50 protein-coding genes and 1 tRNA gene (1 of these 51 cut by a window edge) are annotated in these 56872 nt (G+C 63.3%); 36 read left to right on the top strand and 15 right to left on the bottom strand.

The window, feature by feature from the left end; genetic code table 11:
* Window positions 1-175, top strand: the end of a protein-coding gene (locus RTQ46_RS05340; protein ID WP_312435082.1) for a hypothetical protein. It extends 329 nt beyond the left edge of the window; 175 of the gene's 504 nt are visible here — the last part of the coding sequence; its start codon lies beyond the left edge, outside the window; its stop codon occupies window positions 173-175.
* A 14-nt stretch (window positions 176-189) separates the two neighbouring features.
* Here the strand turns inward: RTQ46_RS05340 and minE are convergent, their stop codons facing one another.
* From minE to metE, 4 genes are all read right to left on the bottom strand, one after another.
* On the bottom strand, window positions 190-441 hold the full coding sequence (gene minE / locus RTQ46_RS05335) for a cell division topological specificity factor MinE (RefSeq protein ID WP_312435081.1): 252 nt from the start codon (window positions 439-441) through the stop codon (window positions 190-192).
* Between the two features lies 1 nt (window position 442).
* The gene (gene minD, locus RTQ46_RS05330) at window positions 443-1258 is read right to left on the bottom strand and encodes a septum site-determining protein MinD (RefSeq protein WP_312435079.1); all 816 of its coding nucleotides are present in this window, start codon (window positions 1256-1258) and stop codon (window positions 443-445) included.
* A gap of 38 nt (window positions 1259-1296) precedes the next feature.
* Window positions 1297-2034 (bottom strand): septum site-determining protein MinC, encoded by a 738-nt coding sequence (gene minC, locus RTQ46_RS05325; RefSeq protein WP_312435219.1) that lies wholly within the window; start codon window positions 2032-2034, stop codon window positions 1297-1299.
* 227 nt (window positions 2035-2261) lie between these two features.
* Window positions 2262-4598, bottom strand: coding sequence for a 5-methyltetrahydropteroyltriglutamate--homocysteine S-methyltransferase (metE, locus tag RTQ46_RS05320; protein ID WP_312435078.1), 2337 nt, complete (start codon window positions 4596-4598; stop codon window positions 2262-2264).
* 112 nt (window positions 4599-4710) lie between these two features.
* Between metE and RTQ46_RS05315 the strand changes: the two genes are divergently transcribed.
* The 4 genes from RTQ46_RS05315 to phbB all read left to right on the top strand — a co-directional run bounded on the left by RTQ46_RS05315 (window position 4711) and on the right by phbB (window position 8439).
* Window positions 4711-5619, top strand: a complete 909-nt coding sequence (locus RTQ46_RS05315) for a LysR substrate-binding domain-containing protein (RefSeq protein ID WP_312435075.1) — start codon at window positions 4711-4713, stop codon at window positions 5617-5619.
* Window positions 5620-5745: 126 nt separating this feature from the next.
* Complete coding sequence (gene phaP / locus RTQ46_RS05310) at window positions 5746-6183, top strand: TIGR01841 family phasin (protein ID WP_312435074.1); 438 nt, start codon at window positions 5746-5748, stop codon at window positions 6181-6183.
* A 249-nt stretch (window positions 6184-6432) separates the two neighbouring features.
* On the top strand, window positions 6433-7611 hold the full coding sequence (locus RTQ46_RS05305) for an acetyl-CoA C-acetyltransferase (RefSeq protein WP_312435073.1): 1179 nt from the start codon (window positions 6433-6435) through the stop codon (window positions 7609-7611).
* 87 nt (window positions 7612-7698) lie between these two features.
* Window positions 7699-8439, top strand: coding sequence for an acetoacetyl-CoA reductase (gene phbB, locus RTQ46_RS05300; protein WP_312435072.1), 741 nt, complete (start codon window positions 7699-7701; stop codon window positions 8437-8439).
* A gap of 248 nt (window positions 8440-8687) precedes the next feature.
* On the opposite strand, the gene RTQ46_RS05295 is transcribed toward phbB, so the two are convergent.
* Complete coding sequence (locus tag RTQ46_RS05295) at window positions 8688-9311, bottom strand: LysE family translocator (RefSeq protein WP_312435070.1); 624 nt, start codon at window positions 9309-9311, stop codon at window positions 8688-8690.
* 154 nt (window positions 9312-9465) lie between these two features.
* On the opposite strand from RTQ46_RS05295, the gene RTQ46_RS05290 reads away from it, so the two are divergent.
* The 4 genes from RTQ46_RS05290 (at window position 9466) to RTQ46_RS05275 (ending at window position 11987) form a co-directional block, all read left to right on the top strand.
* Window positions 9466-9948 (top strand): Lrp/AsnC family transcriptional regulator, encoded by a 483-nt coding sequence (locus RTQ46_RS05290; protein ID WP_312435069.1) that lies wholly within the window; start codon window positions 9466-9468, stop codon window positions 9946-9948.
* Window positions 9949-9980: 32 nt separating this feature from the next.
* The gene (gene pip, locus RTQ46_RS05285; RefSeq protein ID WP_312435068.1) at window positions 9981-10937 is read left to right on the top strand and encodes a prolyl aminopeptidase; all 957 of its coding nucleotides are present in this window, start codon (window positions 9981-9983) and stop codon (window positions 10935-10937) included.
* Between the two features lie 106 nt (window positions 10938-11043).
* Window positions 11044-11484 carry a DUF2721 domain-containing protein gene (locus RTQ46_RS05280; RefSeq protein WP_312435067.1) on the top strand — a complete coding sequence of 147 codons (441 nt, stop codon included), beginning with the start codon at window positions 11044-11046 and terminating at the stop codon, window positions 11482-11484.
* A 47-nt stretch (window positions 11485-11531) separates the two neighbouring features.
* A complete protein-coding gene (locus RTQ46_RS05275; RefSeq protein WP_312435066.1) occupies window positions 11532-11987 on the top strand; it encodes a hypothetical protein in 456 nt (151 codons plus the stop codon).
* 26 nt (window positions 11988-12013) lie between these two features.
* Here RTQ46_RS05275 and RTQ46_RS05270 read toward each other — a convergent pair whose 3' ends face one another.
* Window positions 12014-12610, bottom strand: a complete 597-nt coding sequence (locus tag RTQ46_RS05270) for an SRPBCC family protein (RefSeq protein WP_312435065.1) — start codon at window positions 12608-12610, stop codon at window positions 12014-12016.
* Between the two features lie 189 nt (window positions 12611-12799).
* Here RTQ46_RS05270 and RTQ46_RS05265 point away from each other — a divergent pair, with 189 nt between their 5' ends.
* A complete protein-coding gene (locus RTQ46_RS05265) occupies window positions 12800-14827 on the top strand; it encodes an NADPH-dependent 2,4-dienoyl-CoA reductase (RefSeq protein WP_312435064.1) in 2028 nt (675 codons plus the stop codon).
* Window positions 14828-14949: 122 nt separating this feature from the next.
* On the opposite strand, the gene ybaL is transcribed toward RTQ46_RS05265, so the two are convergent.
* From ybaL to RTQ46_RS05250, 3 genes are all read right to left on the bottom strand, one after another.
* Window positions 14950-16659 (bottom strand): YbaL family putative K(+) efflux transporter, encoded by a 1710-nt coding sequence (ybaL, locus tag RTQ46_RS05260; RefSeq protein WP_312435062.1) that lies wholly within the window; start codon window positions 16657-16659, stop codon window positions 14950-14952.
* Window positions 16660-16869: 210 nt separating this feature from the next.
* Window positions 16870-17991, bottom strand: a complete 1122-nt coding sequence (locus RTQ46_RS05255) for a beta-ketoacyl-ACP synthase III (RefSeq protein WP_312435061.1) — start codon at window positions 17989-17991, stop codon at window positions 16870-16872.
* A gap of 208 nt (window positions 17992-18199) precedes the next feature.
* A complete protein-coding gene (locus RTQ46_RS05250; RefSeq protein ID WP_312435059.1) occupies window positions 18200-19633 on the bottom strand; it encodes a S41 family peptidase in 1434 nt (477 codons plus the stop codon).
* A 331-nt stretch (window positions 19634-19964) separates the two neighbouring features.
* Here RTQ46_RS05250 and RTQ46_RS05245 point away from each other — a divergent pair, with 331 nt between their 5' ends.
* The 4 genes from RTQ46_RS05245 (at window position 19965) to RTQ46_RS05230 (ending at window position 27210) form a co-directional block, all read left to right on the top strand.
* The gene (locus RTQ46_RS05245) at window positions 19965-20540 is read left to right on the top strand and encodes a hypothetical protein (RefSeq protein ID WP_312435058.1); all 576 of its coding nucleotides are present in this window, start codon (window positions 19965-19967) and stop codon (window positions 20538-20540) included.
* A 117-nt stretch (window positions 20541-20657) separates the two neighbouring features.
* Window positions 20658-22721 (top strand): M13-type metalloendopeptidase, encoded by a 2064-nt coding sequence (locus RTQ46_RS05240; protein ID WP_312435056.1) that lies wholly within the window; start codon window positions 20658-20660, stop codon window positions 22719-22721.
* A 345-nt stretch (window positions 22722-23066) separates the two neighbouring features.
* The gene (locus tag RTQ46_RS05235) at window positions 23067-25082 is read left to right on the top strand and encodes a M13-type metalloendopeptidase (RefSeq protein ID WP_312435055.1); all 2016 of its coding nucleotides are present in this window, start codon (window positions 23067-23069) and stop codon (window positions 25080-25082) included.
* A 214-nt stretch (window positions 25083-25296) separates the two neighbouring features.
* Window positions 25297-27210 carry a methyl-accepting chemotaxis protein gene (locus RTQ46_RS05230; protein ID WP_312435054.1) on the top strand — a complete coding sequence of 638 codons (1914 nt, stop codon included), beginning with the start codon at window positions 25297-25299 and terminating at the stop codon, window positions 27208-27210.
* Between the two features lie 55 nt (window positions 27211-27265).
* On the opposite strand, the gene RTQ46_RS05225 is transcribed toward RTQ46_RS05230, so the two are convergent.
* On the bottom strand, window positions 27266-27841 hold the full coding sequence (locus RTQ46_RS05225; protein WP_312435052.1) for a c-type cytochrome: 576 nt from the start codon (window positions 27839-27841) through the stop codon (window positions 27266-27268).
* 199 nt (window positions 27842-28040) lie between these two features.
* On the opposite strand from RTQ46_RS05225, the gene RTQ46_RS05220 reads away from it, so the two are divergent.
* The 12 genes from RTQ46_RS05220 to RTQ46_RS05165 all read left to right on the top strand — a co-directional run bounded on the left by RTQ46_RS05220 (window position 28041) and on the right by RTQ46_RS05165 (window position 41522).
* Window positions 28041-28116: transfer RNA gene (locus tag RTQ46_RS05220), tRNA-Arg, on the top strand.
* A 269-nt stretch (window positions 28117-28385) separates the two neighbouring features.
* Window positions 28386-28898 carry a hypothetical protein gene (locus tag RTQ46_RS05215; protein ID WP_312435051.1) on the top strand — a complete coding sequence of 171 codons (513 nt, stop codon included), beginning with the start codon at window positions 28386-28388 and terminating at the stop codon, window positions 28896-28898.
* A 201-nt stretch (window positions 28899-29099) separates the two neighbouring features.
* A complete protein-coding gene (locus RTQ46_RS05210; protein WP_312435049.1) occupies window positions 29100-30173 on the top strand; it encodes an aldose epimerase family protein in 1074 nt (357 codons plus the stop codon).
* A 258-nt stretch (window positions 30174-30431) separates the two neighbouring features.
* Window positions 30432-32174 (top strand): IlvD/Edd family dehydratase, encoded by a 1743-nt coding sequence (locus RTQ46_RS05205; protein ID WP_312435048.1) that lies wholly within the window; start codon window positions 30432-30434, stop codon window positions 32172-32174.
* Between the two features lie 24 nt (window positions 32175-32198).
* Window positions 32199-33191: an AraD1 family protein gene (gene araD1, locus RTQ46_RS05200; protein WP_312435046.1), complete on the top strand. Its 993-nt coding sequence runs from the start codon at window positions 32199-32201 to the stop codon at window positions 33189-33191.
* Window positions 33188-34765 (top strand): aldehyde dehydrogenase (NADP(+)), encoded by a 1578-nt coding sequence (locus tag RTQ46_RS05195; protein ID WP_312435044.1) that lies wholly within the window; start codon window positions 33188-33190, stop codon window positions 34763-34765. The genes araD1 and RTQ46_RS05195 overlap by 4 nt, the downstream gene beginning before the upstream one ends.
* A 142-nt stretch (window positions 34766-34907) precedes the next feature.
* Window positions 34908-35675: an SDR family oxidoreductase gene (locus tag RTQ46_RS05190; RefSeq protein WP_312435043.1), complete on the top strand. Its 768-nt coding sequence runs from the start codon at window positions 34908-34910 to the stop codon at window positions 35673-35675.
* A gap of 261 nt (window positions 35676-35936) precedes the next feature.
* Complete coding sequence (locus RTQ46_RS05185) at window positions 35937-36899, top strand: ABC transporter substrate-binding protein (RefSeq protein WP_312435042.1); 963 nt, start codon at window positions 35937-35939, stop codon at window positions 36897-36899.
* Between the two features lie 14 nt (window positions 36900-36913).
* Window positions 36914-38476 carry a sugar ABC transporter ATP-binding protein gene (locus RTQ46_RS05180; protein WP_312435041.1) on the top strand — a complete coding sequence of 521 codons (1563 nt, stop codon included), beginning with the start codon at window positions 36914-36916 and terminating at the stop codon, window positions 38474-38476.
* A 2-nt stretch (window positions 38477-38478) separates the two neighbouring features.
* Entirely contained in the window at window positions 38479-39549 is a 1071-nt protein-coding gene (locus RTQ46_RS05175; protein WP_312435217.1) for an ABC transporter permease, read from the top strand.
* A complete protein-coding gene (yjfF, locus tag RTQ46_RS05170; protein ID WP_312435039.1) occupies window positions 39546-40514 on the top strand; it encodes a galactofuranose ABC transporter, permease protein YjfF in 969 nt (322 codons plus the stop codon). Before RTQ46_RS05175 ends, yjfF begins: the two co-directional genes overlap by 4 nt.
* Window positions 40515-40580: 66 nt before the next feature.
* Window positions 40581-41522, top strand: a complete 942-nt coding sequence (locus RTQ46_RS05165; RefSeq protein WP_312435038.1) for a LysR family transcriptional regulator — start codon at window positions 40581-40583, stop codon at window positions 41520-41522.
* Between the two features lie 102 nt (window positions 41523-41624).
* On the opposite strand, the gene RTQ46_RS05160 is transcribed toward RTQ46_RS05165, so the two are convergent.
* The 3 genes from RTQ46_RS05160 to RTQ46_RS05150 all read right to left on the bottom strand — a co-directional run bounded on the left by RTQ46_RS05160 (window position 41625) and on the right by RTQ46_RS05150 (window position 44621).
* A complete protein-coding gene (locus RTQ46_RS05160; protein WP_312435037.1) occupies window positions 41625-42890 on the bottom strand; it encodes a DUF6445 family protein in 1266 nt (421 codons plus the stop codon).
* 113 nt (window positions 42891-43003) lie between these two features.
* Complete coding sequence (locus tag RTQ46_RS05155; RefSeq protein ID WP_312435035.1) at window positions 43004-43741, bottom strand: hypothetical protein; 738 nt, start codon at window positions 43739-43741, stop codon at window positions 43004-43006.
* 43 nt (window positions 43742-43784) lie between these two features.
* The gene (locus RTQ46_RS05150; RefSeq protein WP_312435034.1) at window positions 43785-44621 is read right to left on the bottom strand and encodes a hypothetical protein; all 837 of its coding nucleotides are present in this window, start codon (window positions 44619-44621) and stop codon (window positions 43785-43787) included.
* A 226-nt stretch (window positions 44622-44847) separates the two neighbouring features.
* Here RTQ46_RS05150 and RTQ46_RS05145 point away from each other — a divergent pair, with 226 nt between their 5' ends.
* The 3 genes from RTQ46_RS05145 to RTQ46_RS05135 are packed head-to-tail and all read left to right on the top strand — an operon-like array spanning window position 44848 to window position 47697.
* Entirely contained in the window at window positions 44848-45645 is a 798-nt protein-coding gene (locus RTQ46_RS05145) for an SDR family oxidoreductase (RefSeq protein WP_312435032.1), read from the top strand.
* A 32-nt stretch (window positions 45646-45677) separates the two neighbouring features.
* A complete protein-coding gene (locus RTQ46_RS05140) occupies window positions 45678-46436 on the top strand; it encodes an SDR family NAD(P)-dependent oxidoreductase (protein ID WP_312435031.1) in 759 nt (252 codons plus the stop codon).
* Between the two features lie 52 nt (window positions 46437-46488).
* Window positions 46489-47697 (top strand): MFS transporter, encoded by a 1209-nt coding sequence (locus RTQ46_RS05135; protein ID WP_312435030.1) that lies wholly within the window; start codon window positions 46489-46491, stop codon window positions 47695-47697.
* 6 nt (window positions 47698-47703) lie between these two features.
* Here RTQ46_RS05135 and RTQ46_RS05130 read toward each other — a convergent pair whose 3' ends face one another.
* Window positions 47704-48642 (bottom strand): GlxA family transcriptional regulator, encoded by a 939-nt coding sequence (locus RTQ46_RS05130; protein ID WP_312435028.1) that lies wholly within the window; start codon window positions 48640-48642, stop codon window positions 47704-47706.
* A gap of 43 nt (window positions 48643-48685) precedes the next feature.
* A complete protein-coding gene (locus tag RTQ46_RS05125) occupies window positions 48686-50077 on the bottom strand; it encodes a caspase family protein (protein ID WP_312435027.1) in 1392 nt (463 codons plus the stop codon).
* A gap of 136 nt (window positions 50078-50213) precedes the next feature.
* Here RTQ46_RS05125 and RTQ46_RS05120 point away from each other — a divergent pair, with 136 nt between their 5' ends.
* From RTQ46_RS05120 to RTQ46_RS05090, 7 genes are all read left to right on the top strand, one after another.
* Entirely contained in the window at window positions 50214-51017 is an 804-nt protein-coding gene (locus RTQ46_RS05120) for a hypothetical protein (RefSeq protein WP_312435026.1), read from the top strand.
* Window positions 51014-52063 (top strand): hypothetical protein, encoded by a 1050-nt coding sequence (locus tag RTQ46_RS05115; protein WP_312435025.1) that lies wholly within the window; start codon window positions 51014-51016, stop codon window positions 52061-52063. The genes RTQ46_RS05120 and RTQ46_RS05115 overlap by 4 nt, the downstream gene beginning before the upstream one ends.
* A gap of 27 nt (window positions 52064-52090) precedes the next feature.
* A complete protein-coding gene (locus RTQ46_RS05110) occupies window positions 52091-52954 on the top strand; it encodes a hypothetical protein (protein ID WP_312435024.1) in 864 nt (287 codons plus the stop codon).
* Window position 52955: 1 nt separating this feature from the next.
* On the top strand, window positions 52956-54605 hold the full coding sequence (locus tag RTQ46_RS05105) for a hypothetical protein (protein ID WP_312435023.1): 1650 nt from the start codon (window positions 52956-52958) through the stop codon (window positions 54603-54605).
* The gene (locus RTQ46_RS05100; protein ID WP_312435021.1) at window positions 54580-55488 is read left to right on the top strand and encodes a glycerophosphodiester phosphodiesterase; all 909 of its coding nucleotides are present in this window, start codon (window positions 54580-54582) and stop codon (window positions 55486-55488) included. The genes RTQ46_RS05105 and RTQ46_RS05100 overlap by 26 nt, the downstream gene beginning before the upstream one ends.
* A gap of 167 nt (window positions 55489-55655) precedes the next feature.
* Window positions 55656-56684 carry a LacI family DNA-binding transcriptional regulator gene (locus tag RTQ46_RS05095; RefSeq protein ID WP_312435020.1) on the top strand — a complete coding sequence of 343 codons (1029 nt, stop codon included), beginning with the start codon at window positions 55656-55658 and terminating at the stop codon, window positions 56682-56684.
* On the top strand, window positions 56684-56872 hold a 189-nt coding region (locus tag RTQ46_RS05090), incomplete at its 3' end, for an ATP-binding cassette domain-containing protein (RefSeq protein ID WP_312435019.1). The genes RTQ46_RS05095 and RTQ46_RS05090, both read left to right, overlap by 1 nt.

The following is a 56872-nucleotide window of genomic DNA, read 5'->3' as shown; positions in this document are numbered from 1 at the left end:
GCTCAAGCGCAGCGGCGTCAAGCTGGCCACCAAGCAGGTCGCCCGCTTCGTGCCATTCGCCGGCCAGGCCGTGGCGGCCGCGCTCGGCTACGCCGTGTTCCGCCAGATCGGCAACCAGCACGTCAACGCCTGCGCCGCGGTGGCGCAGGAATTGATTACAGTACGACCGAGCTGAGCGAGCGGTAGCGGTCAGGCGTCCGGCAGCACCACGTTGACGTCGAGCACTTCCAGGTTGCCCTGGCGGTCGAGCGAGATCTTGATGTCTTCGGCGTTGACCTTGGTGTACTTGGAAATGACCTCGATCAATTCCTTGTGCAGGGCCGGCAGGAAGTCGGGGCCGTCGCGGCCGCTGCGTTCGCGCGCGATGATGATCTGCAGGCGTTCCTTGGCCGCGCTGGCCGATTTCGGTTTGGGGGGGAACAGGAAAGAAAGCAAGGCCATATCACTTCGTCCCAAAAATGCGCTGGAGCAAACCAGGTTTTTCATAATTGGTGAAGCGCAGCGGCACTTCTTCGCCGAGGAAACGCGAAACCACGTCTTCGTAGGCTTGCGCCACGTCGGTGCCCTTGAAGTGGATCGCCGGATTGCCCTGGTTCGACGCAGCCAGTACCTGTTCCGATTCCGGAATGATGCCCACCAGCGGGATGCGCAGGATTTCCTGCACGTCCTGGTAGGACAGCATTTCTTCCGACTCCACCCGCTTCGGCGAGTAGCGCGTGATCAGCAGGTGTTCCTTGACCGGTTCGCCGCCGGTCTGCGCGCGGCGCGACTTGGCTTGCAAAATGCCCAGGATGCGGTCCGAATCGCGTACCGACGACACTTCCGGATTGGTGACGATAATGGCTTCGTCGGCAAATGTCAGCGCCATCAGCGCGCCGTGCTCGATGCCGGCCGGCGAATCGCAGATGATGAACTCGAAGCCCATGTTGATCAGGTCGTTCAACACGCGTTCCACGCCTTCCTCGGTCAGCGCGTCCTTGTCGCGCGTCTGCGAGGCGGGCAGGATGAACAGGTTGTCGCAGTGCTTGTCCTTGATCAGCGCCTGGTTCAGCGTCGCTTCCTTGTTGATCACATTGATCAGGTCATAGACCACGCGGCGCTCGCAACCCATGATCAGGTCGAGATTGCGCAGGCCCACGTCGAAGTCGAGCACGGCTGTCTTGTGGCCGCGCATGGCCAGGCCAGTGGAAAAGCTGGCGCTGGAGGTCGTTTTGCCGACACCGCCCTTGCCGGACGTCACAACAATAATTCTTGCCACAAATAATCCTTTTCAGATATCTCGTTGAGTTGTGCAGTTCAAGAGCGGTTTACGGGGGTGACCGGTTTGACAGAGTGTATCTCGATTCTGTCGCCAGCCAAGCGAATTTGCGCCGGGCCGCCCTTCATTTCCGGCGTAAAACCATCCTCGAAGGTGCGGTACACGCCGGCGATCGACACCAGCTCCGGTTCCATCGCCAGCGCAAAGATGCGCGCCTGCGGGTTGCCCGAAGCGCCAGCCAGCGCGCGGCCGTACAGTGACGAATACACGTGGATGCTGCCGTCGGCGATGATTTCGGCGCCATTGTTGACCACCGCCGTGATGATCAGGTCGCAGCCGCGCGCATAAATGCGCTGGCCGGCGCGCACCGGCGTATCGATCACCATCACCTGCGCTTCGGCGCCGGACTCGGCGGCCAGGGTCGGGCCATCCTTGGCGGGCGCATCGTCGCGCGTCTTGCCGCTGTCCAGGCTCAGGCCCTGCGCCAGGATGGCGTCATGCATGGCCGGTTCGGCATTGCGCACGGCTACCGCGTTGAGCCGGTATTTTTTCAGCAGCGCCACCAGCGCGCCCCAGTCGACGGGCGTATCGCCAGGCATCAGGTCGGCCACGTCCAGCACCGCCAGGTCGTCCTCGAAAAAGTCGGCCACGCCGCCCGTCATGTCGTGCAAGGCCGCATCGAGCGCCTGCGTGTCGGCGCCATGCACGATGGCAGAGACGGCGACAACGGTGGAAATCTTGATTTCAATCGGCTTCGGCGGCAGGCTTTTGGACATAAACATGGGTCAGAGTGAGACTGCGGAAGGCCAGGTGCCTGATCGGTTCACATGGAAAGCAGTAAATTTCTTGCATTCTACTGCAAAAAAAACGCTGTCAGGGGCCGCACGGATGCTATTCCGTAGGGCAACATGTGCTTCACGTCAAAAAACAAAGGGCGGCGCCCGTTCAAACCGGGACGCCGCCCTGAAAGCAGCCATGCATGCGGCCTGTGAGCCGCCGCTGGTTATACTGCCATGCTGGCGCCGCGCATCTGCCTGGCCGCCTGCACCATATTGGCCAGCGCCGCTTCGGTTTCCTGCCAGCCCCGCGTTTTCAGGCCGCAATCAGGGTTCACCCACAGGTTGGCCGGCGGAATCACCGCGCTGGCCTTTTGCAGCAGCCGCACCATCTCGTTGACGGTGGGAATGCGCGGCGAGTGGATGTCATACACGCCGGGGCCGATTTCGTTCGGATACTGGAACTGCCCAAAGCCGGTCAGCAGTTCCATGTCCGAGCGGCTGGTCTCGATCGTGATCACGTCCGCATCCATGGCGGCAATCTGCGGCAGGATGTCGTTAAATTGCGCGTAGCACATATGGGTATGGATCTGCGTGCTGTCGCCCACGCTGGAGGCCGCAATGCGGAACGCGCGCGTGGCCCACTCCAGGTAGCCATGCCACTGGCTGCGGCGCAGTGGCAAGCCTTCGCGGATGGCCGGCTCGTCGATCTGGATCATGCCGATGCCGGCCGCTTCCAGGTCGGCTACTTCGTCGCGTATCGCCAGCGCAATCTGCAAGGCCGTGGTGGCGCGCGGCTGGTCGTCGCGCACGAACGACCATTGCAATATCGTGATGGGTCCCGTCAGCATGCCTTTCATCGGCTTGTCCGTCAGGCTTTGCGCGTGGACCGTCCAGGCCACCGTCATGGCGGCCGGGCGCTGCACGTCACCATAGATGACGGGCGGCTTCACGCAGCGCGAGCCGTACGACTGCACCCAGCCCAGGCGGGTAAATAGAAAGCCGTCGAGCTGCTCGCCAAAGTATTCCACCATGTCGTTGCGTTCGGCTTCGCCATGTACCAGCACGTCCAGGCCCAGCGCTTCCTGGCGCTGGACGGCATGCGCGATTTCCTCGCGCATCGCGTGTTCATAATCGGCCCCCGTCAGTTCACCACGCTTGAAGCTGGCGCGGGCGGCGCGGATGGTGCTGGTCTGCGGAAACGAGCCAATGGTGGTGGTGGGAAAGTGCGGCAATTGAAAACGCGTGCGTTGTACCGCCTGGCGCAGCGAAAAGCTGGAATCGCGCCGGTCGATGGTAGGTGACAAGGCCTGCAGGCGCTGCGCCACGTGCGGGCGATGCACGCGCGCGCTGGCGCGGCGCCCGGCAATGGCCAGGCGCGACACGGCCAGCGCGGTGCTGTCGGCCTTGCCAGCCAGCGCGTCTTTCAGCAGGGCCAGTTCTGCCAGCTTCTCGGTGGCAAACGCCAGCCACGATTTGAGTTCCGGATCGAGACCGGTTTCCGGCGCCAGCGTGAACGGCGTGTGCAGCAGGGAGCACGAGGGCGCCAGCCACAGCTTGCCGCCGCGTTTGTCAGACAGCGGCTGCAGCACGGCCAGCGCCGCATCGAGGTCGGTGCGCCAGATATTGCGGCCATCGACGATGCCGACCGACAGCACTTTATGCGCCGGCAGCCAGTCGGTGACACTGATCAGTTCATGCGGCGCGCGGATGCCGTCCACATGCAGGCCGGCCACGGGCAGGCGGCAGGCCATGCTGAGGTTTTCTTCCAGCGGCGAAAAATACGTAGCCAGCAAAATGTTGACGCCCACCTGGTTCAGCTGCCAGTAGCTGCTGTCAAACGCGCTGCGCCAGGCGTTCGGCAAGTCCAGGCCCAGGATCGGTTCATCGACCTGCACCCAGGTCACGCCCTGCTGTTTCAGGCGGGCAAGCAGGGCGCCGTAGACCGGCAGTAATTGATCGAGCAGGGCCAGGCGGTCGAAGCCGGCGGTTTTTTCCTTGCCCAGCCACAGAAAGGTGAGCGGGCCGATCAGTGCCGCTTTCACCTGGTGACCGAGCGCCTGCGCTTCGGCCACTTCGTCGAACAGGCGCTCGCAGGTCAGCGAGAACTGCGTCTGCGGTGAAAATTCCGGCACCAGATAGTGGTAGTTGGTGTCGAACCATTTGGTCATTTCCAGCGCGTAATGGTTGGACGCCGGCGCGCCGTCGGCATGGCCGTGCTCATGCGTACAAATGGCGTGATCGGCTTGGCTTTCCTCGCCGCGCGCCATCTGAAAATAGCGCGACAGTTGCGATTGCTGTTCGTCAAATGCGAAGCGGGCCGGCTCGCAACCGAGCAGCTGAATATGGTTGGCGACCTGGTCATAGAAGGCGAAGTCACCGACGGTCACATAGTCCAGGCCGGCGTCGCGCTGCAGCGCCCAATGGCGCGCGCGCAATGCTTTGCCAGTCTGTTCCAGCGCGGCCTCCGACACTTCGCCGCGCCAGTGGCGTTCCAGCGCAAATTTCAGTTCACGTTCTGCGCCGATACGGGGAAAACCAAGAATATGGGTGTGTATGCTCATGATGTCATCGAGATTTAATGTGGATAGGCTAGAGTGTGCGGCAATCTGCTCTATAATAAAAACGAAACCTTTTGACGATTAACATGAAAAATATTCACGATACCAAGGGCCCATGCTGGAAATTCGCCACCTGCGCACGCTGAGCGCCTTGCGCTCTTCCGGCAGCCTGGTGCGCGCCGGGCAACTGCTGAACCTGACGCAGTCGGCGCTGTCGCACCAGATCCGTTTATTGGAAGAGCGCTACAACGCGCCGCTGTTCGAGCGCAAGTCCATGCCGATCGCGTTTACCGCCACCGGCAGCCGGTTGCTCGAACTGGCCGACAAGCTGCTGCCCGAAATCGAGCTGGCCGAACGCGAGGTGGCGCGCCTGTCGCAGGGCGACAAGGGACAGCTGCGCGTGGCGCTCGAATGCCATACCTGTTTCGACTGGCTGATGCCGGTGATGGACGCGTTTCGCCAGCGCTGGCCGGAAGTGGAAATCGACCTGGTGTCCGGCTTTCACAGCGAGCCGGCCGAGCTGCTGCGCTCGGGCGAAGCGGATCTCGTGATCGGCTCGCCATACGGTCCCGACTTCACGGTATTTCCGCTGTTCCGCTTTGAAATACTGGTGGTGATGGCGCAAAAGCACCGGCTGCAGGCGCAGCGCCGGCTGGCGCCCGCCGATTTCAGTGGTGAAACGCTGATCACCTATCCGGTGCCGGAAGAGCGCATCGACCTGATCCGCGAAGTACTGCGGCCGAACGGCATCGCTTTCGAGCGCCGCACGGCCGAGCTGACGGTGGCCGTGCTGCAGCTGGTGGCCAGCCGGCGCGGCATTGCCGCTTTGCCGAACTGGGCGATCAAGAACTATGTCGATTACGATTACGTGGTGGCGCGCCCGGTCGGCGAACACGGCCTGTGGAGCGACCTGTTTGTCTCGGTGCCTCCAAGCTTGCAGGACAAGGCGTATGTGCGTGATTTTGTCAGCGTGATACGCGAGCAGTGCGCGGCGTCGCTGGACGGTATCAAGTTGTTGTCTTGATGATCGTTGAATTGGAAACAATCCAACAAAGAAGCTTGAGATAGATCAAGGGATTACAAAGAGCTGCCGCTTACAGTTGAGCACTGTGCGGCGCAACATGGCACCGCTTCAATCAAGGAGGTATGCATGTTTTTCATTTCCGAACTCGTATCCCAGGCCGGCAAGGCCGTCTACGCCAGCCAGCTCGACAGCGCCCAGGCTTTTGCCGAAGCCGCTTTCGACACTAGCGCCCGGCTGGCCGAACTGCAGCTCGATGCGGCGCGCGCCTCGCTGGCAGCTTCGACAGTAGCGACCCAGCAATTGCTGTCGGCCAGAGATCCGCAAACGTTGCTGCAGCTGTCGCGCACGCAGTCTCAACTGGCGCTCGATCGCATCGGTTCATATGGACGCCAGGCAAAGGAAGTTGCCCAGGACACGCAGGCGAATCTGACCGCTGTGACAAATGGTGAGTTTGCTGCATCGCGTCAAAAATTCGGCGAGTTCTTGCAGGCGGTAAAGGATACTCCGCTCCCTCTGCTAAACCCCTTTAATAATTTTCTAAAAAGCCCTTTCGGCGCTGCATAGGAAGGGTATGATAAATGGACTCACTCGTGTCCATGGCACGAGCGTTGCGACCCAGCAGCGGCTATCCGCCGCGCCAGGCCGCCCGCCATGTGCGTCAGGCCGGCTGCGATCGCTTGCCGGCCACGCCACCGTGGCGCGACTGAACTGATCGCGCATGCCATTGCATGATCATTGAATACTGCGCAGCCTGCTGCGTTTTCCCGGATTCATCAACACCTTGGCCGCATGGCCAGCATATCGGAGAAATACATGGATGATGTCGTAATCGTGGCCGCAGGCCGTACCGCAGTGGGTAAATTCGGTGGCAGCCTGGCCAAGATTCCTGCGTCCGAACTGGGCGCACACGTAATCAAGGGCTTGCTGGCACAGACCGGCATCGACCCCAACCTGATCAGCGAAGCGATCCTGGGCCAGGTACTGACGGCCGGCGTCGGCCAGAACGCTGCGCGCCAGGCCGTCATCAAGGCCGGCTTGCCCAGCGCCATTCCGGCGTTCACCATCAACAAGGTATGCGGCAGCGGCCTGAAAGCCACCCACCTGGCCACGCAGGCGATCAAGTGCGGCGACGCCAATATCATCATCGCCGGCGGCCAGGAAAACATGAGCGCCTCGCCGCACGTGATGAACGGCTCGCGCGACGGCTTCCGCATGGGCGACTTCAAGATGGTCGACACCATGATCGTCGACGGCCTGTGGGATGTCTACAACCAGTACCACATGGGCACCACGGCGGAAAACGTCGCGAAAAAATATGAAGTCTCGCGCGCCGAACAGGACGAGTTCGCCCTGCAGTCGCAGCTGAAAGCGGAAGCGGCGCAAAAGGCGGGCAAGTTCAAGGATGAAATCCTGCCGCTGGAAATCACCACCAAAAAAGGCACTGTCGTGTTCGACAGCGACGAATACATCAAGCCGGGTTCGACCATCGAATCGCTGGCCGGCCTGCGCCCTGCATTCGCCAAGGATGGCACGGTCACCGCCGGCAACGCCTCCGGCCTGAACGACGGCGCCGCCGCCGTCATCATGATGTCGGCCACGCAAGCGAAGGAACTGGGCCTGAAGCCGCTGGCACGCATCAAGGCGTACGCCACGTCGGGCCTCGATCCTGCCGTGATGGGCATGGGTCCGGTTTCGGCCTCGCGCCTGTGCCTGAAAAAAGCCGGCTGGACGCATGAAGAAGTGGACCTGATGGAAATCAACGAAGCGTTTGCCGCGCAGGCGATCGCCGTGAACAAGGAAATGGGCTGGGATACCAGCAAGATCAACGTGAACGGCGGCGCGATTGCCCTCGGCCACCCGATCGGCGCCTCGGGCGCGCGCGTGCTGGTCACCCTGATCCACGAAATGATACGCCGCGACGCCAAGAAGGGCCTGGCAGCGCTGTGCATCGGCGGCGGCATGGGCGTGGCCCTGGCCATCGAACGCGACTAAGTTCTGCGCAGCGGCCCCGGCAGGCGGATAACGTCTGCCGGCAGATATAAAAAATTTCAGCAATAGAACGACACTGAGGGGATGAAAATGGCAAGAGTTGCATTAGTAACCGGCGGCATGGGCGGGCTGGGCGAAGCGGTGTGCTTCAAGTTGGCGGCACTGGGCTACCGCGTGGTCACCACGTATTCGCCAGGCAACACCAAGGTGGACGAATGGCTGGCCACCACCAAGGACCAGGGCTACGACTTCAAGGCCTATCCGTGCGATGTATCGGACTACGATTCGGCCGCCGCCTGCGTGGCGACGGTGGAAAAGGAAATCGGCCCGGTCGACGTGCTGGTCAATAACGCCGGCATCACGCGCGACATGACCTTCAAGAAGATGGACAAGCCGAACTGGGACGCCGTGATGGGCACCAACCTGGACTCCGTGTTCAACATGACCAAACCGGTCTGCGACGGCATGGTCGAGCGCGGCTGGGGCCGCATCATCAATATCTCGTCGGTGAACGGCCAGAAGGGCGCGTTCGGCCAGACCAACTATTCGGCCGCCAAGGCCGGCATGCACGGCTTTACCAAGTCGCTGGCGCTGGAAGTGGCGCGCAAGAACGTCACCGTCAATACCATCTCGCCCGGCTATATCGGCACCAAGATGGTGATGGCGATTCCACAGGAAGTGCTGGACAGCAAAATCATCCCGCAAATCCCGATGGCGCGCCTGGGCAAGCCGGAAGAAGTGGCCGGCCTGGTGGCCTACCTGGCATCCGACGAAGCGGCGTTCGTGACCGGCGCCAATATCTCGATCAACGGCGGCCAGCATATGTCGTAAGCGGTAGCACATGATCATCAAAAGGCAGCTTCGGCTGCCTTTTTTTGTTGGCTGGCTTGGTGGCGGTGATGGTGTTGTCGGGTTACGCGCGAAGCGCTAACCCGACCTACGCCTGCCTTTTTGTTTTGACGGTTTGGTGGTGTTGTCGGGTTACGCACCATGCGCTAACCCGACCTGCATTGCTGTGGCTTGATCGTAGGTCGGATCAGGCCGCAGGCCGTAATCCGACAACCTTGTTGACACAACGCTCAACCGAGCACCAGCCGCCCCGCCAGCAGCATGAACACGGTCGGCAGCACGAACTTGCCATACGGCGAAGGCTTGCCGCGCAGCCGGCGCGCCAGGCGCGCGGCCAGTACCGCGTAGACGGCGTCGAACAGCAGCCCCACCAGCACCAGCGCGGCGCCCAGGCGCAAGTATTGCAGGCCCATGGATTCGCCATGGGCGACGACGAATTGCGGCAGGAACATGCTGCAAAACAGCAGCGCCTTGGGATTCAACAGATTGGTCAGGAAGCCGCGGACAAAACTGGCGCGCGGGCTGTGCGCGGTGGCCGGCGCCGCCGTCTCCTGCGCCGTTGTTTTTGACAGCGCCGATTGCAGCAATCGCGCCGCCAGGTAGAACAGATATGCGGCACCGGCCCACTTGACCCATTGCAATGCTTCTGGATGCGTCACCATCAGCGCGGCCAGGCCCGCGCCCGACAGCGCCACATGCATGGCGCGCGCGCCGGCAATCCCCAGCGCCGTGATCAGGGCCGTGCCCACGCCGCGCGCGGCGCCCGTCGCCAGCACCAGCGCCATGTCGGGACCGGGCAATAAAAAAGCACCGGCCAGTGCCAGCAGATACATCAAAAAGGTAGAATCGGACATGGTAGGCGCCAGCATCAGGTTGGACATCGGCAGCACCGCTCTCACGGTGCGCAGGCCGCCATTATGTTCTTGCCTAATTGAAATGTGCTTGCTATTCCTGCCTGCCTTGCTCTAGTATCTGGGTAGATTCCACCCCTAAAAAAACAATAAATAGATGAAAATTTCAGAAGTAAGCCTCGATGCCACCGATTTGCAGATATTGAGGCTGTTGCAGGAAGAAGGACGGTTGTCGAATGCCCGCCTGGCCGAGCGCCTGAAGCTCAGTGAAACGCCGGTCTGGCGCCGCTTGCGCCGCCTGGAAGAGGAAGGGTTCATTACCGGTTACCAGGCGCTGCTCAACCGCAAGAAGCTGGGCATCGGCCTGGTCGCATTCGTGCGCATCGTGTTTGCCAACCATGGCGGCGAACAGCCGTCGCAATTCGAGCAGGCAATCGCGTCGATCCCCGAGATCCTGTCGTGCCACAATGTGGCCGGCGAGGCCGATTATTTCCTGCAAGTGGTGGCGCGCGACCTGGAGGCATATGGCGAGTTCGTCTCCAACGTCTTGCGCCGCCTGCCGGGCGTGGCTGAAATCCAGTCCAGCCTGTCGATGCGCGAGATCAAGTCGTCGAACCGGCTGCCGCTGCTGCCGGCCTGAACCGGCCGCAGCTCCATACAGAAGGACGCATCATGCCCGATACCCTGTCACCGTTGTTTCCCCCTTTGTCGCCAAACCGCCACGGCATGCTGGCCGTCGATGACCTGCACACCATTTACTGGGAAGAGTGCGGCAACCCCGACGGCATTCCCGTGCTGTTTCTGCATGGCGGCCCCGGCGCCGGCCTGTCGCCGCAGCACCGCCGCTTCTTCGACCCGCAGCGCTACCGCGTGATCCTGTTCGACCAGCGCGGCGCCGGCAAGTCGACGCCGCTGGGCGAATGGCGCAGCAACACCACGCAATTGCTGATCGACGATATCGAAACGTTGCGTGCGCAATTCGGCATTGCGCAGTGGCTGGTATTCGGCGGCTCCTGGGGTTCGACCCTGGCGCTGGCGTATGGCCAGGCCCATCCCGAAGCCTGCCTGGGCTTCGTGCTGCGCGGTATCTTCCTGTGCACGCAAGCCGAGATCGACTGGTTCATCGAAGGCGTGCGCTGGTTCTATCCCGAATTGTATGAAGAATTTGCCGCGCTGATTCCGCAAGCCGAGCGCGGCGACCTGCTGGCCGCTTACGTGAAACGCATCCTCAGCAGCGACCCGGAGGTGTACTGGCCGGCCGCGCGCGCCTGGAGCCGCTTCGAAGGGCGCCGCGTCTACCTGATGCCGCAGCCGGAAGATGCTTCCAACGATGCGCTGGACCTGGGCGTGGGCCGGCTCGAATCGCACTACATGGCCAACCTGGGCTTTTTCGAGGAAGACCAGCTGATCCGCAACCTGCACCGCATCGCGCATTTGCCGGCCGTCATCGTGCAGGGCCGCTACGACGCCATCTGCCCGCCGCTGTCGGCCTACCGCCTGCACCAGGCCTGGCCCGGCTCGCAGCTGGAGATGATCCCCGACGCGGGCCACGGCGCGCTCGAGCACGGCATCGCCTCGGCGCTGGTCAACGCCACGCAGCGGTTTCGCCCGGGCCGCGGCTTCGCCTAGCGGGCACGCGCGCGGCTGCCTATCGTTGCAGCCGCCGCGCCTGCTACACTAGCGCCTGTGCCGGCACCGGTGTCGGGCGGCCGCGCGAACCATAGACTTTTTATCCATGAACATACAGATCGGCGACATTGGCCACATCATCCAGCTGGCGATTGCGCCCGTATTCCTGCTGACCGGCATCGGTACCATGCTGGTGGTGCTGACCAACCGCCTGGGCCGCATCATCGATCGCACGCGTGTGCTGGAAGACCGGCTCGACATCGGCTACAACGATTTTTACATGGACGAACTCGATACGTTGTACCGGCGCACCCATCTGATCAATTATTCGATTTCTCTCAGCACAGCGTGCGGTTTCTTCGTCTGCATCATTATCGCCATGCTGTTCCTGGGCGATATTCTGAACCTGACGCTCGATAAATATATCGCCGTGTTTTTCGTGCTGGCCGTGCTGTGCCTGATCGGCTGTTTCATTTATTTGCTGCGCGAGATTTATCTTGCCGCCACCGCCCAGCGCATCCGGCGCCATATCCGCCCGCCTCGCTGAGCGGCCAGCGCCGGTTTTACCCCTATTACTGAAGATTGAGTCCGAGCATGCACGATTACCAACGCCCCCCAACCCTGCACCGCTACGGCCAGCGCAGCGAACTCGAACTGGCGCTGAGCCTGGGCCAGTTCCGCCTGACCCCGGCCGGCAACTGCCTCACGCTGAGTTTTTCGCAAGTGTGGGACAAGAAACTGTTCGACCTGTTCGCGCCGGCCGACAGCTGCCTGATCATCCATAACACGGAAGAGTTCGGCGAGCGCCTGCACCGCGCCGTGCAGCGCACGCTGCCCAGCTGGGCAGGCATCGACGGCCTGGTCGAATACGGCCAGCGCGCCGCCCTGGGCGCGGCATTTACCAAGACGCGCGAAGAAGCGGTCGAGCAGGAATGGCTGTTTGCCTGGCGCTCGATGCAGCCGCAGGCCAGCCTGAATCCGGTAACGGTGAAATTGGGCAACCTGGAAAACTACGCCGAGATCCGCGACCGCGATACGTATCTGGCTTGATGCGCTGGCTTGATGCGCTGGCCTGATTATTTGGCCACGGCCGGCAACGGCTGGCCATCGATGCGCGCCAGCACGGCGCCCATCATGCGCTCGATATCGCTGCGTATCATGGTCGTGCCCAGCATGCCGGGCACATAAAAGCCCGGCATCAGCCGGCTGGAAAAGACGATGCGCGTGCCGCCCGTCTCGGGCATGGGCGTGAGCGCCCAGCGCGCTTCGTAATGGCGCATGTCGCCCGAGATCAGGTCGATATCGATCGATGTCATCGGCGTTTCCATCGCCCGCACCACCAGCCGGATCGGGTGGCTCATGAACAGGAAGCGGGCCGTGCCCTGCTGCTCGAGGATGACCTCATTGCCGTTGCGCGACAGCACGCGGCAGGAGCTCAGGTCGGGCACGAATTCGCTCATGCGCTCGTAGCCGGTCAGGGTTTTCCAGACGGCCGCCGGCGCCGCCTGCACCACCGCGTTGGCGCTCACTTCATACATGCGCTGGGCATCGACCTCGATGCGCTTGACCTCGACTTTCAGGCGCGAGTTGTCCGGCCGGGGCGCCTGCGCCAGTGCCGCGGCAGGCCAGGTGGCGGCAGACAGCATCAGCAGGCAAAGGAGGAATCGGCTCATGCAGGCTAGCCTACGGTAAAGTTCCGGCCGGCACAAGCTGTGCTCGCCGCCATTGTGCGCTTGCGAACATATGGCGGCTGGTCTTTTAGAACCCCCGGTCTAGAGAAAAGCACTGCGCCCATCCGCAATGCTTGCTACCGTACGCCTGCTGAACGTCGCCGCCGCACGTTGCATGACACCGAGTACGCCATGACCGCCTATCCCCACCTGCTGGCCCCGCTCGACCTGGGCTTTACCACCTTGCGCAACCGCGTCATCATGGGCTCCATGCACACGGGCCTGGAAGACCGGTTTTATCACTACGGCAAGCTGGCCGCGTTTTACCGCGAACGGGCCCGGGGCGGCGTGGGCCTGATCGTCACGGGCGGCATTTCGCCGAACCGCCAGGGCTGGCTGCTGCCATTTGGCGGTACCTTGAACTTCCTCGGCGACGTGCCGAACCACCGCAAGGTGACGCGCGCCGTGCATGAGGAGGGCGGCAAGATCGTCATGCAAATCCTGCATGCGGGACGCTATGGCTACCAGCCGTTTGTCGTCTCGGCCTCCGCCAAAAAGTCGCCGATCTCGCCGTTTCGTCCGCGCCCGCTCACCGAGCGCGGCATCGAACGCACGATCAGCGACTACGTGCGTTGCGCGCGGCTGGCAAAAAAGGCCGGCTATGACGGCGTCGAGGTGATGGGCAGCGAAGGTTACCTGCTGAACCAGTTTCTGTGCGCGCGCACCAACCTGCGCAGCGACCGCTGGGGCGGCAGCATTGCCAACCGCATGCGCTTGCCGGTGGAGATCGTGCGCCGCATCCGCGCCGCCGTCGGGCCGCAGTTCATCATCATGTACCGCCATTCGCTGCTGGACCTGGTCGAAGGCGGCAACACCTGGGACGACGTGGTGGCGGTGGCCAGGGCGCTGGAAGCGGCGGGCGTGACCATCCTGAACACCGGCTACGGCTGGCACGAGGCGAGGGTGCCGACGATTGTCACCTCGGTGCCGCGCGCCGCGTTCGCCGGCGTGGCGGGGCGGCTGCGACGTGAAGTATCGATTCCCGTGGTGGCCTCGAACCGCATCAACATGCCGCAGGAGGCAGATGACATCCTGGCGCGCGGCGACTGTGACCTGGTATCGATGGCACGCCCGTTCCTGGCCGACCCGTATTTCGTGGCGAAAGCGGCGTCGGGACGCAGCGATGAAATCAATACCTGCATCGGCTGCAACCAGGCCTGCCTCGACCATACCTTTGCCAACCAGCGCGCCAGCTGCCTGGTCAATCCGCGCGCCTGCCATGAAACGGAACTGGTGTACGCCAGGAAACCGGTGGCCAAAAAAGTGGCGGTGGTGGGCGCCGGCCCGGCCGGCCTGTCGGCCGCCACCGTGGCAGCCGAGTGCGGCCACCAGGTCACGCTGTTCGATGCGGCCGGCAGCGTCGGCGGCCAGTTCAAGGTGGCGATGCGGATCCCCGGCAAGGAAGAATTCGCGGAAACCATCCGCTATTTCGAGCGCCGGCTGGCGCTGCTTGGCGTCGAGGTGCGCCTGGGCCAGCGCGTCACGCGCGAACAATTATTGGCCGGCGGCTTTGACGAGGTGATTGTCGCCACCGGCATCAAGGTGCGCCTGCCTGGCATAGCCGGCATCGACCACCCCAGTGTGCTGACCTATCTGGACGTGCTGCAGCACAAGGCGCCGGTCGGCAAGCGCGTGGCCGTGATCGGCGCCGGCGGCATCGGCTTTGATGTCAGCGAATACCTGCTGCACGACCCGGCGCAGCCGTTGCCGCAGCCGGTGGCCGCCTGGGCCGGCGAATGGGGCGTGGACCTGCATGCCGAGACGGGCGGCGGCCTGGTGCCGGCGCACGCTGCGGAACCGGTGCGGCAGATATTCCTGCTGCAGCGCAAGACCAGCAAGGTGGGGGCAGGATTGGGCAAGACGTCCGGCTGGGTACACCGTGCGGCGCTGGCGAGAAATGGCGTGTGCATGCTGGCTGGCGTCACCTACGACAGGATCGACGACCAGGGCCTGCATGTGACCATCGGCGGCGTGCCGCGCCTGCTGGCGGTGGATAACGTGATCATCTGTGCGGGGCAGGACAGCCTGACGGAGCTGATGCCGGCGCCCGAAGCGAAGGGCGGCCCGCGCTTTCATGCGATCGGCGGCGCCGCGCTGGCGGCCGAGCTCGACGCCAAGCGGGCGATACGGGAAGGGGCGGAATTGGCCGCCAGATTGTGAAAACACGCAGGTCGGATCAGGCCCGTCGGGCCGTAATCCGACAACTGTGTTGGCGTTGACCGTGGTGGTGTCGGATTACGCGCGAAGCGCTAATCCGACCTACCCGACCTGCGCTGGCCATGTCAGTGGCCGTGTCCCTTTTTCTCCGAATCAAAACTGTGCAGCACATGGTCGATCATGCCATTGGCCAGCTCGTGTTCGCCGATAAACACCTTGCCCGCGTTTTCCGCGCGCAGCAGTTCGGCTTCTTCCTCGCTGTGGGTACGCACTACCGTCAAAATGCCCGGGTTCAGCGCGCGCGCCGTTTCGATCATGGCGCGCACGTGGAAGGTGTCCGGCGTGGCGATCACCAGCATGGTGGCGTGCGTGATATGGGCCTGGATCAGCACGGCCGGTTCGCCCGCATTGCCGGCCACGGCAGGAATGCCGTCCTTGCGCAGCTGGTCGACGATCTCGCGGTTTTCCTCGGCCACCACGAAATGGATGCCGCGCTCCATCAGTGCTGCCGCAATACGGCGGCCCACGCGGCCGTAGCCGACCAGCACGATCTGGCCCGACAGTTTTTCCTGCGGCACCGTCATCGGCAGTTCGGCCAGCGGATCGTTGGTGCGTTCGAACTTGCGCGCGAAGTCGCTGTTGCCGATCACGCGCAGCAGCGGCTTGGCCATGCTGAACACCACCGGGTTGAGCGCGATCGACAGGATGGCGCCGGCCAGGATCAGGCTTTGCCCTTCCTGCGGCATCAGGCCCAGCGACAGGCCCAGCGCGGCCAGGATAAACGAGAACTCGCCGATCTGCGCCAGGCTGGCCGAGACGATGATGGCGGTCTTGGGCGGATAGCGCAGCGCCATCACCAGCAAAAAGGCGGCGATCGACTTGCCGAAGATAATGATGGCGCACACGGCCAGCACCTGCAGCGGTTTTTCAACCAGTATATTCGGCTCGAACAGCATGCCGACCGAGACAAAGAACAGCACCGCAAACGCGTCGCGCAGCGGCAACGACTCTTCCGCGGCGCGGTGGCTCAGTTCCGATTCGCGCAGCACCATGCCGGCAAAGAACGCACCGAGCGCAAACGACACGCCGAACAGCTTGGTCGAGGCGTAAGCGATACCGACGGCTGCCGCAATCACGCACAGGGTGAACAGTTCGCGCGAACCGGTGCGCGCCACCTGCCACAGGATCCACGGGAACAGCTTGCGTCCCACCACCAGCATGAAGACGATAAAGCCGGCCACCTGGCCCAGCGTGATGGCCAGCGTGCGCCACAGGCTCACTTCTTCGGAGCCGGGCGCCACCGTGCCGCCCAGGGTGCCGGCAAACGCCGGCAGCAGCACCAGCACCAGCACCGTGACCAGGTCTTCCACCACCAGCCAGCCAACGGCAATGCGCCCGTTGAGGGAGTCGAGGATGCCCCGCTCTTCGAGCGCGCGCAGCAGCACCACGGTACTGGCCACCGACAGCGCCAGGCCGAAGATCAGGCCGCCACCGAGGGTCCAGCCCCACAAGTGGGCCAGGCCCATGCCCATCGCCGTGGCGACGCCGATCTGCAGCACCGCGCCGGGCAGCGCGATCTTGCGTACATCCCACAGGTCTTCGATGGAAAAATGCAGGCCGACTCCGAACATCATCAGCATCACCCCGATTTCCGCCAGCTGGCCGGCGATTTCCGCATCGGCCACGAAGCCCGGCGTGGCCGGTCCGATCACGATGCCGGCAGCCAGGTAGCCGACCAGGGCCGGCAATTTCAGGCGGGCGGCGATAAAGCCGAAAACGAGGCCAAACCCGAGGGCGGCGGCGATGGTGGTGATCAGACTGATGTCGTGGGGCATGCGTTATGGGTTCCTTATAGGAAAGGCGGAGGAAAAAGATGTTGCTCAGCGGGTAAGTATAAACGCAACAAAGCTTCAACTGGAAACTTTCCTGGCGCTTTTTTATAAAAAACTTGTGCTGCATCTTCGTCCAGGTGGCCGCGAACTCACACCCATCCACCTGGAACTGCGCCCAATTGCGTCAATCAGGCTTTTTGATTGGAGTCTCGATCAGAGCTTTCTGACGACCACGCAACCGATGGAATAGCCAGCGCCGAACGAGCAGATCACGCCCAGCGCGCCGGACTCCATATCATCTTGATATTTATGGAAGGCAATGATCGAACCGGCCGAGGAGGTATTCGCGTAGGTATCGAGGATCACCGGCGCTTCGCCCGGCTCGGCGTCGCGGCCCAGGATCAGGCGCGCGATCAGCAGGTTCATGTTCAGGTTGGCCTGGTGCAGCCAATAGCGGCGCACTTGCGGCACCTCCACGCCGGCCTTGGCCAGCGTCGCCTTGATCATCTCGGCGGCCATCGGACAGACTTCCTTGAACACCTTGCGGCCCTGCTGGCGGAACAGTTTGTCGGCCTGGCCCACGCCGGACTCGTCGAAACGGTTCAGGAAACCGAAGTTGTTGCGGATGGCGTTCGAAAAGCGCGTTTTCAGTTCCGTGCCGATGATCTCGAACTGGTGTTCGGACACGGCCGTCTCTTTCGCTTCGACGATGATGGCGGTACAGGCGTCGCCGAAAATGAAATGGCTGTCGCGGTCGCGCCAGTTCAGGTGGCCGCTGGTGATTTCCGGATTGAGCACCAGCACGGCGCGCGCCTGGCCGCTCTGCACGGCGGCCACCGCCTGCTGGATGCCGAAGGTGGCCGAGGAGCACGCCACGTTCATGTCGAAACCGTAGCCGTCGATCTCCAGCGCATCCTGCACTTCGACCGCCAGCGCCGGATAGGCGCGCTGCATATTGCTGCAGGCCACCAGCACCATGTCGATATCGGCGGCCGTGCGGCCGGCGCGGGCCAGCGCATCGCGCGCGGCGGCCACCGCCATTTCGGCCTGGATGGAGATCTCGTCATCGGCACGCTCGGGTATGCGCGACACCATGCGCGCCGGATCGAGGATGCCTTCCTTTTCCATCACATAGCGCGACTTGATGCCGGAGGCCTTTTCAATAAACGCCACGCTCGACAGTTCCAGCGCCGTCGCGGTACCGGCGGCAATCGCCTCGGCGTTGTCGGCATTGGTTTTTTCTGCGTAGGCATTGAAGCAGGCGACCAGCTCTTCGTTCGAGATCGAAAATGGCGGCGTGTACAGGCCGGTACCGCTGATGACGACTTGTTTCATGGATAAGCTTTCAAATTGGGCAATCGGCGCGATGCCGATAAGTGAAGCAAATTTTACACAAACAGGGTCGGCTTGAGAGAGTTTCGTTGCGGGGGAGTGGAGATGTGTTGCGTGATCAGGTGGAGGCGCTGGCAAAGATTCAACCCAACGGCAGAGACTGGGGTCGGACCCTCAGGGTCCGACCCCGGCCTTTGGTTCGGGGTAAAAGTTACTTTTCCTTCTTTACCTCCGCCTGCACCACCACCGGCTCCGGCTTGGCCAGCTTGACCGGCAAGCCCTTCAGGTGATTCAGGGCCTGGCTCAGCTGGAAATCATCCTTGCCGCCGAACTCGAGCGGCTTGCGGTTCTTTTCCAGCGCGATCAGGCGCAGCTGCTCTTCCATCTCGTCATTGACGGGGCTGGCCTTGGCGCTTTCCTTGTCGCGGTCGTTGCTCAGATGCTTCTGCAGGTCTGCCTCGCGCATGCGCAGGCTGTTCAGGCCATCGCCTTCGGCCGTTTCATCGACCAGCAGGTCGGGCACGATGCCCCTGGCCTGGATCGAACGGCCCTTCGGCGTGTAGTAGCGGGCCGTGGTCAGTTTCACCGCCGTGTCGGCCGTCAACTGGCGGATGGTCTGCACGGAACCCTTGCCGAAAGTCTGCGTGCCGATAATGGTGGCGCGCTTGTAATCCTGCAGGGCGCCGGCCACGATTTCCGAGGCCGAGGCCGAGCCGGTGTTGACCAGCACCACCAGCGGCACGTCTTTCACGGCGGCAGGCAGTTTCGCCAGTGCATCGCCTTCCGAGCGGAACGCATAGTATTCGGCGCGGCCATAAAACACCTGTTTCGATTCGGCCACCTGGCCGTTGGTGGAAACGATGGCCGCATCCTTGGGCAAAAAGGCGGCCGACACGCCGATGGCGCCTTGCAGCACGCCGCCCGGATCGTTGCGCAGGTCCAGCACCATGCCCTTGATGTGCGGGTCCTGCTGGTACAGCGCGGTGATCTGCGCCGCCAGGTCGTCCACGGTCGGCTCCTGGAATTGCGACACGCGCAGCCAGGCATAGCCCGGTTCGACCATTTTCGACTTGACGCTCTTCTGGTGGATTTCTTCGCGCGTGATGGTAAACGACAGCGGCTGCGGCTCGTCCTGGCGCGCGATGGTCAGGGTGACCTTGGTGCCCGGCTCGCCGCGCATGCGCTTGACGCTGTCTTCCAGGCTGACGCCCTTGACGGGCTGGCCGTCGAGGCGCGTGATCAGGTCGCCCGCCTTGATGCCGGCGCGAAACGCCGGCGAATCCTCGATCGGCGAGACGATGCGGATATAGCCGTCGTCGCTGGCGCCGATTTCGATGCCCAGGCCGACGAACTTGCCTTCCGAGCCTTCGCGCAGCTCGGCATACGCTTTCTTGTCCAGGTAGGCCGAATGCGGGTCGAGCGAGGCAACCATGCCGGAAATGGCTTCCGTCAGCAGCTTCTTGTCCTCCACCGGCTCGACGTAATCGGACTTGATCAGGCCAAATACATCGGCCAGCTGGCGCAGTTCTTCCAGCGGCAGGGCCGGCTCGACATTCTTTTGCGCCATCGCCGAAAACTGCAGCGAGACGGCGATGCCGGCCACCACGCCAAGGCTGATCAAGCCGGTATTTTTGAGTTTGCCCATGAATTTGCGCCTTCGTCCGCATGCGTTGCTGCGGCGCCAGTCCCCATGGAGCGGCGCCAGCTTGAAAGTATAGTCCTGAATCACCGCCGGCGTGGGACGCCTGCATGAAAGCTCAGTGTAGTCGCAAAAAACACCGCGCAGGCTTGCCAAATGTAGCGATTATGTACAACGGTGTAGGGATGCTCTTGAGGGGAGTAAGGATTTGTAAGAGTCGAAAAAAAGGGCGTCGGGCCGCCCTATAGTGAATCCGCATTCTCGACACGAAGTGGTTTGCCTGCGTCTTCGGACGCAGGCTTTTTTTTATCCGGAAATCTTTTATATGACAACCTTGATGATGATCTCCACCGCGCGCCGCCTGGGCGCCGCCATGGTGCTGGCTACAGCGGCCTTGAGCGCTTCGGCCGTGCCGATTGCAGAGATGCGGCTGCAGGACCTGCTGCCGATGGCGCCCGATTTCAAGACCGAACTGAAACTCAATGCCAACCAGCAGATCCTGTGGCAGCAGGTAGAGAATAAAACGCGGCAGCTGCTGCGCGAGCGCCAGTCGCGCCGCGAACGGCTGCAGGCCAGCGTGCAGCAGGCGCTGGCCTCGCCCAACCTGGAACTGCGCGACCTGGTCGGCGGCATGGACAATGAAAGCACGCTCAGCCTGGCAGAAGAAAAGCAGGTGCGCGAATGGTGGCTGGGCGTCAACGATGCGCTCGATGAACGCCAGCGCCAGGCGGTGGCCGTGTTTATCGCCGGCCAGATGGCGCGCGTGATGGATGGCGGCGCGCCGCACGGTGAATCGCGCGGACGCGAAGGCGGCGAGCCCGGCGGTCGCAAGGGCGGCGGCAAAGGGGGCATGGGCGGCATGGGCGCCGGCATGGGGTCTGGCGGCGCGACCATGAATTTCCCGGGCAGTTAAGCTCCTGCGGGGCAGATCAGGATAGTCAAGCCAGGGCTTTGCGTGCTACATTCGTTGACGCGCCCGGCGCGGCGGGCTATCCGCCTGATCTTTTTGACATGCCCCATAAGGACACACGTGAACCGATACCTCCTGAGCAGCCTGACCCTGACCCTGTTGGCTGCGTTTGCCAATGCCGCCGAACCTGCCACTGCCGCCAAGCCGGCCGCAGCCGCCACCGCAGCCGCCACGCCCGTTTCCGGCATCGACGTGCAATATATCGACCCTGCCGTGCGGGTGCAGGACGACTTCTTTACCCACCTCAACGGCAAATGGCTGGCCACCGCTGAAATCCCGGCCGACAAGTCGAGCTGGGGTTCGTTCGCCAAGCTGCGCGACGACACCACGCCGCAGCTGCGCGGCATTATCGAAGCGACCCAGCAGGACAAGAACAAGAAGGCCGGTTCCGAAGCACAGAAGATCGGCGACCTGTACGCCAGCTACATGGATGAAGCCCGCCTCGATGCGCTGGGCGTGAAACCATTGGCAGGCGAGCTGAACCGCATTCGCTCGCTGCGCGACAAGAAGGGCGTGCCGGGCCTGATCGCGCACCTGAGCCAGACCGGCGTCTCGACACCATACGCGATCTACGTGGGCCAGGATGCGCGCGAGTCAACCAAATATGCCGCCTACGTGAGCCAGAGCGGCTTGGGCATGCCGGACCGCGATTACTACCTGGAAGCCAAGCAGGCCGCGGTCAAGGAAAAATACCAGGCGCACGTGGAAAAGATGCTGGCCATGGCCGGCGACAAGAACGCCGCGGCGCATGCCAGGGCCGTGGTGGCGCTGGAAACTTCGCTGGCCGAAGTGCAATGGACCAAGGTCGAGAACCGCGATCCGGTCAAGCGCTACAACAAGACGGCGGTCGCCAAGCTGAACGAGCTGACCCCGGGCTACGACCTGAAAGGCGGCCTGGCCGCGGCCGGCATCGCCAACAAGGTCGACTACGTGATCGTCAACCAGCCAAGCTACCTGGCCGGCTACAGCAAGGTGCTGGCTGCCGCCGACCTCGATACCGTGAAAGCGTATTTCGAGTGGCAACTGCTGCGCGCCTATGCACCGTATCTGTCGAAGAACTTCGTCGATGAAAGCTTCGCCTTCTATGGCACCGTGCTGAGCGGCGTGACCGAAAACCAGCCGCGCTGGAAGCGTGGCGTGGGCGCGGTCGACAGCGTGCTGGGCGAAGCCGTCGGCAAGCTGTACGTGGCGCAATACTTCCCGGCCGAGCGCAAGGAACACATGCAGGGCCTGGTGAAAAACGTGCTGGCCGCCTACAAGGAAAGCATCGACACCTTGGACTGGATGAGCCCGGAAACCAAGAAAGAGGCGCAAGCCAAGCTGGCCAAGTTCACGCCGAAGATCGCCTACCCGAACAAGTGGCGCGATTACGCGAAGCTGCAGATCGCCTCCGGCGACCTGGCCGGCAACATGATGCGCGCGGCCAATTTTGCCTCGGCACGGCAGTTGGCCAAGCTGGGCAAGCCGATCGACCGCGAAGAGTGGGGCATGACGCCGCAAACGGTGAACGCCTACTACAGCTCGACCATGAACGAAATCGTCTTCCCCGCTTCGATTCTGCAGCCGCCGTTCTTTGACGCCAATGCCGACGACGCCGTCAACTATGGCGCCATCGGCGCCGTGATCGGCCATGAAATCAGCCACGGCTTTGACGACAAGGGCAGCCAGTCCGATGGCGACGGCAACCTGCGCGACTGGTGGACCGCCGAAGACCGCAAGAACTTCGCCGCCAAGACCGACGCGCTGACCAAGCAGTACGACGGCTACAGCCCATTGCCGGGCTATAACGTCAACGGCGCGCTGACCCTGGGCGAAAACATTGCGGATAATTCCGGCGTGGCGATCGCCTACAAGGCCTATAAAATCTCGCTGGGCGGCAAGCCGGCGCCCGTGATCGACGGCTTGACCGGCGACCAGCGCTTCTACATGGGCTTTGGCCAGGTCTGGCGCAGCAAGATGCGCGAAGCCCAGCAGATCGTGCAGATCAAGACCGATCCCCATTCGCCGGGCCAGTACCGCGCCAACGGCACCATGGTCAACCAGCCCGGCTTCTATGAAGCGTTCGGTGTGAAACCGGGCGATAAGATGTATGTGGCGCCGGAAAACCGCGTGATTATCTGGTAAGCGTCATTTTGTCGGCTTACGCCCTGCGGGCTAACCCGGCCTACGTGCGTGATGTGTTCAATTGTGGAGCATCGTAGGTCGGATTAGCGCTTGCGCGTAATCCGACATTCACCACCAGCAATATCGAGCGTCATGTTGCAACAACAAAAAAGACCAACGCGCGTGGTCTTTTTTGCATTCCCCCGCAAAGTTTTTTATACCGTTTCCACCGGTATGCTACAGTCGAAAACCGGGCCAGAAGCCTAGGGCGTTCTGACCCTTCTATTCCACACAATACAAGGACCCTCCGTGAATCGACATTTGTTAAGTGCATTGACCCTGAGTTTGTTGGCTGGCGTATTGGGCATGGCCAATGCTGCTGATGTAAACAAGAAAGCTGTTCCGGCCGCCACTGCCGCCGCGCCAGCGGGCCTCGCTTCCGGCATCGCCGTCGAATACATCGACCCGGCCGTGCGCGCCCAGGACGATCTGTTCCAGCATCTGAACGGCAAATGGCTGGCCGAAACCGTGATTCCTGCCGACAAGTCGAGCTGGGGCAGTTTCGCCAAGCTGGCCGATGACACGCAAACGCAACTGCGCGGCATCGTCGAAGGCGCGGCCGCCGACAAGGCCCGCGCCCCGGGTTCCAACGCACAAAAGATCGGCGATTTCTATAACAGCTTCATGGACGAAGCCAAGCTGGAAAGCCTGGGCCTGACGCCATTGAACGCCGAGCTGGCAAAGATCGCCGCGCTGCAGGACAAAAAAGAACTGCCGGCCGTGATTGCGCACTTCAGCAAGCTGGGCGTGACCTCGCCCTATGACTTCGGCATCCACCAGGACGCCAAGGATTCGACCAAATACGTGGCCGACATCGTGCAAAGCGGCCTGGGCCTGCCTGACCGCGACTACTACCTGGAAGCGGGCAAGGCCGAGACCCTGGCCAAGTACACGGCCCATGTGGAAAAAATGCTGAGCCTGGCCGGCGACAAGAACGCTGCCGCCAATGCGAAGGCCATCGTGGCGCTGGAAACGGAACTGGCGCGCGTGCAGTGGAGCAATGTGCAGAACCGCGATCCCGTCAAAACCTACAACAAGGTGGAACTGGCGAAACTGGCCGAAGTGGCGCCAGGCTACGACTGGAACCGCTACCTGGCCGACACCGGCATCGCCGGCAAGACCACCTATGTGATCGTCAGCCAGCCCAGCTACCTGAAAGGTTTTGCCGAGATTGCCGAGAAGACCCCGCTCGACACCTGGAAAGCGTATTTCCAGTGGCACTTGCTGCACGCGCATGCGGCCTACCTGCCGAAAGCCTATGTCGATGAAAACTTCGCGTTCTACGGCACCACCCTGACGGGCGTGACGGAAATGCGTCCGCGCTGGAAGCGTGGCGTGGGCGCCGTCGAAGGCGCGCTGGGCGAAGCCGTCGGCCAGCTGTACGTGGAACAGTATTTCCCGGCCGACCGCAAGGCGCGCATGGAAGCGCTGGTGAAAAACCTGATGACGGCCTACAAGCAGAGCATCGACAAGCTGGACTGGATGAGCCCGGTCACCAAGAAACAGGCGCAAACCAAGCTGGCCAAGTTCACCACCAAGATCGGCTATCCGAACAAATGGCGCGATTACTCCAGCCTGACCGTGGCGCCGGACGACCTGATCGGCAATATCCAGCGTTCGCACCTGGTCAACTACACGCGCGAACTCAATAAACTGGGCCAGCCGATCGACCGCGACGAGTGGGGCATGACGCCGCAGACCGTAAACGCCTATTACAACCCGGAAATGAACGAAATCGTCTTCCCGGCCGCCATCCTGCAAGCGCCGTTCTTCGACGCCAATGCGGACGACGCCGTCAACTACGGCGCCATCGGCGGCGTGATCGGCCATGAAATCAGCCACGGCTTCGACGACCAGGGCGCCCAGTACGACGGCGACGGCAATCTGCGCGACTGGTGGACCAAGGCCGACCACAAAAACTTCGCGGCCAAGACCCAGCAGCTGGTCAAGCAGTACAACAGCTTCAGCCCCGTCAAGGACAACTACGTCAATGGCGAGCTGACCCTGGGCGAAAACATTGCGGACAACTCGGGCGTGGCGATCGCCTACAAGGCCTACAAATTGTCGCTGAATGGCAAGAAAGCGCCGGTCATCGATGGTTTTACCGGCGAGCAGCGTTTCTATGCCGGCTTTGCCCAGGTATGGCGCATGAAGATGCGCGAAGCGCAGCAACTGGTGCTGCTGAAAACCGACCCGCATTCGCCAGGCCAGTTCCGCGCCAACGGCACCATGCGCAACCAGCCGGGCTTCTACCAGGCGTTTGACGTGAAACCGGGCGACAAGATGTACCTGCCGCCAAAAGACCGCGTCATCATGTGGTAATCCCCGCGTTGTAGTCTCCGTAAAGCCGTCCCGCTGACACCAGCCGGGCGGCTTTTTTCATGCCGTATGGCCAAGTGCACAGTCCTGATTTTTCTGGCAAGTTTGCCTTTTTGCGGATTGACTTTGATTGTTGCAAAGAATATACATTGCAGCAGGCTCAGCGTCGCATCGTACGGCGCCGACAACCATCATTACCAGCTTAAAGAGGCATATCGTGGAAAACCTGTTGCGTACCAGCCAGGCGCGTTTTACCGCCTTGTTCAGCCTGATTTTCCTGCTGCTGCTGGGGCTGACCCTGGCAGTGATTCATTTTTTTGTCACGCCCGACCTGAAGCGCACCGAGTCGCTGGTGGTGGCCTCCAGCGTCAACGCCATCGCCACCCGCATCGCCGAGCAGCTGCGCCAGGTCGAGGCGCAGTCGCGCAGCATCACGCAGACCATCCCGCTGCTCGACAGCGCCACCATCGACGTCGTGCTGCCCGGCCTGGTCGACCAGTATTCCGACCCGAACGTGTTTGGCGGCGGCATCTGGCCGCTGCCGAACCAGCGCGAACCGGGACGCGAAAAATTTTCCACCTTTGTCGCGCGTGATGCCAGCAACAAGCTGGTCTTCAACACGCACTGGAATTCGCCCGAGTCGCTGAAATATTTCGAGCAGAGCTGGTTCCTCGGCGGCCTCAAATCCCCGCGCGGCCATTGCACCTGGGCCAAGGCCTACCAGGACGACGCCAGCCCGCAGCCGCGCACCAATTGCGCGATGCCGATCTACAAGGGCGACCAGCTGTTCGGCGTGTCGACCATCGACGTCACGCTGGGCTTTTTCAACCGCCTGGTGGCCGACATGGAACAAAGCATGCATGGCCAGATCCTGATCGTCGAGCGCGACGGCAAGATCGTCAGCAACAGCACCTATATCAAGAGCGAGATCGTGCTGAAAAAAGTCACCGACCTGGCCAGCACCTCGCCGATGGCGGCCGAACTGGCGCGCCTGCTGCCCACGCTGGGCAAGGAAACCAGCTTCGAATCGGATTACGACAGCAACGGCGAAGCGCACAGCCTGCTGGTCACCGCCATCCCGGGCAGCCCGTGGCTGCTGGCTACTTCCTTGCCGACCAGCACGCTGACCCAGCAAAGCCGCCGCATCCTGGGCAAGCTGGGCGCCGTGCAAATCCCGGTCGCCATTTTGCTGTTCGTCATGTGCGTGGGCGGCATCCGCGTTTTCATGGGGCGCCTGTCGGGCCTGAAAGACAATATCGATGCGCTGTCGGCCGGCGACGCCGACCTGAGCCGCCGCCTGCCGGCCGGTGGCGGCAGCGAGTTCGATGCGGTGGCCACCAGCTTCAACGGTTTTATCGCCCGCCTGCAAACCATGATCGGCGAGATCGGCCGCAGCACCGGCTCGATCGCGCTGGCCTCGCGCGAGATTGCCAGCGGCAACCAGGACTTGTCGGCGCGCACCGAAAGCCAGGCCAGCGCGCTGGAACAGACCGCCTCGTCGATGGAAGAGCTGACCAGCACCGTCAAGCAGAACGTCAACAGCGGCACCGAGGCCAACCGGCTGGCGCTGGACGCGTCGAAAGTAGCCGCGCAGGGTGGCGCGGTAGTGGCGCAGGTGGTGCAGACCATGGGCGCGATCGAAGCGTCGTCGAGGAAAATCGTCGACATCATCAGCGTCATCGACGGCATCGCCTTCCAGACCAATATCCTGGCGCTGAACGCGGCAGTGGAAGCGGCGCGCGCGGGCGAGCAGGGCAGGGGCTTTGCCGTGGTCGCTTCGGAAGTGCGCAATCTCGCGCAACGTTCCGCCGCCGCAGCAAAGGAAATCGGCGCGCTGATCGCCGAATCGGTGCAGAACGTCGACGCCGGCAGCAAGCTGGTCAGCCAGGCCGGCGCCACCATGACCGAGATCGTCGCCGGGACCGACAAGGTGGCCGGCATCCTCGGCGAAATCATGCTGGCCAGCCAGGAACAGGATATCGGCATCGGCCAGGTCAACCAGGCCATCGCCCAGCTCGACGACGCCACCCAGCAGAACGCCGCGCTGGTCGAGCAGGCCGCCGCCGCCGCTCATTCGATGCAGGAACAGGCGGGCAAACTGGAACAGATCGTCTCCGCGTTCAAGTTGTAGGGACGAAAAAAAACCACCGGCAAGCGTCGGTGGTTTTTTCCTGAATCGGCGCTGCTTATTTTGCTGGCGCCGGGGTGGCTGCCGGATCCGCCGCTGCGGCGCCATCGGCCGCTGCCGCCGGCGCCGGCACTTCCGGCTCCTTGAACTTGCCGCCCGACGCATTGGCGATATACACCACGGCGCGCGCCACTTCCACGTCATCCAGGTCCGGATTGCCGCCCTTGGCCGGCATCGCGCGCAAGCCTTCGATCGCGTGCTTCACGACCGTTTCGTAGCCCTGCGCAATGCGCGCCGACCACGCGCCCGCATCGCCAAACTTCGGCGCGCCCGCCACGCCCGCACCGTGGCAGGCCACGCAGGTCGAGGTATAGATCGCTTCGCCGGTCTGCAGCACTTTCGGGCCGCTGGCATCCTTGAAGGTATAGCCGGCGTTGGCCACCGGACTCAGGCGGTCCGCGATGGCGTCCGCCGTCTGGCTGTCCGAACCCGCGCCGGTCAGCTTCTGGGCCGTGACGAACTGGACCAGCAGGATGATGCCGATGACGGTGACGAGGAAAAAGCCGGCAACTGCGGCTATCAATTGTTTAGGCGTTTTGATCGCTGATTGTTGTTCGTTATGTGCGTCGCTCATGATGTCCTTAGTCCAGATTTGAAGCTGATGGCCGTGTAAGTTGGCATTTTTACATGCCTTGATGCAAACCTTTATAAAGCTTGTGATTATAGGCACAAAAATTGAGCAGTGACATGCAATTGCCGTTCATACGACAGTTTTCGTAGACGCAGGTAAAGAAAAACGGTATCCTTCGCTTCACTTCAGAAATTCCCCCTACGCGGCTGTAGCTCAGTGGATAGAGTATTGGCCTCCGAAGCCAAGGGTCGTGGGTTCGATCCCCGCCAGCCGCACCAAGATTTTCCTCCCCGTTCTCAGCGATATTCCCATTCTGGCGCTTCAACTGCCAACCTGGTTACGTTCCGCTTTCCTGGCGCCGTGCTGACACTTTTCCAACGCACCCTACTTTTGATTGGGGCATTCTGCCGCAACACCGATGCTGGTGCAGGCAAATGAAATTTGTTATTCTATGGCAATATTTTTATATTAAGACAAAAATATCATTGCACAGCACGCGAAAGAAAGTTTTTCCGTTTGCTTGAATAACCTATTCAGAAAGAAAACAATGCGTTTGAAATTATTATTGATGGCTGCTGCCAGTGCATTGCTGGCCGCTTGTGGCGGTGGCGGATCGTCCGGCAATTCGGGTGAGCCGGTTGTCATTACTCAGCCTGCACCCCCCGATCCTATTGGAGGATTTACCTTTGCCCGCAATAGAGATTTTTTTGCGCTAGCCCAGCAGCAGGCGCTTGACCTGGTCGCACAGCCAGTTGTTGAGATAGTCGGAACCACAAGTAGTACTGAACCCTTTCATTACGCGACCAGAACGGGCGGCGGCATGCTGCAGGCGACGTGTGAAACACGCAGCAGTTGCTCCAAAACTTACGACGCGCAATTTTTGCGTCTGGAATTGAGCGACAGCAGCCAGTTACGTTTCTGCAATGGTTTTCCTGGTACCGTCGGTGCGAATGACGTGATGATTTGCGTCGATTCCAGGCCATTCAGCGACGTCGTATTGAGTGCATATTTAACCGACGGTAGAGTGCTCAAGAAAACCCTGCACTACAAACCAGCCTGATTATGTCCCTTTTATCCGCAAGCCATTTTTTTGCACTGGCTTGCGGCGCAACGCCTTTAATCCGCCTTTACTGGCGGGCACCATACGAAAACCGGTATCGCACCGCTGGAAAAAAAGATTGGTGCAACGCTTCTCCAGGCTCTAACATCAGGGCGCCGGCCCGCATGCGCCCATAAAAAATCCAACGGAGACCATCTGCCCATGAGTAACGAAGCCCTTGCCCTGTCCGTCAGTGCCGCGCCGTTTGGCGTTTTGCCGGGCGGTAGCCCCGTCACCGCCTATACGCTCGCCAACCGCAACGGCATGCGGGTCAAAGTGCTCGATTTTGGCGCCATTATCAGCGAAATTCATGTGCCGGACCGCGACGGCGTGCTGGCCGATGTGGTGCTGGGTTTTGACCGTATCGAACCGTACTTGGCCAATTCGGCCTTTCTTGGCGCGCTGATCGGGCGCTTCGGCAACCGGATCGCCAAGGGGCAGTTCAGCCTTGATGGCAAGGACTACCAGCTGGCCGTCAACAATGCGCCGAATCACCTGCATGGTGGAATTCAAGGGTTTCACCAGGTGCTGTGGCAGGCGGCGCCGTTCCAGAACGAGGAGGCGGTCGGCATCACGTTTACCCGCAGCAGCCCGGATGGCGAGGATGGGTATCCGGGCAAGCTCGATGTGACGGTGGTGTATGAACTCAACAACGACAATGCCCTGACCCTGCGCTATCACGCTGTCACCAACCAGGCCACGCCCGTCAATCTGACCAACCACAGCTATTTCAACCTGGCAGGGCACGGCGATATCCTGGGGCACGAGCTGATGATCAATGCGGACCGCTATACGCCGGTCGATGCAGGATCGATTCCGCTCGGCGAACTGGCGGAGGTGGCCGGCACGCCGTTCGACCTGCGCGCGCCGGTGGCGATCGGTGCCGGTATCGATAGCGAGCACGCACAGATTGCCATCGGGCGCGGTTACGATCATAACTTCGTGCTCAATAAACAGGCAGGAGAATCGCTGAGCCTGGCTGCGGTGGCGCGCGAGCCGCAGTCGGGGCGCGTGATGCAGGTGTATACAGAGGAGCCGGGCGTGCAGTTTTATTCGGGCAATTTCCTCGATGGCAGCCAGCAGGGCAAGGGGCGCGCCAACAGTTATCGCGGCGCGTTCTGCCTGGAGACCCAGCATTTTCCGGATTCTCCCAATCATGCGCATTTCCCAAGCAGTATTTTGCGGCCGGGGGAGGTGTATCGGACGCAGACCATCTATCGGTTTTCGGTGGAGTAGCACGTAACCCCAAACGCAAGTTCCGGGGTCGGACCCTCAGGGTCCGACCCCAGCCATTCAGCGGGTTCGTTTTCATTCAGACATGCAACGCCCTGCCGCCACCCGGTCGCAGGGCGTTCTTGTTCCTGTTATCGATATTCGTTTTGGTATCGGAACGCTATAAAAATTGATTGGAAAGGCATGGCGTGATTCTTTAGTATCGCCACATCGCTGCCCGGGGCGCTGGATTGTCGGGCATGGCACACACAGGAGAATGGCATGTCTGACACAAAAAAGAAGGTAACCCTGCGCTCGGCGGAGTGGTTCGGTTCCCAGGACAAGAACGGTTTCATGTATCGCAGCTGGATGAAGAACCAGGGTATCCCGGATCATGAATTCCAGGGCAAACCGATCATCGGCATCTGCAATACATGGTCCGAACTGACGCCGTGCAATGCGCACTTTCGCAAGCTGGCCGAGCACGTCAAGCGCGGCATCCTGGAGGCGGGCGGCTTTCCGGTCGAATTTCCCGTGTTCTCGAACGGCGAATCGAACCTGCGTCCGACCGCGATGCTGACGCGTAACCTGGCGTCGATCGACGTCGAGGAATCGATCCGCGGCAATCCGATGGACGGCGTGGTGCTGCTGGTCGGTTGCGACAAGACGACGCCGGCGCTGCTGATGGGTGCCGCCTCGGTCGATATTCCGACCATCGTCGTGACCGGTGGCCCGATGCTGAACGGCAAACTCAATGGCAAGAACATCGGTTCCGGCACGGCCGTGTGGCAGCTGCACGAGCAGGTCAAGGGCGGCGAAATTTCGATGCACGAATTCCTGGCCGCCGAAGCGGGCCACTCGCGTTCGGCCGGTACCTGCAACACCATGGGCACCGCGTCGACCATGGCCTGCATGGCCGAGTCCCTGGGCACCTCGCTGCCGCACAATGCGGCCATTCCCGCGGTCGACGCGCGCCGCTATGTGCTGGCGCATATGTCGGGCATCCGCATCGTCGAGATGGTCAACGAAGACCTGAAGCTGTCGAAAATCCTGACCAAGGAAAATTTTGAAAACGCGATTCGCGTCAACGCCGCCATCGGCGGCTCGACCAATGCCGTGATCCACCTGAAAGCGATTGCCGGCCGCATCGGCGTGGACTTGGAACTGGAAGACTGGACCCGCGTGGGCCGCGGCATGCCGACCATCGTCGACCTGCTGCCATCGGGCCGCTTCCTGATGGAAGAGTTTTACTATGCGGGCGGCTTGCCGGCCGTGATCCGCCGCATGGGCGACGGCAACCTGCTGCCCAACCCGGATGCGCTGACCGTCAACGGCAAGTCGCTGTGGGATAACTGCAAGGATGCGCCGATCTACGACGATGAAGTGGTACGCACGCTGGACAATCCGCTGTTGAAAGACGGCGGCATCTGCATCCTGCGCGGCAACCTGGCGCCGCGCGGCGCCGTGCTGAAACCGTCGGCCGCCACGCCGGCGCTGATGCAGCACCGCGGCAAGGCCGTGGTATTCGAAGACTTCGAGCACTACAAATCGCGCATCATGGACCCGGACCTGGAAGTGGACAAGGATTCGGTGCTGGTGATGAAGAACTGCGGCCCGAAAGGCTATCCGGGCATGGCCGAAGTGGGCAACATGGGCCTGCCGCCGAAACTGCTGGCCGCCGGCGTGAAGGACATGGTGCGCATTTCGGACGCGCGCATGAGCGGCACCGCCTACGGCACCGTGGTGCTGCACGTGGCGCCCGAAGCGATGGCCGGCGGCCCGCTGGGCATCGTGCAGGACGGCGACTGGATCACGCTCGATTGCGCCGGCGGCCTGCTGAACCTGGACATCACCGACGAAGAAATGGCGGCGCGCCAGGCCGTGCGCGTGCGTGGCAGCGCGCCGGGGCCGAAGACCGGCTACCAGCAGCTGTATATCGAACACGTGCTGCAGGCCGATGAAGGCTGCGACTTCGACTTCCTGGTCGGCCCGCGCGGTTCGGCCGTGCCACGCCATTCACACTAAGCATACTGAGCGAGAGACACTGACATGTTGCTGATTCAATTCAAGAACGAAAACGGGGCCCGCCAGGTGGGCCTGCTGCAGGACGATGTGGTCACCATCATCGACGGCTACGACAGCACCTATGCGCTGGCGCAAGATGCCATCCGCAGCAAAACCGGCCTGGCCGAACTGGTCAACGCAAAGCTCGGCAGCGCGACCGCCTCTTATGCGGCCATCGCCGCCGCCGGCCGCATCCTGCCGCCGCTCGACCATGCCGACGAAGCGCACTGCTACGTGACCGGCACCGGCCTGACCCACCTGGGCAGCGCCGGCGCGCGCGACGCCATGCACAAGAAAATCGGCGGCGACGCGGCAGTCCTGAGCGACTCGATGAAGATGTTCCGCCTCGGCGTCGAAGGCGGCAAGCCTGCTGGCGGCACCGCCGGCGCCCAGCCCGAATGGTTCTACAAGGGCGACGGCTCGATCGTGCGCGCCAGCGGCCAGCCGCTGGGCATGCCCGACTTTGCGCTCGACGGCGGCGAAGAGCCGGAAATCGCCGGCCTGTACGTGATCGGCGACGACGGCCAGCCGTATCGCGTCGGCTACGCCATCGGCAACGAGTTCTCGGACCACGTCACCGAGCGCCAGAACTATCTGTACCTGGCCCACTCGAAACTGCGCATGTGCAGCGTCGGCCCGGCCCTGCTGGTGGGCGAACTGCCCGAGCATATCGACGGCGCCTCGCGCGTGCGCGATGCCTCCGGCAACGTGCGCTGGGAAAAGGCCTTTGTCAGCGGCGAAACGAACATGTCGCACACGATCGCCAACCTGGAACACCATCATTTCAAATATCCGCTGTTCAAACGCGCCGGCGACGTGCATGTACACTTCTTCGGCACGGCCACCCTGAGCTTTGCCGATGGCGTGACTGTTGCGCCGGGCGAAACGTTTGAAATCGAGGCGCCGGCCTTTGGCCCGGCACTGTCGAACCGCCTCGAAATCTTCCCTACCGAATTTGCGAAAGTGAGCACATTATGAGTTTCAATATCACAGGCGAAGCACTGATCGGCGGCGTTGCCGTCAAAGCCAGCGGCGCTTCCTTCGAAGCATGGGATCCGGCCGCGCGCGCGCACATCGCGCCGTCGTTCCAGACCGTCGACGCCGACCAGATCGACCAGGCCTGCCGCCTGGCCGCCGCCGCCTTCGACACCTACCGCGCCACCACCGACGCCCAGCGTGCCGACTTCCTCGACACCATCGCCGAACAGATCCTGGCCATCGGCGACGACCTGATCGTGCGCGCCATGACCGAAAGCGGCCTGCCGCGCGTGCGCCTGGAAGGCGAACGTGGCCGCACCGTGGGCCAGCTGAAACTGTTCGCCGGCCTGCTGCGCGAAGGTTCCTGGACCGACGCCCGCCTCGACACCGCCCTGCCTGACCGCACCCCGCCACGCCCCGACCTGCGCCTGCGCATGATCGGCCTGGGTCCGGTGGCCGTGTTCGGCGCCAGCAACTTCCCGCTGGCATTCTCGGTGGCCGGCGGCGATACCGCCTCGGCGCTGGCCGCCGGCTGCCCGGTCGTGCTGAAAGCCCATCCGGCCCACCCTGGCACCTCGGAACTGGTGGCGCGCGCCATCGTCAAGGCGGTCGAGATCGCCAAGCTGCCAGCCGGCGTTTTCTCTCTGCTGACCGGCATCGGCAACGACCTGGGCCAGGACCTGGTGGCCCATCCGGCCATCCAGGCGGTCGGCTTTACCGGTTCGCGTGCCGGCGGCCTGGCGCTGATGAAAGTGGCGGCCAACCGTCCGCAGCCGATTCCCGTCTACGCAGAAATGAGCAGCATCAACCCGGTTTTCGTGCTGCCGCAGGCGCTGGCCGCGCGTGGCGCTGCGATCGCCGCCGGCTTTGCCGGTTCGCTGACGATGGGCGTGGGCCAGTTCTGCACCAATCCCGGCCTGGTGCTGGGCCTGGAAGGTCCTGAATTCACGGCATTTGCCGCCGCCGCCGCCGAAGCGCTGGCGCCCGCGCCGGCCGCCACCATGCTGACGGCCGGTATCGCCAGCAGCTACGTCAAGGGTGTGGCAAACCTGGCGCAGCACGCCGACGTGAAACCGCTGGTGCAGAACACGGGCGAGGAAGGCAAGGGCGCCGCCGCCCTGTTCGTCACTTCGGGCGAGGCCTTCCTGGCCAAGCACGACCTGCGCGACGAAGTGTTCGGCCCGGTCTCGCTGCTGGTCGCCTGCCGCGATATCGCGCAGCTGGTCGAGATCACGGAAAGCCTGGAAGGCCAGTTGACGGCCACGTTGCAGATGGACCAGGGCGACCTGGAAGACGCCCGCCGCCTGCTGCCGGCGCTGGAACGCCGCGTGGGCCGCATCCTGGCCAACGGTTTCCCGACCGGCGTGGAAGTATCGACCGCGATGGTCCATGGCGGCCCGTTCCCGGCTACCTCGGACGGCCGCAGCACCTCGGTCGGCACGGCCGCGATCAACCGCTTCCTGCGCCCCGTGTCGTATCAGAACCTGCTGCAGGACCTGCTGCCGGAATCGCTGCGCGATGGCAATCCGCTGGGCATCTGGCGCCGCAAGGATGGCGTGCTCGGCAAAGAGTAACGGTGTTGTCGGGTTACGCCCTGCGGGCTAACCCGACCTACGATGTCCACGCGGCGGAGCAGCGTAGGTCGGATTAGCCGAAGGCGTAATCCGACACCACCCGCGCCGCAAGCAAATATAAAAGCAGTACAGTGGAGAACAGATGAAGCAGTTGGCAAGGTATGACAGCCTGCGCGGCAAGCGCGTATTGATCACGGGTGGCGGCAGCGGGATTGGCGAATCGATGGTGGAAGAATTTGCCGCCCAGGGCGCGCAGGTGGCGTTTGTTGATATCGCCCGCGACGCGAGCGAGGCGCTGTGCAAGCGTTTGGCTGACGCCGGTCTGCCTGCACCGCTGTTCCGCTACTGCGACATCACCGATATCCCCGCCTTGCAGGCCGTGATTGCCGGCTTTGTGGCCGAGATCGGCGACTTCGACGTGCTGGTCAACAATGCCGCCAACGACCAGCGCCACCAGGCCGAGGACGTGACGCTGGACTACTGGAACGAGCGCATCGCCATCAACCAGCGGCCGATGTTCTTTACCTGCCAGGCCGTGTTCGAGGGCATGAAGCGCAAGGGCGGCGGCTCGATCATCAATGTCAGCTCGATTTCGTGGCACATGAAGTCGGGCGGCTACCCCGTCTACGCCACCACCAAGGCGGCCGTGGTGGGCCTGACGCGGGGCCTGGCGCGCGACTTCGGCGCGCACAATATCCGCGTCAATACCGTCACGCCCGGCTGGGTCATGACGCAGCGCCAGATCGACCTGTGGGTCGACGACGCGGCCGAGCTGGAGATCAAAAAGAGCCAGTGTCTGCCAAGCAAGCTGATGCCGCAGGATATCTCGGCCATGGTGCTGTTCCTGGCGTCCGACGATGGCGCGATGTGCTCGTCGCAGGAGTTTATTGTCGATGCGGGGTGGGTGTAGTCTGCTTTCATCCCCCCCTGCAAATTCCGGGGTCGGACCCTGAGGGTCCGACCCCGGCACTTTCGCCGTTCGGGTCAAGTGCCACATGCCAGCGCAACGCTGGCATCTTCATTTCTGCTCCCCGATATTCAAATTGGTATCGCAAGCGAAAAAGAATTGATTGGATGGCTATGTTGCTTTCTCCTACCATGGGTTCATAAAAAACCGCCCGTCCCGGCATCCGGCCGCGACGGTATTCCAATAAAAACCTGGAGACATGAAATGACATTGACACGCCGCACCGTACTCGCCAGCGCCATGCTGCTGGCCCTGTCCGCCACCACCTCGGCCTTCGCCGCCAAGCCGCTGGTGATGGGTTTCTCGCAAGTGGGCGCCGAAAGCGAATGGCGCACCGCCAATACCGTCTCGATCAAGGAAGCGGCCAAGAAAGATGGCGTGACTTTGAAATTTGCCGATGCACAGCAGAAGCAGGAAAACCAGGTCAAGGCGCTGCGCTCGTTTATCGCCCAGAAAGTCGACGTGATCGCGTTTTCGCCAGTGGTCGAATCGGGCTGGGATACCGTGCTGCGTGAAGCCAAGGCCGCCAAGATTCCCGTCATCCTGACCGACCGTGCCGTCAACGTGACCGACAAGTCGCTGTACGTGACCTTTATCGGTTCGGACTTCGTGGAAGAGGGCCGCCGCGCCGGTCAATGGCTGCTCGAACATGCCAAGAAAACCCCGGACGCGCAGCTGAACATCGTCGAACTGCAAGGCACCGTCGGCTCGGCGCCGGCGATCGACCGCAAGGAAGGCTTCCAGGAAGTCATCGGCAAGAATCCGAAGCTGAAAATCATCCGTTCGCAAACGGGCGACTTTACCCGCGCCAAGGGCAAGGAAGTGATGGAAGCGTTCCTGAAGGCCGAAGGCAAGAAAATCAACGTGCTGTACGCGCATAACGACGACATGGCCATCGGCGCCATCCAGGCGATCGAAGAAGCGGGCATGAAACCGGGCAAGGACATCATCATCATCTCGATCGATGGCGTCAAAGGCGCGTTCGAGGCGATGATCGCCGGCAAGCTGAACGTGACCGTCGAATGCAGCCCGCTGCTGGGCCCGCAACTGATGTCGATCGCGCGCGACGTGGTGGCCGGCAAACCGGTGCCGGCGCGTATCACGACGGTGGAAGGCGTGTTCCCGGCTGAAGTGGCCGCCAAGGAATTCCCGAACCGTAAGTACTAACACCGCGCTGGCCGATGACTACGCAAGTACACCATGACGCCGCGCCAGTTCCCCTGCTGGAACTGCGCGGCATCAGCAAGACATTTCCCGGCGTCAAAGCCCTGAGCAATGTGGCGCTGCGCCTGTATCCGGGCGAAGTGCATACGCTGATGGGGCAGAACGGCGCCGGTAAGTCGACCCTGATCAAGGTGCTGACGGGGGTATATACCCCCGACAGCGGCGAGATCGTGCTCGATGGCAAAGCCATCGCGCCGGCCTCGACCTCGGATGCCCAGGCCCTGGGCATCAGCACCGTGTATCAGGAAGTCAATCTGTGCCCGAATCTGTCGGTGGCAGAAAACATTTTCATCGGCCGTTATCCGCGCCGCTTCGGCATGATCGACTGGCGTTCCATGCAGCAGCAGGCGCGTGCCTTGCTGCAGCAGCTGCAGATCGATATCGATGTGACGGCGCAACTGTCCGCCTATCCGCTGGCGATCCAGCAGATGGTGGCCATTTCGCGCGCGCTGAATATTTCGGCGCGCGTGCTGATTCTCGATGAGCCGACCTCCAGCCTCGACGAGGCAGAAGTCAACCTGCTGTTTTCCGTGCTGCGCCGCCTGCGCGAGCAGGGCATGGCGATTTTGTTCGTCACCCATTTCCTCGAGCAGACCTATGCGATTTCCGACCGCATCACGGTAATGCGCAACGGCGAGCGCGAAGGCGAATACGCGTGCAGCGAACTGTCGCGCCTGGCGCTGGTCAATAAAATGATCGGCGTGGCGGCCGATACGCAGGCCTTGGACGACGAGCCGCTGCATGATGGCGAGGCCGTCTTCGGTGCGAATGTAGTCGAAGCGCAGGGCCTGGGCCGCAAGGGCGCGCTGGCGCCAATGGACTTCCATATCCGCCAGGGCGAGCTGCTGGGCCTGGCCGGCCTACTCGGTTCGGGCCGCACGGAGCTGGCGCGCCTGCTGTTTGGCGCCGACAAGGCCGACACCGGCAGCATCCGCGTCAACGGCAAGGAAAAACAGTTTGCGGTGCCGCGCGACGCCATCGGGGCGGACATCGGCTTCTGCTCGGAAGACCGCAAGCACGAGGGCGCGATCCTGTCGCTGTCGGTGCGCGAAAACATCATCCTGGCCTTGCAGGCGCGCACCGGTTTGCTGCGCGCGATTCCGTTCAAGCGCCAGCAGGCGCTGGCCGATGAATACGTCAAGGCGCTGGGCATCAAGACGGCCAGCATCGAAACGCCGATCGGCAGCTTGTCTGGCGGCAACCAGCAGAAAGCCCTGCTGGCGCGCTGGCTGGTGACCAATCCCGCCATGCTGATCCTGGACGAACCGACGCGCGGCATCGATGTGCGCGCCAAGCAGGAAATCATGAGCTATGTCAGCAAGCTGTGCCGCAAGGGCATGGCGATCCTGTTCATCTCGTCCGAGCTGCCCGAAGTACTGCGCTGCAGCGACCGCATCGTCGTCATGCGCGACCGCAAGGCCTGCGGCGAATATGCGCGTGGCGAACTCGACGACAGCTCGGTGCTGCAGGTCATCGCCGGCGACGCCGACTCCGCCCATGCAGCAGGAGCGGCGGCATGAGTATGTCCACACCGGCCGGCGCGACGCGTCCGGCCTCCACCACGGATGGTTCCGCTTTGCATAACGTGTTGACGCATCCGCTCGGCCGCCCCATCGGCGCGCTGGTCCTGCTGCTGCTGGTGGCCTTTTTCACTATCCCCGGCTTTTTCCATCTCGAAATTCGCGACGGCCATCTGTACGGCAGCGTGATCGACATTATCAACCGCGCCGCGCCGCTGATGCTGGCGGCGCTGGGCATGACGCTGGTGATCGCCACGCGCGGCATCGATATTTCCGTCGGCGCCGTGGTGGCCCTGTCCGGCACCGTGGCCGCCATGCTGATCGGCGGCACCATGGTGATGGACAACGGCGTGCCGACCTATGTCAGCAATATGCCGATGGGCTGGGCGCTGGCCGCCGCGCTCGGTGCAGCCTTGCTGTGCGGCGCCTGGAACGGCGTGCTGGTGGCCGGCCTGGGCCTGCAGCCGATCGTTGCCACCTTGATCCTGATGGTGGCGGGACGGGGACTGGCGCAACTGCTGACCGATGGCCAGATCGTTACCGTCTACTACAAGCCGTTCTTCTTTATCGGCAGCGGTTATCTGTTCGGCCTGCCGTTCTCGCTGTACTTGGTGGCGGCGGTGTTCATCATTACCGCCTTGCTGATGAAAAAGACCGCGCTGGGCCTGTTTATCCAGGCGGTCGGCATCAACCCGGTGGCCGCGCGCCTGGCCGGCATCAGGACGGCGACGCTGATCTTTTTCGTCTACGTGTTCTGCGCCGCCTGCGCAGGGCTGTCCGGGCTGATGATCAGCTCGAACATCAAGAGCGCCGACGCCAATAATGCGGGGCTGATGCTGGAACTGGACGCCATCCTGGCCGTGACCTTGGGCGGCACGTCCCTGGCCGGCGGCAAGTTCAGCCTGGTCGGCAGCATGATCGGCGCGCTGATCATCCAGACCCTGACTTATACCATCTATTCGCTGGGCGTGCCGCCGGAAGTGAACATGGTGGTCAAGTCGGTGGTCGTATTCCTCGTCTGCATGTCGCAATCGTCGGAATTCAAGCAATTGCTGCGCCGGAGGAAAGCATGAAGGGCTTGCTGCACACACCGTATTTCACCTCGCTCGTCACCGTACTGCTGCTGGTGGTGATGCTGGGCCTGGGCGGCGCCCTGTACCCGGGCCTGCTGTCGACGCAAGTCATCTTCAACCTGCTGATCGACAATGCTTTTCTGCTGGTGATCGCGGTCGGCATGACCTTTGTCATCGTCTCGGGCGGCATCGACCTGTCGGTCGGCTCGGTGCTGGCGCTGTCGACCATGATCGCCGCCTGGCTGCTGCAGGTGGCGCACTGGCCGCCGCTCTTGGTGATCGTCACCGTGCTGGCCTTGGGCTGCGTGTTTGGCGCCAGCATGGGCGCCTTTATCCACTACTTCAAGCTGCAGCCGTTTATCGTCACGCTGGCCGGCATGTTTTTGGCGCGCGGACTGTGCTACCTGATCAGCATCAATTCGATCACCATCGACGATCCGCTGTACGTGGCCATGTCGCAGACGCAATTGCAGTTCCTCGGCGGCTTTGTCTCGCCCGGCGTGGTGATTGCCGTGATCACCCTGTTGATTGCCGTGTGGCTGGCGCACGCCACGCCGTTCGGCCGCGCCGTGTATGCGATCGGCGGCAACGAACAGTCGGCGCTGATGATGGGCTTGCCTGTGGGCCGCACCAAGGTGCTGATCTATGCCTTCAGCGGCTTTTGCGCGTCCCTGGGCGGCGTGCTGTTTTCGTTCTACATGCTGTCCGGCTATGGCCTGCATGCGCAGGGTACCGAGCTCGACGCGATTGCCGCGGTGGTGATCGGCGGCACCTTGCTGAGCGGCGGCTACGGCTACGTGGCGGGCGCCCTGTCGGGCGTGCTGGTGCTGGGCACCATCCAGACCCTGATCGCGTTTGACGGCACGCTGAGCTCGTGGTGGACCAAGATCGTCATCGGCGGCTTGCTGTTTGTATTTTGCGTGGTGCAGCGCCTGATGGCGATGGGCCAGAAGAAGACAGGGTAGAGGATTCTGATATCAAAAAGATCGGTATCGAGCAATTTATGATACCGATCATGATATGATTTATTGATGGACACTCTCAACCCCAACTGGTTCTTGCGAGCCCGCCTGAAGACACGGCAATTGCTGTTGTTGATCGCCCTGGACGAGCAGCGCAATATCCACCGCGCCGCCGAAGAATTGCACATGACGCAACCGGCCGCGTCGAAGCAGATCAAGGATCTGGAAGAGATGCTCGACGTGCGCCTGTTCGACCGGCTGCCGCGCGGCATGGAACCGACCATCTTCGGCGAAACCATGATACGCCACGCGCGCATGGCGCTGACCAGCCTGTCGCTGGCGCATGACGATATCGTCGCACTGAAGTCGGGCCTGACAGGCCAGGTGGAAGTGGGCGTGATCATGTCGCCGGCCATGGCCCTGCTGCCGCGCGCGATCGCCCGCATCAAGCAGCAGGCGCCGTTGATGCGCATCGGCGTGCAGCTCGAACACAGCAATACGCTGATGGACATGCTGCAGCACGGCACGCTCGACTTCATGATCGGCCGCATCCTGGAAAAGGAAACCAGCTCGGGCCTGGTCTACGAGGAACTGACGGAAGAACCCGTCAGCGCCGTGGCCCGCAATGGCCACCCGCTGCTGTCGCGCAAGAATCTGCAGCTGAAGGATCTGGCGCCGCAGCCGTGGATCCTGCCGCCGCAGGGCAGCATCCTGCGCCACCGCGGCGACATGATGTTCCGCCGCGCGGGCCTGGAGCCGCCCGTCAACGTGGTCGACACCACCGCGCTGCTGCTGATCACCTCATTGCTGCAGCAAACCGACTCGCTGCACATCATGCCGACCGAAGTGGCGCACTACTACGAGTCGCTGAACGTGCTGAGCATTTTGCCGATCGAGCTGCCGTGCAAGATGGATGCGTTCGGCATTATCCGCCAGCGCGACCATCTGCTGTCGCCTGGGGCGGAGATGCTGTTGAATGCCGTGCGGGCGGCGGCCAAGGACATGTATTGATGTGTTGACGGTGTTGTCGGATTACGGCCCGTTGGGCCTAATCCGACCTACGTGGCATGACATATCGTAGGTCGGATTAGCGTAGCGTAATCCGACAACTGCTCAATCGGGCACCTCAAAGAAAAACAACTGCACCAATCTGCCATTCTCGCGCGTGTCGCCAAACACATTGCTGAGCGAATGGAAATAATGGCCCTTGTACATGATCAGCCGGTTATGGCGCATCGGCACTTCCAGCAGCGGCACCCAGCTGTCGCGCTGTTCCTGTAGCTCGTTGAATTTCTGTACCTTGCTGTTCGGCAGCCAGCGTTTCTGGAACTCCCTGAAGCTGGCATAGCCGCCCGCTTTCACCTGTGTCTCGGGCAACCGGCGGTACCAGCCGCTGGGCTGGTGGCGCCAGAAGGTGGTGCCGCCCTGGCACTGCTCGGGCGGATTCAGGTACAGCACGCCCGCATAAAAGTTGAAGTTGTCGCCCGTCTCGTTGTCGACGTGAATGTCGGTACGGGCGGTGGCGTCGGCATGGCTCAGGCGGTACGAACCGTTGTCCGGTGAAATGAAGCGGATCGGGCGGCCCAGCGCCGTGGCGATGCGCTCCATGATGTGCTGGCACGGCTGGCCGGCCGTCTGGCTGCCCGGATAATTCTGGCCCGCATAACGTTGCGGCTCGAACGGCAGTTCAAGTGCCTGGGCGCGCCAGGCGGCGGGGTCCGGCAGGAAGTTGTCGATAATGCGCATGTCAGTTTCACGCACGAACTCTTGCAGTTCCTCCGATACCGCCAGCCGGCTCAGCTGCTCGGGTTTGTCCGGGTTCGGGCTGGCGAAGCCGACGCGGCAGGTTTGCGCCAGCTCGGGGTGCAGCGCCAGCGCCTTGTCGTAGCGGTCCTGCGCCAGTTCGGCCTGGTTGCTGCGGTAATACATCTCCGCCAGGCCCTGCAGGTTCTGCCAGCGCCCGGGGCGCAGCGCGTGCGCGCGTTCCAGCTCAAGGATCGCCTCGGGCAGGCGCTGGCGGGCCAGCAGCAGCTCGGCGTGGACGATGGCGTAGTCATGTTCGCCGGGCGCCAGCCGCGCCGCTTCGGCATAGCTGGCCAGGGCTGCCGCGCCATCGTTGCCGCGCATCACGTTGCCGAGGTTGTAGTGGAACAGGGCGTTATCAGGTTGCTGTTTCAGCGACAGTTTCAGCAGGCCCAGGCCGATGGTGGGCTGGCCCAGTTCCAGCATCGCCAGTCCCTGGAAATGCTGGGCCGCCATCAGCTTGGGATCGGCCTTATAGGCCGCCTGGTAGGCATTGATCGCCTCGATCAGCTTGCCCTGCTGGTGCAGTTGACGGCCCTTGGCCAGTTGTTGTTCCGCCAGTGTCTGTTCGCCCATGTCTCGCTCTCGATGTAATTGCCGATTAGTGTAACTGCAAGCAGCGAAGACGTGAACCCGAACAGAGGCTGGGGTCGGACCCTCAGGGTCCGACCCCAGTACTCGACCTTGGGTTAAATCACTTGTTGAACCGGAATTTCTTCGCCATTGAGCTTGATTGCCACCTTGACGATCTGCGCCTTGACCTGGCGCGCCGACATGTCCGCTTCCTGGGCGTAGGCATACACGATGATGGCAAAATTCTTGTAGCTGCTGCGCGCCGCTTCGATCTTGCGCGCCGCCTCCTGGTCCACCTTCAGCATGCCGTAGCCGTCGCCGTTACTGAAGCCCAGCTTGTAGTCGCTGTTGTCGTACATGTAGTAATAGGTGCCGGCCTCGGCGAACTTGGCCGGGAAGGCGCCCTTGTCCATCGCGTACGGCGACAGCGCGCCCTGGCCGTTGATCTGGTAGCGCAGGTAGCGTTTGGCCTTCGCTTCGCTGACCTTGGCGTCGATCTGCGGCTTGATGGCGTCGAGCACTTCCTGCTTGCGGAAGGCGTCGTCGGTGCTCGTGTATTCGCGCGAGATGCGCTGCGCCACGGCGGCGTAGTCGGGCGGCACGCCGGACAGCGCGATATAGCTGTACATCAGCTGGTTGCCGCTGGTGATGTCGACATAGCTGGCGGCGGGTGTGGCCGGATCGGCTTGCGGCAGGCTGGCGGCCGCGGCTTTCACCTGCGCCTTGGCGGCCAGGTCGGCGGTGCTGGTGGCGACCGGTTTTGACGCATCAGGCGTGGCGGTATCGGTTTCCTTCTTGCCGCAGGCGGACAGGATCAGGGCGATGGCGAGCAGGGCGGGCAGGGTGCGTTTCATGATGGTTTTCCTTGAATGGATGATTGAATGAGAATGGGGTGAATCAGTTGATGCTTTTGCGTTTGTATTCGCCGTAACCGAAGCCGGCCAAAATTGCTGCCGCAGCGATGACCAGGTAAAAGCCGATGCCGAACGACAGGCCCTGCCACACTTGCGCCAGCATCTCGCTGGCCATCTGGTCGGCCATGCGGGCGGCGCGCGCGCCGAGCATGGCGCTCATGCCGTTCATGGCGTCACCTGCCTGGCTGACCGCGCCCTTGATCTTGAAGAACAACAAGCTGGTGTGGATCACGATAAACAGCAGCGGCGCGCACTTGCCCAGTGCCGCTTTCGGGTTGCTGCTGGCCATGGTGGCAAAGCAGGCGGCAATCGACAGCAGGAAGAAGAACTGGGCCGAGGTGAAACCGCCGGCGCCGCTGCGGCCAAAACTTTCCAGGCTGTCGGTGGACAGGCCCAGCAGTTGCCAGTAGCTGTGCGAGACGGTGGCAAACAGGCGCATGCCCAAGGTGTTGAAGACAAAGGCGCCGGCCACCAGCACGCCGATCGCGCCCAGCACCTTGATGCCCAGCGTGGAGACGGCATTGCCCCACACCTGCTGCCCCTTGTCGCGCGCCAGCCTGGCGGCGCCGGCCATGTCTTCCTGCGTGATTTGCTGCGTGGGGACGAGGGTCAGGCTGTCGATGGCGCCGGCGTCATTGAAGCGCACGTCGACCACGGCGTTGATGGCCGGCGCCGTGTCGGAGCGCCAGTGGCTGGCGATATCGAAGGTATATTGCACGCCAGCCACGCTGACGGAACCCTGTCCGCTCGGTTGATAGGCGAGGATGCGGCCCCGTGCGGCCGGGGTCGAGGTTGGCGTGGTTTGCGGTGCTGTGTGCATGGTGTACTCCCTGGAATTGGCATGCTTGATTGCATGTACCCTCACATAACGAGGGGGCCTCCGGGAAATACAAAATTATTTTGCGATTATTTTGGCTGCGATTCCACTTAGCAAAAGGCTCGTTGCGCGATGTCCTAAATCCTGCCTATCTACGTCATTTTCGACATGGCGATATGGCCCTACCATGTCTTCACGCAATCTTGCCAACCCAACCGGGGATTTCATCATGACGCAGACATATCAAGGCACGGCGCTCATTACTGGCGCTTCTTCGGGCATCGGCGCCCTCTACGCCGAACAACTGGCGCAACAAGGCTACGACCTGATCCTGGTGGCGCGCGACCGCGTCCGCCTCGATGCGCTCGCCGCGCGCATCACCACGGCAAGCCGGCGCACGGTCGAGGTATTGGCCGCCGACCTGGCCGACGCCGCGCAGCGCGCCGTCGTCGAAGCCAAGCTGCGCGACGACGCCAGCATCACGCTGCTGGTCAACAATGCCGGCGTCGGCACGCACACGCCGCTGCTCGACAGCGACGTCGGGCGCATGGAACAGATGATAGACCTGAACGTCACCGCGCTGACCCGCCTGACCTATGCGGCCATCCCCGGCTTCGTGGCGCGCGGCAAGGGCGGCATCATCAATATCTCGTCCATCGTGGCGATCGCGCCGGAAGTGCTCAATGGCGTGTATGGCGGCAGCAAGGCGTTCGTGCTGGCCTTCACGCAGTCGCTGCACCACGAACTGGCCGGCAAGGGCGTGCGCGTGCAGGCCGTGCTGCCGGGCGCCACCGCCACCGATTTCTGGGCCACCGGCGGCCTGCCGCTGGAACACCTGCCGGCCGATATCGTCATGCGCGCCGACGACCTGGTGCGCGCCGCGCTGGTCGGCTTCGAGCGGGCAGAGCTTGTCACCATTCCATCGCTGCAGGACGCCGCGCACTGGGACGCCTATGACAGCGCGCGCAAGGCCCTGGCGCCGCACCTGTCGACCAGCACGCCGGCAGCACGCTACGCCGCCATCTGATTGCCCACCCCAACACCGAACAAGGACACGACATGAAACTGACAGACAACACCATCTTCATCACCGGCGGCGCCTCGGGCATCGGCCGCGGCCTGGCGGAAGCCTTCCATCAGCGCGGCAACAAGGTGATCATCGGCGGGCGCCGCAAGGCCTTGCTGGAGCAGGTGGTGGCCGCCAATCCCGGCATGGAGGCGATCGAGCTGGACGTGGCCGATCCTGCCAGCATCGACGCCGCGGCGCAGACGCTGATGGCACGCTATCCGTCGCTCAACGTGCTGGTCAACAACGCAGGCATGATGCCGTTCGACGATGCAAGTGGGGTGCTGGACGATGCCCAGACGCGCACCCTGGTCGATACCAATTTGCTGGGGCCAATCCGCCTGGCTTCGGCGCTGATCGAACACCTGAAGCGCCAGCCCGAGGCGACCATCATCCATAACACTTCGGTACTGGCCTTTGTGCCGCTGGCGGCGACGGCCGTGTATTCGGCCACCAAGGCCGCCCTGCATTCCTACGCCATGTCGCAGCGCTTCATGCTGCGCGACACCAGCGTGAGGGTGCAGGAGATCGCGCCGCCCTGGGTCGATACCGACCTGATCAAGAAGAGCGGCGATCCGCGCGCCATGCCGCTCGATGCCTTCATTGCCGAAACCATGCAGGGGCTGGCGTACGATGGCGAAGAGGTCGTCGTCGCGGCCATCGAGGGTTTTCGCGCTAATCCCGGCCCTGGCGAGTATGCCCTGTTCAACGGCTTCAACGCTGACATGACGGTCAACCCCATCCCTGTCTGAACGCCTGGCGCGGCCGCCTGATGCAGGCCGTGCCTTTTCCATGAGCCTGGCCATGCCCGAAATCGCTTCCCCTCCAACCGCCACGGCGCCGGTCGCCGGCCCTGGCGGCTCCTTGTATCCGGCGCTGTTTTTCGCGCTGGGCACCTTTGCCATCGGCACCGAAGGTTTCATGATCGCGCCGCTGTTGCCGAAGATGGCCGCCGATTTCGGCATGAGCGTCTCCGCTGTTGCCACGCTGGTGGTGGCGTTTACGCTGGCGCTGTCTCTGAGTTCGCCTGTCACCACCCTGATGAGCGGGCGCCTGAACCGGCGCGATACGCTGCTGCTGGCGATCGGAGTATTTACCGCCGCCAACGTGATGGCGGCCTGCGCGGCCGGCTTCAACAGCTTGCTGGCCGCGCGGGTCGCGATGGCGGTGGCGGCAGGCCTGTATGTGCCCAACGCCAATGCGCTTGCCGGCGCGCTGGCAGGGACCGAACGGCGCGGCCGCGCGCTGGCTATTGTCAGCGGCGGCATGACGATGGCCATCGCGCTCGGCCTGCCGCTGGGCGCGCTGGTAGGGCACGCCTGGGGATGGCAAGCGACCTTCCTGGCAGTCGCGGTGATGGGCGCGGTGGCCTTTGCCGGCATCCTGGCCGGCGTGCCGCGCCACGGCGCAGGCACGCCTGCGGTGGCCGGCATCGCCGAGCGCATCGGCATGATCGAGCAGCCGCAGGTGCGCCGCCTGCTGGCGGTCACGCTGTTCTGGTCTGTCGGCGCCTACACCTGCTATCCGTATATCGCGCCCTACCTGAGCGCCGTGCTGGGCTATGGCGAACGCGGCATCAGTGCCACCGTCACGCTGTGGGGCGTGTTTGCCGCGCTTGGCGTGCTGACCGGCGGCGTGTTCAACGACCGCTTCGGCGCCCGGCGCGTGGTGCCTGTTGCGCTGCTCCTGCTGGCGGCGTCATTCTGGCTGCTGGCGGGGGCCACCCTGCTGGCGCCCGCCGTGGCGCAATCGCCGGTGCTGCTGGCGGTGGCGCTGTGGGGCTTCAGCGTATGGGCGTTTTTTCCGGCACAGATGGCCAGGCTGATCGCCGCAGGGCAGGCCGGGCAGGCGCCGCTGGTGTTGTCGCTCAACACCTCGACCATGTACCTGGGCTTTTCCATCGGCAGCGCGATCGGCGCTGGCATCCTGCACACGGGCGCCCTGTGGGGCATCGGCCTGTTTGCGGGCGGGTCGGTGCTGGCCGCCTTGCGGCTGGCTGCAGCGCGCTCCTGAACGCTGCTAGACGCGCGCCTCGCGCCGCAGCGATTGCGGCGCAACGCCGAAGCCGCGCACGAACGCTTCGCGCAGGTGGCGCCGATCGCGAAAGCCGGTTTCGCGCGCGATGATTTCCAGCGGGTGCCGGCTTTGTTCGATCATCAGGCGCGCCGCTTCCAGGCGCAGTCCTTCCAGCGCCTTGGCCGGCGACTGCCCGGTCTCGGCGGTAAACACGCGGCTGAACTGGCGCGGACTGAGGTTGGCGTTCTCGGCCAGTTCCTCGACGCTCACGGCCCGGTGCAGGTTCTTGCGCGCATAGCTGAGCACATTCTGGATGCGGTCCGACTTGGGCGACAGCTGCAGCAGTTCCGAGTGCTGTGTCTGCCCGCCCGAGCGGCGCTGATGCATCACCATCTTGTGCGCGACGGTGCGCGCGACCTCGTTGCCCAGGTCTTTTTCCACCAGCGCCAGCGCCAGGTCGAGACCGGCGGTCATGCCGGCCGAGGTCCATACCGGTCCGTCGACCATGTAGATGCGGTCCTGTTCGACGCTGGCGCCCGGGTGCCGCTGCTGCAGCGTGCGGCCATAGGCCCAATGCGTGGTGACGCGGCGCCCGTCCAGCAGCCCGGCCTCGGCCAGCGGAAACGCGCCGGTGCAGATGCCGGCCACGCGGCGCCAGATAGCGGCATGCCGGAGAAAATCGACCAGCTCGGCCGGCGTCGGATTGCCCAGCGGATCGGTGACGCCGAGCACCACCAGCGTATCGAGCCGCTCCGCTTCGCCGATGGCCTTGCACGAGACGGTCACGCCCATCGAGGAGCGCACGCCGCCCGCCTGCATCGCGTATTGCTCGACCACGTAGTAAGGCTGCTCCAGCACGGCGTTGGCAAATTCGAACACCGATTGCGTGCCCAGCGCCAGCATCTGGAATCCGTCTGTCAGCAGGTAGCCTATCCGATGCATGCTTTGCTCCAGGTTGAATATAAGGGTGAGACGATGTCGCTGCTTATTTTTTGGGCGGCTGCATCAGGTCCTTGGCGGCGCCCTGGTAATCCTTCATCAGCCCCATGAACGCATCCTGCAGATGGCGCGCCGCTTCCTGCGGCGGCGCGCCGGTGCGCCGCGCCAGGTCGAACTTGTAGGCATGGGCCGGGCTGTAGCCGGCCTGCGAGGCGGCGTCGAGCAGCACGCCGGCGCGTTTCAACGAAGCCGGGTCGCCCTTGACCATCAGCAGTTCGGCCAGGTAGGTCTGCGCCACCGGGAAGTCTTTCGCGGCGGCTTTTTCCAGCCACTGCATGCCCGCTTTTGGCTGCCTGATGCCGGCGTCGCCGCCGCCGATGCCATAGCCGAGGGCCGTCAGCGCCACCAGGTCGCCGGCGCGGGCGCGCTTTTCCAGCTGCTGGCGCGGGAACGGGCGCGCCGCGATCTGCATGCGGATTTCATAGTTGATGTCCTGCAGCACATTGCCGGGCCAGACCTTGGCGCCGCTGGCCGCCATTGGCTTGGCCGGCATGGCGGCAGGGCTGGACGGCGCCGGCGCGCGCACGCCGCCATTGCCGTTCGAGGCCAGCACGGCCGGCGACGGCTCCGGCGTTACCTTGCCGCTGCCCGTGTTCAGCACCAGCCGCGCCGAGGTTTCGCCGAACGACACGCGCGGCTTTTGCACGTCGTGCGTCATGGTGGCCACGCGCGAGGCCACCTGCGAGAACAGCTCGCCCATCGACAAACCCGGTGCGTCGAGCGCGTCGAGCAGGGCGCTGGTGTAGGGGCTGTTGCGCGAATCGGGTGACCAGAAGTCGCGCGCCAGCGCGCCGGGGCCGGCCGAATAGGCGATCACCACGCCGCGCGGCGCGCCGGTGTCGGCAAAGCCGAGGCTGGCCGCGCCGTTGCCATCGACGGGCAGTTGCTGGCCGCCGCGCGTGTATTCCGCGCGGCAGGCGTCGAGGATCAGCACGGCGCCGCGCGCGCCGCTGCGCTGCAAGTCGCCGGCCAGGCTGGCCACCGAGACGCCCTGCGCCTGGATCGCGCTGCTGCTGAGGGCATTCATGTTGGCGCCGATCGGCAGCACGTAATTGGCTTCGCCGGCCTGGGCGCCATGGCCGGCATAGAACATCAGCGCGATATCGGCGCCGCGCGCTTTGGTGGAAAATGCGGCAGAAGCCTGCTGCAATTGCCGCGCATCGATATCGAGCCGCAGCTCCACCTCGAAGCCCAGCCGGCGCAAGCGCTCGGCCATGGCGCGCGCATCGTTGGCGGGATTGAGCAGCGGCTGCGGGTAGGCGGCATTGCCGATCACCAGCGCGATGCGCTTGCCCGGAGGGGGCACGGCCACGGCGGCGTGCGCCAGGCCGGCTTGCAAGAAAACAAGGGTCAACAGCAGCAGGATCAGGCGGCGCATCGGTCTCTCGAAGGTGTTATGTGAGTAACAAAAAGTTAGCGATTTCCACATCAATATGAGAAAATTGCCCGTATGCATTTTACCTTACTGACAAGTTTTGCTTGCCAGGCAAGCGTATTTCTTCCAGGCCGCACGCATGAGCACCTCATGCCGCGCGCCGCCACACACGATCGGACCGGCTTTGCAATCGGAACAATTTGAACGTATCCAGGATTTCTGGAGCCGCCGCCAGCAGCTGACGCAAGGTGAACTGGCCGAGTTTTATCAACGCACCCTGGCCGCCCTGGCGCCATGCCGTCCCCGCGAAGCGGCCTCGCTCGGCGACTCGCTGGCCGACCTGCGCCACCAGTTCTTTATCGAAAAAGTGCTGGGCAGCGAGAGTACCTCGGTGCCGCTGCACACCGGCGCACTGTACCTGTATTTCAAGCGCTTCATTATCGACCAGTTGCGCAAGCAGTCCGATGGCGGCGATGAGCACGAGAGCTGTGACTTGCAGGCACCCGACGCCTATGCGGCGGCGCTGCGCGACTACCAGCTGACGCCGCAGCTGGTGCGCGATGCCGCCGACGCCTTTATCGCCACCTTGCCCGATGACCTGATCCTGCTGCTGCGCCATTGCGGTTGCGGCGGCATGCCGGTCAGGGAGCTGGCCGAGCAGATCGCCTCGGCCCACTACCACAGCGGCAAGCTGGGCCTGGTGCACAAGCAGAAGGGCGACGCCGACAGCGCGGCGCGCCAGCTGGTCCAGCCGGCTCACCGCGCCACCTTGCTGGGCGCGTGGGTATTGAACCTGCTGAAACTGCGCGTGGGCGACACCTTGAGCCCGCCCGATATCGCCGCCGCGCAAATAGTTTTGGATATTTTGTGCCTGGCCGCGTTAAGTGGGCATATGGATCCCGCATCCACCGAACCGAACATGAATGAAAGGCCACAGCCATGACTGCGCTGACGCCCTCGCTGGCCATCGTTGCCGCCCGTCTGGAAACGGCTCCTTCTTCCACCGAGCTGCTGCCGGAAGACGTGATCGCCGGCGACACCCCCGACTGGCGCAGCATCGCCGTGCCGCCCCATCTGCTGGCACGCTTTGCGCGCCGCAGCGATGCGGCAGTCCTGGCTCACCGCCCGATCGGCGGCGGCCAGATCCATCTGCTGGCCCGCCGGCCCGGCTTTGGCGCCGTGCTGCTCGACGGCTGGAATCCGGCCCAGGGACGCTGGCGCGGCTGGCTGGTAACGCCCGACGCGGCCTACGCCGACGCCTGCGCGCTGGTGGTCGAAGAGCGCGATGCGCCGGCCGATCCGCGCGCCGGCATGGTGCTGTGCGATATGCCGCTCGACGTGGCCGTGACCGACCTGGGCGCCTGCCTGGGCGTGTTCAGCCAGGACCGCCTGCAGGCGGCGCGCTGGCTTGAACTGCATGGCCGCGACAACGCCGCCGCAGCGGCTCCCGGCGTGGTGGCCCGTGTCGCCGTGCCGGGCGGCTATGCACTGACCGGCACGCCGCTGGGCGAATCGGCCAAGGACGGCCGGCACCCATACCGCCAGATATTGCGCGAAGGCTTGCAGCAGTTGCAGATTGCCTCCGCCACGCCTGCCACAGCGCCGGCAACGGCGCCGGCGATACCGCTCATACCTGCCGCACCGGTGAAGGCGGCGAATGCCTCGCGCTGGCTGAAGATGATTACCGCCGTGGCCGCCAGCGTGATGGTGGCGCAATCGGTGTGGCTGTTCCTGCCGAGAGACGCGGCCATCGTCGACAACGCCGAGTATCGCGGCGGCGGCAGCGGCGTCGAGACGGGCAAACGCATCCGCGTGCTGTTCCGCGCCGATGCCAGCGAAGCGGACATCCGCACCTGGCTGCAGCGCGAGCAGCTGGAAATCGTCAGCGGTCCGGATACCCTGGGCGCCTTCACGCTATTGACACGCGACCGGCAGAAAATCTTGCCGCCGCCAGGCCCGGGCAATCCGCTGGCCGTGATCAATCCGTAAATAGACAAGATAAAGAAAGCAAGCGACATGAATACGTACAAGAACTTTGCATCCGCACACTGGCGCAAACTGGCCACTGCCGTGGCCGCCGGCCTGCTGCTGACGGGCTGCGCCATGCAGCCGAACGGACGCGGCGGCGTGCTGATGAGCGTCGACACGGCCGAACTGTTCGGCACGCCGGTTTCCACCTTCAGGCTGCGCGACGGCACCGAGGGTACTTTGCGCAAGGACCCGCAGGGCAAGTTCTCGATCAAGCTGTCGCAGGCGTTTCGCGTGGTGCCGCTGGCAAACGCCATCACGGCGCGCGTGGCGCGCGTGGAAAATGTCGGCGAGCGCACGGTAGTGATCGTGGAAACCCAGGAGCGCGGCTGCGCCTACCGCTACGAGGTGCTGGCGTTCCAGGGCACCGATGTGTTGCAATGGACCATCGGCAACTGCAAGGACCGCCCGCGCGTGGAGCTGGCGCAGGACGCCAGGTCGCTCAATATCGATTTCCCGAACTACAACCAATTGTCGCGCCAGATCTATACGGACAACCGCCTGCTCAATACCAGCGTGCCGGTGCCGCCCGGCGTCAATACGCGCCTGGTGCCGTTTGCCGACGATGCGCTGCGCGGCACCGGCCCGGCGATTGTCAACCTGCCGGCCGGCGATGGTCCTGGCCGCGTGATCCCGGCCGCGCCGGCTGCCGCACCGGCGCCGGTGGCTGCGCCCAAAGCCACCACCCGCAGCACCGCCAAGGCGCGGCGCCAGGATGCGCCGGCCAAGGCGGCCACGCCGGCCATCAGCCTGCCGCAGCCGCGCGCCGCAGCCGCGCCGGCCCCGGCCGCCGCACCGATGATCTTCCAGGCCGAAGAGATCAAGCCGGTCGTGATCGACCTGAGGAAATAAGATGGCAGCGAGCTTGCGCAGTCTGCAGATCCGGCAGACCCTGATCCTGATCGCCCTGACCATCGTCTACCTGTGTTTCGAGCTGGGCTTCAATGCCCGCCTGCTCGACGTGGTGGGCGGCGACGTCACGCCGCACGCCGTGGAAGACGTGGAGTTCTACGGCCGCAGCCTGTCGGGCATTGCCGCCGCGCTGGTGGTGCTGCAGCTGATGTGGCGCCGGCGGCTGAAAAATGGCGGCAAGGATGGCAGTGGCCCCAGCTGGAAGCAAATCATCGTGTGGTGCTCATTCACGGCGGTCCTGGTGTTCATGGTGCTGAAAACCTTCGTGACAGTGCTGGTCAATACGCGCGACGCGGAATTTCGCCGCATGGCCTTCAACACCACCCTGATGCAGCGCTCGCTGGTGGCCGGCAGCCTGCAATTGCAGGGCCTGGTCGATGATCCCACGCTGTTTGCCAAGCCCGAAGGCAAGGCCTTCCTGGCGCTGTTTCCGTTTTTGGCCGTTTCGGTCGGCCATCTCGATGAGCGCATGGAACCGGCCAAGGAACAGTTGATCAGTTTTAATGTACGCAAGATCGCCGGCGGCGCCGCCGGTTACTACGAGAAATATCAGGAGGCGATCAAGGAAGTGCACGAGCGCTGGAAACTATATACGGGCGTGATTCCCGACGACGATCCGGGCTTGCGCCAGGAGCAGGAAAAGGCCTGGAACGATTACCGGCAAAGCCTGTCGCGCCATGGCTGGCGGCCTGAATCCGTGCCCGCCCGCCGGCGCGCAGCGGTGGTCAACAGCGTGCGCAAGAAGGTGCCGGTGCCGGCCAACTGGCACCCGGCCGACCAGTTCTCGTTCCGCCTGGCCGTCAAGCGCCGCTATGCATCGGAAGCGGCCAGCAAGGGCGTGACCGTCAAGGGCGACCGCATTCCGCCGGGCCTGTCGTTCCCGGCCTTCGTGGCGCGCCCCGGCATCCAGTCCGTGCTGCGCGACGGGCCGGACGGGGGCGACGGCAGCGAAAAAAGCAAGGGACTGCGATTGCCGAAAGGCGCGGTGGTGCAGGATGCGTATGGCAGCCCGGCCGAATTCAGCCGCCTGTTCGACCAGTTCGTGGCGCGCCAGACGGCCGAACGGCTGGTCGAATACCGCGCCAGCCGCGTCGACTTTGAAGGAGGCGGCAAATACTTTGAAGAAGGCAAGGAAGCCTCGCGCGCGGCCATCGTGCCGCCGGTCGCGCTGTTCTTTTCCCTGCTGGGCGCCATCGGCCACTTCTCGAAACTGCTGTACCTGATCGCTACCGTGGGCCTCCTGGTGCTGGCCGCGCGCCGCGGCGAACAGGCGGGCGAGGATGGCCAGCTGAGCCGCCGCTCGGCGTGGATCGCCACCGGCGTGCTGGCTGGCGCCTTCCTGGGAACCTGGGGCATCTTTACCCTGTCGGACAATAATGTCACGCGCAGCGAACTGTTCCGCCAGATGCTGGACTGGAACCGCCAGGCCGACGCCGACAGCACGCGCTGGGGCATCGCCGGCAAGGGCCTGCTGGCCAATTTCACGCATGTGGTGGCGGTGGGGCAGGGCTACAGCTATCCCGTCAATGAAGCAATTCGCATCAATATTTTGCAGGGAATGGAATATGGTTATCACCCGGAAAAAAAATAAGCTTGTCGCGCTGGCGCTGCTGCTGGCCATGATGGGCAGCGCGCAGGCCGAATGCCTGGGCATCAAGGTGCAGGCCCACCGTGGCGCAGGCAACGCCCCGGAAAACTCGCTGAGCGCCTTGCGCAATGCCTATTTCGGCAACTGGGATGGCGTCGAGACCGACTTGCAACTGCTCGGCGACGGCAGCTGGGTGGTGCACCACGATGTGCTGACGGGCAGGGTGGTCGATGCGGGATCGCCGCTGCCGGTGCGGCAGATGAACGCCGGACAATGGCGCGCGGCCAGCATGAAGAACCGCGGCGTGACCACTGCCGAGACGCCGCCATTCGTGACCGACATCGCCGACCTGGCCACGCCGTTTCCCGCCAAGACGCTGAATGCCGAGATCAAGGACGTCGTGCCGTCGTGCCTGCCGATCGACGGACTGGTCAGCCAGCTGCGCGCCGGCATCAGGCACGGCAACTGGTTCCTCACGTCCGCCGTGCCGAACAACCTGATGTGCGCGCGCCGCGCCGACCCGCAGGGCTATCTGGGCCTGATCGTGTTCGACGCGCGCAACGCACAGGCGGCCGGCGCCAACCGCGTCAGCCGCTTTATCGCCAACAATGCGCGCGCACCGAAGCTCGACAAGCCGTGGCTGCAGCGCGTGCAGCAGCAGATCGGCATGCCGGTCGGCGTGCATGTCGATGCGCGCAGCCTGGACGCCAATCCGAATCTGCTGGCCGACGCGGCCGGCCTGAACATGCCCGTGTTCGTGTATGCGGTCGATGGCGACTCGGCCCTGGCCGCATCGTTGCTGCGCGCGCAAAAACGCAGCCATCGCTGGCCCAGCGGGGTGATACTCGATGGCGGCAGCGATGCGTTTTGCGCGATGCTGCAATAACGCATAAGACGGCCGGGGTCAGGCCCCCACACACGTTAACGCCGAGCCTGGAGTTGGCGGTGGCAGGGGTCTGACCCCGGATTTACCGCACCGCACCATCGATTTTGTTTGCATCCGGCGCGCCGCTGGCTTATAAATGTAATCGATTACATTTTTTGAAGAACGCCATGCCGCCAGTCGTCCCTTCCGTCATTCCTGCCGAGTCCGCCGTCTCGATCAGCGCCGTCGCCGCCCATGCGGGCGTGTCGGTGGCGACCGTGTCGCGCGTGATGAACGAGCAGAGCGGGGTGCGGGCGCCCACGCGCGACAAGGTGCTCGCTTCCGTCGCCAAGCTGGGCTACCGCATGAACCATCTGGCGCGCAGCCTGCGCACGGCCGAGAGCCGCATGCTGCTGACCATGGTGCCCGACGTGGGCAACCCGTTCTATGCGCAGATCGTGCGTGGCATCGATACGGTGGCGCGCGATCACGGCTATTTCGTGCTGCTGTGCGACACGGGCGCCGACGAGGGCCGCGAGCGTTCCTATTTTGATTTGCTGCGCATGCACCGCGCCGATGGCGCCATCTGCCTCGATCCCGATACGGTGCAGCATGCGCTGTCGCATGAATCAATCAGCCTGCCGTGGGTGGCCTGCTGCGAATTCGATCCCGGCGTGGCGGTGCCGTATGTGGGCATCGACAACCACCGTGCCGCGTCCGACGCGGTGGCGCACCTGCTGTCGCGCGGGCATACGCGTATCGGCCTGATCAATTCCGACGAACGCTATCTGTATGCGCGCCAGCGCCAGCAGGGGTACCTGGACACGCTGGCAGCCGCCGGCGTGCCGGTGCAGCCGCAATGGATGCGCACCGTGCAAAGCCTCGACTACGAGGCCGGCACGCAGGCCACGCTGGACATGATGGCGCAGCCGGACGCGCCCACGGCCATCTTTGCCGTCTCCGACACGCTGGCCATCGGCGTCCTGAGCGCGCTGCGCCAGCTGAAGCTGCGGGTGCCCCAGGACGTGGCCGTGATCGGCTTTGACGATATCGCGATCGCCGCGCAGATCGCTCCCGGTCTCACCACGATTGCGCAGCCGATGCGCGAACTGGGCGAGACGGCCGCGCGGCTGCTGTTGCAGCGGCTGGGCGATCCCGCCGCGCAGGTGCCGGGGGTGCTGTTGCAACACAATCTGGTGTTAAGGGGGAGTGCATAGTGAGCGTTGCCGTCAGGTTTGAGGCGATCTGCAAGGACTTCGGTCCGGTGCGGGTCTTGCATGGCGTCAGTTTCGACCTGTCGCCGGGTCGCGTGTATGGTTTGCTGGGCGAAAACGGCGCCGGCAAGTCCACGCTGATGAAGATACTGGCCGGCTATGAGCCGGTCAGCGAAGGGCAGTTATTGATC

The organism is Janthinobacterium sp. (assembly GCF_031995485.1).
In the GTDB taxonomy this organism is placed as follows: domain Bacteria; phylum Pseudomonadota; class Gammaproteobacteria; order Burkholderiales; family Burkholderiaceae_D; genus Janthinobacterium.
This window is presented reverse-complemented; position numbering and strand designations above follow the sequence as displayed.

What these genes read in the sequence shown, in the direction of transcription:
- minE (WP_312435081.1), bottom strand. Translation starts at nt 441, where the DNA reads ATGGCCTTGCTTTCTTTCCTGTTCCCCCCCAAACCGAAATCGGCCAGC.
- minC (WP_312435219.1), bottom strand. Translation starts at nt 2,034, where the DNA reads ATGTCCAAAAGCCTGCCGCCGAAGCCGATTGAAATCAAGATTTCCACC.
- metE (WP_312435078.1), bottom strand. Translation starts at nt 4,598, where the DNA reads ATGAGCATACACACCCATATTCTTGGTTTTCCCCGTATCGGCGCAGAA.
- RTQ46_RS05315 (WP_312435075.1), top strand. Translation starts at nt 4,711, where the DNA reads ATGCTGGAAATTCGCCACCTGCGCACGCTGAGCGCCTTGCGCTCTTCC.
- phaP (WP_312435074.1), top strand. Translation starts at nt 5,746, where the DNA reads ATGTTTTTCATTTCCGAACTCGTATCCCAGGCCGGCAAGGCCGTCTAC.
- RTQ46_RS05305 (WP_312435073.1), top strand. Translation starts at nt 6,433, where the DNA reads ATGGATGATGTCGTAATCGTGGCCGCAGGCCGTACCGCAGTGGGTAAA.
- phbB (WP_312435072.1), top strand. Translation starts at nt 7,699, where the DNA reads ATGGCAAGAGTTGCATTAGTAACCGGCGGCATGGGCGGGCTGGGCGAA.
- RTQ46_RS05295 (WP_312435070.1), bottom strand. Translation starts at nt 9,311, where the DNA reads ATGTCCGATTCTACCTTTTTGATGTATCTGCTGGCACTGGCCGGTGCT.
- RTQ46_RS05290 (WP_312435069.1), top strand. Translation starts at nt 9,466, where the DNA reads ATGAAAATTTCAGAAGTAAGCCTCGATGCCACCGATTTGCAGATATTG.
- pip (WP_312435068.1), top strand. Translation starts at nt 9,981, where the DNA reads ATGCCCGATACCCTGTCACCGTTGTTTCCCCCTTTGTCGCCAAACCGC.
- RTQ46_RS05280 (WP_312435067.1), top strand. Translation starts at nt 11,044, where the DNA reads ATGAACATACAGATCGGCGACATTGGCCACATCATCCAGCTGGCGATT.
- RTQ46_RS05275 (WP_312435066.1), top strand. Translation starts at nt 11,532, where the DNA reads ATGCACGATTACCAACGCCCCCCAACCCTGCACCGCTACGGCCAGCGC.
- RTQ46_RS05270 (WP_312435065.1), bottom strand. Translation starts at nt 12,610, where the DNA reads ATGAGCCGATTCCTCCTTTGCCTGCTGATGCTGTCTGCCGCCACCTGG.
- RTQ46_RS05265 (WP_312435064.1), top strand. Translation starts at nt 12,800, where the DNA reads ATGACCGCCTATCCCCACCTGCTGGCCCCGCTCGACCTGGGCTTTACC.
- ybaL (WP_312435062.1), bottom strand. Translation starts at nt 16,659, where the DNA reads ATGCCCCACGACATCAGTCTGATCACCACCATCGCCGCCGCCCTCGGG.
- RTQ46_RS05255 (WP_312435061.1), bottom strand. Translation starts at nt 17,991, where the DNA reads ATGAAACAAGTCGTCATCAGCGGTACCGGCCTGTACACGCCGCCATTT.
- RTQ46_RS05250 (WP_312435059.1), bottom strand. Translation starts at nt 19,633, where the DNA reads ATGGGCAAACTCAAAAATACCGGCTTGATCAGCCTTGGCGTGGTGGCC.
- RTQ46_RS05245 (WP_312435058.1), top strand. Translation starts at nt 19,965, where the DNA reads ATGATGATCTCCACCGCGCGCCGCCTGGGCGCCGCCATGGTGCTGGCT.
- RTQ46_RS05235 (WP_312435055.1), top strand. Translation starts at nt 23,067, where the DNA reads ATGGCCAATGCTGCTGATGTAAACAAGAAAGCTGTTCCGGCCGCCACT.
- RTQ46_RS05225 (WP_312435052.1), bottom strand. Translation starts at nt 27,841, where the DNA reads ATGAGCGACGCACATAACGAACAACAATCAGCGATCAAAACGCCTAAA.
- RTQ46_RS05215 (WP_312435051.1), top strand. Translation starts at nt 28,386, where the DNA reads ATGCGTTTGAAATTATTATTGATGGCTGCTGCCAGTGCATTGCTGGCC.
- RTQ46_RS05210 (WP_312435049.1), top strand. Translation starts at nt 29,100, where the DNA reads ATGAGTAACGAAGCCCTTGCCCTGTCCGTCAGTGCCGCGCCGTTTGGC.
- RTQ46_RS05205 (WP_312435048.1), top strand. Translation starts at nt 30,432, where the DNA reads ATGTCTGACACAAAAAAGAAGGTAACCCTGCGCTCGGCGGAGTGGTTC.
- araD1 (WP_312435046.1), top strand. Translation starts at nt 32,199, where the DNA reads ATGTTGCTGATTCAATTCAAGAACGAAAACGGGGCCCGCCAGGTGGGC.
- RTQ46_RS05195 (WP_312435044.1), top strand. Translation starts at nt 33,188, where the DNA reads ATGAGTTTCAATATCACAGGCGAAGCACTGATCGGCGGCGTTGCCGTC.
- RTQ46_RS05190 (WP_312435043.1), top strand. Translation starts at nt 34,908, where the DNA reads ATGAAGCAGTTGGCAAGGTATGACAGCCTGCGCGGCAAGCGCGTATTG.
- RTQ46_RS05185 (WP_312435042.1), top strand. Translation starts at nt 35,937, where the DNA reads ATGACATTGACACGCCGCACCGTACTCGCCAGCGCCATGCTGCTGGCC.
- RTQ46_RS05180 (WP_312435041.1), top strand. Translation starts at nt 36,914, where the DNA reads ATGACTACGCAAGTACACCATGACGCCGCGCCAGTTCCCCTGCTGGAA.
- RTQ46_RS05175 (WP_312435217.1), top strand. Translation starts at nt 38,479, where the DNA reads ATGTCCACACCGGCCGGCGCGACGCGTCCGGCCTCCACCACGGATGGT.
- yjfF (WP_312435039.1), top strand. Translation starts at nt 39,546, where the DNA reads ATGAAGGGCTTGCTGCACACACCGTATTTCACCTCGCTCGTCACCGTA.
- RTQ46_RS05165 (WP_312435038.1), top strand. Translation starts at nt 40,581, where the DNA reads ATGGACACTCTCAACCCCAACTGGTTCTTGCGAGCCCGCCTGAAGACA.
- RTQ46_RS05160 (WP_312435037.1), bottom strand. Translation starts at nt 42,890, where the DNA reads ATGGGCGAACAGACACTGGCGGAACAACAACTGGCCAAGGGCCGTCAA.
- RTQ46_RS05155 (WP_312435035.1), bottom strand. Translation starts at nt 43,741, where the DNA reads ATGAAACGCACCCTGCCCGCCCTGCTCGCCATCGCCCTGATCCTGTCC.
- RTQ46_RS05150 (WP_312435034.1), bottom strand. Translation starts at nt 44,621, where the DNA reads ATGCACACAGCACCGCAAACCACGCCAACCTCGACCCCGGCCGCACGG.
- RTQ46_RS05145 (WP_312435032.1), top strand. Translation starts at nt 44,848, where the DNA reads ATGACGCAGACATATCAAGGCACGGCGCTCATTACTGGCGCTTCTTCG.
- RTQ46_RS05140 (WP_312435031.1), top strand. Translation starts at nt 45,678, where the DNA reads ATGAAACTGACAGACAACACCATCTTCATCACCGGCGGCGCCTCGGGC.
- RTQ46_RS05135 (WP_312435030.1), top strand. Translation starts at nt 46,489, where the DNA reads ATGCCCGAAATCGCTTCCCCTCCAACCGCCACGGCGCCGGTCGCCGGC.
- RTQ46_RS05130 (WP_312435028.1), bottom strand. Translation starts at nt 48,642, where the DNA reads ATGCATCGGATAGGCTACCTGCTGACAGACGGATTCCAGATGCTGGCG.
- RTQ46_RS05125 (WP_312435027.1), bottom strand. Translation starts at nt 50,077, where the DNA reads ATGCGCCGCCTGATCCTGCTGCTGTTGACCCTTGTTTTCTTGCAAGCC.
- RTQ46_RS05120 (WP_312435026.1), top strand. Translation starts at nt 50,214, where the DNA reads ATGAGCACCTCATGCCGCGCGCCGCCACACACGATCGGACCGGCTTTG.
- RTQ46_RS05115 (WP_312435025.1), top strand. Translation starts at nt 51,014, where the DNA reads ATGACTGCGCTGACGCCCTCGCTGGCCATCGTTGCCGCCCGTCTGGAA.
- RTQ46_RS05110 (WP_312435024.1), top strand. Translation starts at nt 52,091, where the DNA reads ATGAATACGTACAAGAACTTTGCATCCGCACACTGGCGCAAACTGGCC.
- RTQ46_RS05105 (WP_312435023.1), top strand. Translation starts at nt 52,956, where the DNA reads ATGGCAGCGAGCTTGCGCAGTCTGCAGATCCGGCAGACCCTGATCCTG.
- RTQ46_RS05100 (WP_312435021.1), top strand. Translation starts at nt 54,580, where the DNA reads ATGGTTATCACCCGGAAAAAAAATAAGCTTGTCGCGCTGGCGCTGCTG.
- RTQ46_RS05095 (WP_312435020.1), top strand. Translation starts at nt 55,656, where the DNA reads ATGCCGCCAGTCGTCCCTTCCGTCATTCCTGCCGAGTCCGCCGTCTCG.